The sequence below is a fragment of the Trinickia camelliae genome, assembly GCF_053525655.1.
Window position 1 is genome coordinate 115,343 of the sequence record NZ_JBCHAA010000002.1, and the last position, 55,654, is coordinate 170,996.

Annotated in this window: 57 protein-coding genes (2 of these 57 cut by a window edge); 23 read left to right on the top strand and 34 right to left on the bottom strand. The window is 61.8% G+C overall.

The genetic code is table 11. The features are described from left to right. From AAHK20_RS03990 to AAHK20_RS04010, 5 genes are all read right to left on the bottom strand, one after another. Positions 1-243, bottom strand: the beginning of a protein-coding gene (locus AAHK20_RS03990; RefSeq protein ID WP_449180580.1) for an arsenic resistance protein. The gene continues 741 nt to the left of window position 1, outside the view; the window shows 243 of its 984 coding nt (coding positions 1-243); the start codon lies at positions 241-243; its stop codon lies beyond the left edge, outside the window. 108 nt (positions 244-351) lie between these two features. Continuing rightward, on the bottom strand, positions 352-753 hold the full coding sequence (locus tag AAHK20_RS03995; protein WP_449180144.1) for a hypothetical protein: 402 nt from the start codon (positions 751-753) through the stop codon (positions 352-354). Positions 754-823: 70 nt separating this feature from the next. Further along, a complete protein-coding gene (locus tag AAHK20_RS04000) occupies positions 824-1,303 on the bottom strand; it encodes a glycine zipper family protein (RefSeq protein ID WP_449180145.1) in 480 nt (159 codons plus the stop codon). An 87-nt stretch (positions 1,304-1,390) separates the two neighbouring features. Continuing rightward, on the bottom strand, positions 1,391-1,717 hold the full coding sequence (locus tag AAHK20_RS04005) for an HdeA/HdeB family chaperone (RefSeq protein ID WP_449180146.1): 327 nt from the start codon (positions 1,715-1,717) through the stop codon (positions 1,391-1,393). A 37-nt stretch (positions 1,718-1,754) separates the two neighbouring features. Next, positions 1,755-2,441 carry a DUF3313 domain-containing protein gene (locus tag AAHK20_RS04010; protein WP_449180147.1) on the bottom strand — a complete coding sequence of 229 codons (687 nt, stop codon included), beginning with the start codon at positions 2,439-2,441 and terminating at the stop codon, positions 1,755-1,757. A 301-nt stretch (positions 2,442-2,742) separates the two neighbouring features. On the opposite strand from AAHK20_RS04010, the gene AAHK20_RS04015 reads away from it, so the two are divergent. Together AAHK20_RS04015 and AAHK20_RS04020 are read left to right on the top strand one after the other, a co-directional pair. Further along, positions 2,743-3,954: a mechanosensitive ion channel family protein gene (locus AAHK20_RS04015; protein ID WP_449180148.1), complete on the top strand. Its 1,212-nt coding sequence runs from the start codon at positions 2,743-2,745 to the stop codon at positions 3,952-3,954. 256 nt (positions 3,955-4,210) lie between these two features. After that, positions 4,211-4,816, top strand: coding sequence for a hypothetical protein (locus AAHK20_RS04020; protein ID WP_449180149.1), 606 nt, complete (start codon positions 4,211-4,213; stop codon positions 4,814-4,816). A gap of 16 nt (positions 4,817-4,832) precedes the next feature. Here AAHK20_RS04020 and AAHK20_RS04025 read toward each other — a convergent pair whose 3' ends face one another. The 3 genes from AAHK20_RS04025 to AAHK20_RS04035 form a co-directional block, all read right to left on the bottom strand. After that, a complete protein-coding gene (locus AAHK20_RS04025) occupies positions 4,833-5,246 on the bottom strand; it encodes a hypothetical protein (RefSeq protein ID WP_449180150.1) in 414 nt (137 codons plus the stop codon). 90 nt (positions 5,247-5,336) lie between these two features. After that, positions 5,337-7,553 carry a penicillin-binding protein 1A gene (locus tag AAHK20_RS04030; protein WP_449180151.1) on the bottom strand — a complete coding sequence of 739 codons (2,217 nt, stop codon included), beginning with the start codon at positions 7,551-7,553 and terminating at the stop codon, positions 5,337-5,339. Between the two features lie 149 nt (positions 7,554-7,702). Further along, on the bottom strand, positions 7,703-8,635 hold the full coding sequence (locus tag AAHK20_RS04035; RefSeq protein ID WP_449180152.1) for a LysR family transcriptional regulator: 933 nt from the start codon (positions 8,633-8,635) through the stop codon (positions 7,703-7,705). A gap of 111 nt (positions 8,636-8,746) precedes the next feature. On the opposite strand from AAHK20_RS04035, the gene AAHK20_RS04040 reads away from it, so the two are divergent. Continuing rightward, complete coding sequence (locus AAHK20_RS04040; protein ID WP_449180153.1) at positions 8,747-9,730, top strand: aldo/keto reductase; 984 nt, start codon at positions 8,747-8,749, stop codon at positions 9,728-9,730. A 31-nt stretch (positions 9,731-9,761) separates the two neighbouring features. Next, positions 9,762-10,613: an aldo/keto reductase gene (locus AAHK20_RS04045; protein ID WP_449180581.1), complete on the top strand. Its 852-nt coding sequence runs from the start codon at positions 9,762-9,764 to the stop codon at positions 10,611-10,613. An 87-nt stretch (positions 10,614-10,700) separates the two neighbouring features. On the opposite strand, the gene AAHK20_RS04050 is transcribed toward AAHK20_RS04045, so the two are convergent. After that, complete coding sequence (locus tag AAHK20_RS04050; protein WP_449180154.1) at positions 10,701-10,934, bottom strand: hypothetical protein; 234 nt, start codon at positions 10,932-10,934, stop codon at positions 10,701-10,703. Between the two features lie 217 nt (positions 10,935-11,151). On the opposite strand from AAHK20_RS04050, the gene AAHK20_RS04055 reads away from it, so the two are divergent. From AAHK20_RS04055 to AAHK20_RS04065, 3 genes are read left to right on the top strand one after another with little or no spacing between them, the layout of a single operon-like run. Then, positions 11,152-11,427 carry a metal/formaldehyde-sensitive transcriptional repressor gene (locus AAHK20_RS04055; RefSeq protein WP_449180155.1) on the top strand — a complete coding sequence of 92 codons (276 nt, stop codon included), beginning with the start codon at positions 11,152-11,154 and terminating at the stop codon, positions 11,425-11,427. Positions 11,428-11,435: 8 nt separating this feature from the next. Beyond that, complete coding sequence (gene dmeF / locus AAHK20_RS04060; protein ID WP_449180156.1) at positions 11,436-12,728, top strand: CDF family Co(II)/Ni(II) efflux transporter DmeF; 1,293 nt, start codon at positions 11,436-11,438, stop codon at positions 12,726-12,728. Positions 12,729-12,731: 3 nt separating this feature from the next. Then, positions 12,732-12,947: a DUF1289 domain-containing protein gene (locus AAHK20_RS04065; RefSeq protein ID WP_449180157.1), complete on the top strand. Its 216-nt coding sequence runs from the start codon at positions 12,732-12,734 to the stop codon at positions 12,945-12,947. Positions 12,948-13,044: 97 nt separating this feature from the next. Here AAHK20_RS04065 and AAHK20_RS04070 read toward each other — a convergent pair whose 3' ends face one another. Both AAHK20_RS04070 and AAHK20_RS04075 read right to left on the bottom strand, forming a co-directional pair. Further along, complete coding sequence (locus AAHK20_RS04070; protein WP_449180158.1) at positions 13,045-13,353, bottom strand: putative quinol monooxygenase; 309 nt, start codon at positions 13,351-13,353, stop codon at positions 13,045-13,047. 13 nt (positions 13,354-13,366) lie between these two features. Then, on the bottom strand, positions 13,367-14,191 hold the full coding sequence (locus AAHK20_RS04075) for an SDR family NAD(P)-dependent oxidoreductase (protein WP_449180159.1): 825 nt from the start codon (positions 14,189-14,191) through the stop codon (positions 13,367-13,369). On the opposite strand from AAHK20_RS04075, the gene AAHK20_RS04080 reads away from it, so the two are divergent. Further along, positions 14,134-14,907, top strand: a complete 774-nt coding sequence (locus AAHK20_RS04080; RefSeq protein WP_449180160.1) for a LysR substrate-binding domain-containing protein — start codon at positions 14,134-14,136, stop codon at positions 14,905-14,907. The two genes, AAHK20_RS04075 and AAHK20_RS04080, sit on opposite strands and share 58 nt — an antisense overlap. On the opposite strand, the gene hmpA is transcribed toward AAHK20_RS04080, so the two are convergent. The 6 genes from hmpA to AAHK20_RS04110 form a co-directional block, all read right to left on the bottom strand. Next, on the bottom strand, positions 14,900-16,087 hold the full coding sequence (gene hmpA, locus AAHK20_RS04085; RefSeq protein ID WP_449180161.1) for an NO-inducible flavohemoprotein: 1,188 nt from the start codon (positions 16,085-16,087) through the stop codon (positions 14,900-14,902). The two genes, AAHK20_RS04080 and hmpA, sit on opposite strands and share 8 nt — an antisense overlap. A 109-nt stretch (positions 16,088-16,196) precedes the next feature. Continuing rightward, positions 16,197-16,982 carry an enoyl-CoA hydratase gene (locus tag AAHK20_RS04090; RefSeq protein WP_449180162.1) on the bottom strand — a complete coding sequence of 262 codons (786 nt, stop codon included), beginning with the start codon at positions 16,980-16,982 and terminating at the stop codon, positions 16,197-16,199. 32 nt (positions 16,983-17,014) lie between these two features. Next, the gene (locus AAHK20_RS04095) at positions 17,015-18,349 is read right to left on the bottom strand and encodes a CaiB/BaiF CoA transferase family protein (protein WP_449180163.1); all 1,335 of its coding nucleotides are present in this window, start codon (positions 18,347-18,349) and stop codon (positions 17,015-17,017) included. After that, complete coding sequence (locus tag AAHK20_RS04100) at positions 18,271-19,053, bottom strand: enoyl-CoA hydratase-related protein (RefSeq protein ID WP_449180164.1); 783 nt, start codon at positions 19,051-19,053, stop codon at positions 18,271-18,273. Before AAHK20_RS04100 ends, AAHK20_RS04095 begins: the two co-directional genes overlap by 79 nt. 171 nt (positions 19,054-19,224) lie before the next feature. Continuing rightward, the gene (locus tag AAHK20_RS04105; RefSeq protein ID WP_449180165.1) at positions 19,225-20,163 is read right to left on the bottom strand and encodes a 3-hydroxyacyl-CoA dehydrogenase NAD-binding domain-containing protein; all 939 of its coding nucleotides are present in this window, start codon (positions 20,161-20,163) and stop codon (positions 19,225-19,227) included. Between the two features lie 21 nt (positions 20,164-20,184). Next, positions 20,185-21,099, bottom strand: a complete 915-nt coding sequence (locus AAHK20_RS04110) for an SMP-30/gluconolactonase/LRE family protein (RefSeq protein WP_449180166.1) — start codon at positions 21,097-21,099, stop codon at positions 20,185-20,187. A 325-nt stretch (positions 21,100-21,424) separates the two neighbouring features. Between AAHK20_RS04110 and AAHK20_RS04115 the strand changes: the two genes are divergently transcribed. Then, positions 21,425-22,720: an NAD(P)/FAD-dependent oxidoreductase gene (locus AAHK20_RS04115; protein WP_449180167.1), complete on the top strand. Its 1,296-nt coding sequence runs from the start codon at positions 21,425-21,427 to the stop codon at positions 22,718-22,720. 119 nt (positions 22,721-22,839) lie between these two features. On the opposite strand, the gene AAHK20_RS04120 is transcribed toward AAHK20_RS04115, so the two are convergent. The 3 genes from AAHK20_RS04120 to AAHK20_RS04130 are packed head-to-tail and all read right to left on the bottom strand — an operon-like array spanning position 22,840 to position 25,578. Then, on the bottom strand, positions 22,840-23,121 hold the full coding sequence (locus tag AAHK20_RS04120; protein ID WP_449180168.1) for a DUF3331 domain-containing protein: 282 nt from the start codon (positions 23,119-23,121) through the stop codon (positions 22,840-22,842). A 44-nt stretch (positions 23,122-23,165) separates the two neighbouring features. Then, entirely contained in the window at positions 23,166-24,149 is a 984-nt protein-coding gene (locus tag AAHK20_RS04125) for a cytochrome d ubiquinol oxidase subunit II (protein ID WP_449180169.1), read from the bottom strand. 37 nt (positions 24,150-24,186) lie between these two features. After that, positions 24,187-25,578 (bottom strand): cytochrome ubiquinol oxidase subunit I, encoded by a 1,392-nt coding sequence (locus tag AAHK20_RS04130; RefSeq protein WP_449180170.1) that lies wholly within the window; start codon positions 25,576-25,578, stop codon positions 24,187-24,189. Between the two features lie 282 nt (positions 25,579-25,860). Between AAHK20_RS04130 and AAHK20_RS04135 the strand changes: the two genes are divergently transcribed. Both AAHK20_RS04135 and AAHK20_RS04140 read left to right on the top strand, forming a co-directional pair. Further along, complete coding sequence (locus tag AAHK20_RS04135) at positions 25,861-26,103, top strand: hypothetical protein (RefSeq protein WP_449180171.1); 243 nt, start codon at positions 25,861-25,863, stop codon at positions 26,101-26,103. Between the two features lie 168 nt (positions 26,104-26,271). Next, positions 26,272-26,790 carry a lecithin retinol acyltransferase family protein gene (locus tag AAHK20_RS04140; RefSeq protein ID WP_449180172.1) on the top strand — a complete coding sequence of 173 codons (519 nt, stop codon included), beginning with the start codon at positions 26,272-26,274 and terminating at the stop codon, positions 26,788-26,790. A 39-nt stretch (positions 26,791-26,829) separates the two neighbouring features. Here the strand turns inward: AAHK20_RS04140 and AAHK20_RS04145 are convergent, their stop codons facing one another. From AAHK20_RS04145 to AAHK20_RS04170, 6 genes are all read right to left on the bottom strand, one after another. Further along, positions 26,830-27,498: a response regulator transcription factor gene (locus tag AAHK20_RS04145; protein ID WP_449180173.1), complete on the bottom strand. Its 669-nt coding sequence runs from the start codon at positions 27,496-27,498 to the stop codon at positions 26,830-26,832. Positions 27,499-27,529: 31 nt separating this feature from the next. Continuing rightward, positions 27,530-27,901 carry a response regulator gene (locus AAHK20_RS04150; RefSeq protein ID WP_449180174.1) on the bottom strand — a complete coding sequence of 124 codons (372 nt, stop codon included), beginning with the start codon at positions 27,899-27,901 and terminating at the stop codon, positions 27,530-27,532. Beyond that, on the bottom strand, positions 27,901-30,345 hold the full coding sequence (locus AAHK20_RS04155; protein ID WP_449180175.1) for a PAS domain-containing protein: 2,445 nt from the start codon (positions 30,343-30,345) through the stop codon (positions 27,901-27,903). Before AAHK20_RS04155 ends, AAHK20_RS04150 begins: the two co-directional genes overlap by 1 nt. 122 nt (positions 30,346-30,467) lie before the next feature. Further along, positions 30,468-35,954 (bottom strand): trifunctional serine/threonine-protein kinase/ATP-binding protein/sensor histidine kinase, encoded by a 5,487-nt coding sequence (locus AAHK20_RS04160; RefSeq protein ID WP_449180176.1) that lies wholly within the window; start codon positions 35,952-35,954, stop codon positions 30,468-30,470. Between the two features lie 71 nt (positions 35,955-36,025). After that, the gene (locus tag AAHK20_RS04165) at positions 36,026-36,526 is read right to left on the bottom strand and encodes a DinB family protein (protein WP_449180177.1); all 501 of its coding nucleotides are present in this window, start codon (positions 36,524-36,526) and stop codon (positions 36,026-36,028) included. A 42-nt stretch (positions 36,527-36,568) separates the two neighbouring features. After that, a complete protein-coding gene (locus AAHK20_RS04170; RefSeq protein ID WP_449180178.1) occupies positions 36,569-37,015 on the bottom strand; it encodes a DMT family transporter in 447 nt (148 codons plus the stop codon). Between the two features lie 96 nt (positions 37,016-37,111). Here AAHK20_RS04170 and AAHK20_RS04175 point away from each other — a divergent pair, with 96 nt between their 5' ends. The 4 genes from AAHK20_RS04175 (at position 37,112) to AAHK20_RS04190 (ending at position 41,369) form a co-directional block, all read left to right on the top strand. Continuing rightward, the gene (locus AAHK20_RS04175) at positions 37,112-38,020 is read left to right on the top strand and encodes a LysR family transcriptional regulator (protein WP_449180179.1); all 909 of its coding nucleotides are present in this window, start codon (positions 37,112-37,114) and stop codon (positions 38,018-38,020) included. Between the two features lie 205 nt (positions 38,021-38,225). Next, positions 38,226-38,711, top strand: coding sequence for a GNAT family N-acetyltransferase (locus tag AAHK20_RS04180; protein WP_449180180.1), 486 nt, complete (start codon positions 38,226-38,228; stop codon positions 38,709-38,711). A 294-nt stretch (positions 38,712-39,005) separates the two neighbouring features. Continuing rightward, positions 39,006-39,974, top strand: coding sequence for an SDR family NAD(P)-dependent oxidoreductase (locus AAHK20_RS04185; protein WP_449180181.1), 969 nt, complete (start codon positions 39,006-39,008; stop codon positions 39,972-39,974). Positions 39,975-40,088: 114 nt separating this feature from the next. Further along, positions 40,089-41,369, top strand: a complete 1,281-nt coding sequence (locus AAHK20_RS04190; RefSeq protein WP_449180182.1) for an NYN domain-containing protein — start codon at positions 40,089-40,091, stop codon at positions 41,367-41,369. 76 nt (positions 41,370-41,445) lie between these two features. Here AAHK20_RS04190 and AAHK20_RS04195 read toward each other — a convergent pair whose 3' ends face one another. After that, a complete protein-coding gene (locus AAHK20_RS04195; protein WP_449180183.1) occupies positions 41,446-42,861 on the bottom strand; it encodes a cytochrome P450 in 1,416 nt (471 codons plus the stop codon). 88 nt (positions 42,862-42,949) lie between these two features. Between AAHK20_RS04195 and AAHK20_RS04200 the strand changes: the two genes are divergently transcribed. After that, positions 42,950-43,888, top strand: a complete 939-nt coding sequence (locus tag AAHK20_RS04200) for an AraC family transcriptional regulator (RefSeq protein ID WP_449180184.1) — start codon at positions 42,950-42,952, stop codon at positions 43,886-43,888. 35 nt (positions 43,889-43,923) lie between these two features. On the opposite strand, the gene AAHK20_RS04205 is transcribed toward AAHK20_RS04200, so the two are convergent. Genes AAHK20_RS04205 through AAHK20_RS04215 form a run of 3 tightly spaced genes read right to left on the bottom strand, consistent with a single transcriptional unit; the run spans position 43,924 to position 46,346 of the window. Then, on the bottom strand, positions 43,924-44,658 hold the full coding sequence (locus AAHK20_RS04205) for an SAM hydrolase/SAM-dependent halogenase family protein (protein ID WP_449180582.1): 735 nt from the start codon (positions 44,656-44,658) through the stop codon (positions 43,924-43,926). Positions 44,659-44,686: 28 nt separating this feature from the next. Then, on the bottom strand, positions 44,687-45,073 hold the full coding sequence (locus AAHK20_RS04210) for a VOC family protein (RefSeq protein ID WP_449180185.1): 387 nt from the start codon (positions 45,071-45,073) through the stop codon (positions 44,687-44,689). A gap of 1 nt (position 45,074) precedes the next feature. Further along, the gene (locus AAHK20_RS04215; RefSeq protein WP_449180186.1) at positions 45,075-46,346 is read right to left on the bottom strand and encodes an MFS transporter; all 1,272 of its coding nucleotides are present in this window, start codon (positions 46,344-46,346) and stop codon (positions 45,075-45,077) included. A 111-nt stretch (positions 46,347-46,457) separates the two neighbouring features. Here AAHK20_RS04215 and AAHK20_RS04220 point away from each other — a divergent pair, with 111 nt between their 5' ends. After that, positions 46,458-47,330 carry a LysR family transcriptional regulator gene (locus AAHK20_RS04220; RefSeq protein WP_449180187.1) on the top strand — a complete coding sequence of 291 codons (873 nt, stop codon included), beginning with the start codon at positions 46,458-46,460 and terminating at the stop codon, positions 47,328-47,330. Positions 47,331-47,348: 18 nt separating this feature from the next. Here AAHK20_RS04220 and AAHK20_RS04225 read toward each other — a convergent pair whose 3' ends face one another. Then, a complete protein-coding gene (locus AAHK20_RS04225) occupies positions 47,349-48,230 on the bottom strand; it encodes an aldo/keto reductase family oxidoreductase (RefSeq protein ID WP_449180188.1) in 882 nt (293 codons plus the stop codon). A 105-nt stretch (positions 48,231-48,335) separates the two neighbouring features. Between AAHK20_RS04225 and AAHK20_RS04230 the strand changes: the two genes are divergently transcribed. Then, positions 48,336-49,232, top strand: coding sequence for a LysR family transcriptional regulator (locus tag AAHK20_RS04230; protein WP_449180189.1), 897 nt, complete (start codon positions 48,336-48,338; stop codon positions 49,230-49,232). A 52-nt stretch (positions 49,233-49,284) separates the two neighbouring features. Here the strand turns inward: AAHK20_RS04230 and AAHK20_RS04235 are convergent, their stop codons facing one another. From AAHK20_RS04235 to AAHK20_RS04245, 3 genes are all read right to left on the bottom strand, one after another. Next, entirely contained in the window at positions 49,285-49,590 is a 306-nt protein-coding gene (locus AAHK20_RS04235) for a hypothetical protein (RefSeq protein ID WP_449180190.1), read from the bottom strand. A gap of 188 nt (positions 49,591-49,778) precedes the next feature. Next, on the bottom strand, positions 49,779-50,075 hold the full coding sequence (locus AAHK20_RS04240; RefSeq protein ID WP_449180191.1) for a hypothetical protein: 297 nt from the start codon (positions 50,073-50,075) through the stop codon (positions 49,779-49,781). 196 nt (positions 50,076-50,271) lie between these two features. Then, positions 50,272-50,628 carry a response regulator gene (locus tag AAHK20_RS04245; protein ID WP_449180192.1) on the bottom strand — a complete coding sequence of 119 codons (357 nt, stop codon included), beginning with the start codon at positions 50,626-50,628 and terminating at the stop codon, positions 50,272-50,274. Between the two features lie 190 nt (positions 50,629-50,818). Here AAHK20_RS04245 and AAHK20_RS04250 point away from each other — a divergent pair, with 190 nt between their 5' ends. The 5 genes from AAHK20_RS04250 to AAHK20_RS04270 form a co-directional block, all read left to right on the top strand. Next, a complete protein-coding gene (locus AAHK20_RS04250) occupies positions 50,819-52,576 on the top strand; it encodes an ATP-binding protein (RefSeq protein ID WP_449180193.1) in 1,758 nt (585 codons plus the stop codon). Between the two features lie 113 nt (positions 52,577-52,689). Continuing rightward, a complete protein-coding gene (locus AAHK20_RS04255; RefSeq protein ID WP_449180194.1) occupies positions 52,690-53,280 on the top strand; it encodes a helix-turn-helix domain-containing protein in 591 nt (196 codons plus the stop codon). After that, a complete protein-coding gene (locus AAHK20_RS04260; protein ID WP_449180195.1) occupies positions 53,280-53,810 on the top strand; it encodes a GNAT family N-acetyltransferase in 531 nt (176 codons plus the stop codon). The genes AAHK20_RS04255 and AAHK20_RS04260 overlap by 1 nt, the downstream gene beginning before the upstream one ends. Positions 53,811-53,939: 129 nt before the next feature. Next, on the top strand, positions 53,940-55,346 hold the full coding sequence (locus tag AAHK20_RS04265; RefSeq protein WP_449180196.1) for a TolC family protein: 1,407 nt from the start codon (positions 53,940-53,942) through the stop codon (positions 55,344-55,346). 10 nt (positions 55,347-55,356) lie between these two features. Beyond that, a protein-coding gene (locus tag AAHK20_RS04270) for an efflux RND transporter periplasmic adaptor subunit (RefSeq protein WP_449180197.1) crosses the window boundary here: on the top strand, positions 55,357-55,654 show its 5' portion. The gene runs 818 nt beyond the window's last position; 298 of the gene's 1,116 nt are visible here — the first part of the coding sequence; it begins with the start codon at positions 55,357-55,359; its stop codon lies beyond the right edge, outside the window.

The window sequence follows — 55,654 nt, forward strand, 5'->3', positions numbered from 1 at the left end:
TACGACGATGAAGTTAGCCGTGAACAGCGCCGCCAGAAAGCGGACTCGTGAGAAAGCCTGCGCTAAAGCCGCAAGCGGAACCTGCAAGAACGTCACGAACAGCATGAGCCCCAGCGCCGGGTTGATCCAGTCCTCAAGCGCGGTGGTGCCACGTACCAGCACGGCCACGCCTGCTGCGATTACGACCGCGCTAAAGTAAATGGCGATCTGACGACCTTCGAGTGTTTCGCGCAAACCTTGAATGCTCACAAATTTTCCATTGGCTAATCGACACCAACATCGTGTCACAAGCCGCAGTGTGCTGCATTCAATGCGCTTTTCCAGCCGCTAACTCGTTAACAGGTCGAAGTGCTACGACGGCGTACAAGTCCCAAACAGCACGAACACATCGTCGCGATTAACGAGCGTCGCGGACATACCACCCGACTTCGTATCAAGCGCGATGCTCCACCCATAGCCGAGTTCCGTACCTTGCATGAGCAACTGCCCTTCGCCGGCTTCCATATACCGGATCGCAGTCGAACGCTGCGACGACCCAACAATCGCCTTCTTCGCGAAGTTGATGCGAATGAAGTCCGGTGCGCCCAGGACCCCGGGCAGCGTCCGGAAGCACACCTCGCCGATGTCGCAGAAGTGCGCGTCGATGGTCGCGCACAGGAGCGGCTTGCTGCCGTCGAAGTCCGCTCCGAGAACCCATGTCGGCGCCGAGCCGACCAGGATCGCAAGGGCGGTGGCCCGCAAAGGCTTCAGCATGGTGTTACCTCCCCAGTGTCGCGGATCGGCTCGCGAACCCGCGCGCCGCGCAGCGCGGCCGGCGCCCTGTCTACTCGACGGTGTAGCCTCGGCCGGTCATGCACGCCTTGACGGCTCGGTTGTAGGTCGCGAGCTGGCCCGATGCCTGCTGGTGCATGCCCGTTTGCTGCATCTCCATTTGCTGCTGCTCGCGCCGCATTCGCATGCCCATGCCCATCGTGCCGACGAGCGCGCCTATGCCGGCGCCCTCGCCCCAGTGCCCACCGGCCGCGCCGCCGATCAGCGTGCCGAACAGCGCGCCGCCCCCGGCTCCGCGAAAGAGGCCGCCGCGACGCTCAGGCTGTGGCGCGCCACTCGCCATCTGCTCGGCCAGCGCGACGGGATCGACCCCTGTGGTCTGCTGCGCCCACGCATGACACTCGGCGGTGTCGGTCTGCTGCTGGGTAGGACTCTGCCCTCGGGCCGGATAGATGATCGGCTGCTGAGCCGCTGCCGCACAGGCAAGCGAGACGAACGTGAGGCCGATCGACAGGCGAGCGATTCTTTGCATGGTTCAGGTTTCCATGAAAGTCATCGAGCTTCGACGCAGGGGCGGCCTGCTCGGGCGCACCGGGTACCCCACGCCGCAGGCCCCGCTTCAGTGATGTTCGAAGAGCTTGATCTGGTCGCTCTTGTACAGCATGCGAACCTTGGTCTTGAACGCCATCTTCGGCGTCTTCTTGCACTCTTCGACGATGATGCCGACGGGCGTCGCCGTGTCGACCACCATCGTGTCGGTCTCGCGAATGCCGAGATGGTCGACGCCGGCGACCCAATAGACGAGAGTGGGACGGTAGGCGTCGTCCACCGCGACGAACTCCTCGCAGGTCATCTTTGCGGGGCTGATCGGCGAGGGGCTCTGAGCCAGGGCCGGCAGCGCGACGAAAAGGCCGGCGAGGATGAACGCGACCACGGTTCGATTCATGTTGCGCTCCTTGATCACTTCGAGCACGAACGGCGCATCACGAGGCCGGCGTGCCTGACCTGTATTCGGTTAGGCGCTTGGCCACCAGGTCCGCCCAATAGTCCATCGCTTTCTCTGCGTCGCCCCATTTTCCGTTGCCCACATTCTTGAGGCTCATTCCGCCGGCGCGGCCGTCCACCGCTTCGGCGAGAAGCTCCCCGGTCTCGCCGTCCGTGATCTCGCCTTCGCTTTGCGCCGAACCGGCGAAGGCATAGCTGTCCGTCGCGAGGCTCTGCGCCGCATTGAGCAAGCGGGCCTGCGGGATGATCACCGAGATCGTGCGCAATCCCGGCGTCCCGGTCGTAACGTTAGTCAGGGCGGCGCGGACGACCAAAACGTGTGGGCCCTGCAGGTCGACGATCGGCAGCACAGTCGCCAGGCGTGTCTTCAACGCGTTGTAGTAATAGCTCGTCAATATCTGCTGCTGCTCCGCCTCGACATGTGCGGTGGCGTCGTTGATGAACACAACGGGCTCGATGAAGATTCCCGTGTAGGATTTCCAGTCTACATTTGGATTGAGGTAGCGAAGCGCCGCCTGGCCTTTCTCTCCCGGTTTCAGCAGGGAATAATTGTTCAGGAACCCTGATTTCGATGCCTTGTCGACATCGGAAATCGGCTGTTCGGTTGTGACAGCGCAGGCGACCAATGCGATCGTCGCCAGCAGAGGACATATGCGCTTCAACATCGCCTTACCCTCCGTTCTACCCGCCCGCGCGGGCGTCATTTAGCGGTCACTTACCGCAGAAGAAATGGAAGAGACACATCCTGCGCCCAACGCCCGCACACGGACTCAAGGTTTGCCAATCCGCATCCACCTTGACACGGGTCAGTAGCCTGACTTTGCTGGCTTCAATATTGATAGTTGCGTTTCGATCGGAAGGCTATTGGACTTTGGTCTTATCCTGGTCCTTTATTCTTTTTGCGGGGCTCACGCGGCCAGACCGGATCTGTCCGACGAAATGAGCTCGCCGGCAACGGGAGGGTCTATGTTCGACAAGGCGCTGCGTATCGAAAGCGGGCCGGACTGGCATCACTTCCACGTCTACACCGACAGTGCGTTCGTCGCGGTACTGCTCGTCGCGATCCTGCTGTTTGCGATTCTTCTGGCGAGCGCGATCTGCTACTACGTCACGCGCTCGATCATGCTGGTGATCGTCGGCCGTCTCGCTCGCCAGGAGCGGCACAAGTGGCTGCGCGCCGCCGAGCGCCACCAGGTCTTCCATCGGCTCGCGCCGCTCGCGCCGGCCGCGATCATTTACTCGGCCGCTCCCCTGCTTTCCGGACTCGACTTCCCGCTGATGGCGACGCTCGGGCATCCGATCGCGATCCTCGCGGCCTGCTACATGGTGTACACGCTGCTACGCGCCGCGCTCGCGTTCCTCGAAAGCGTCGGCGAGCGCTACAGCCACTTCCCGTCCGCGAGCGAGCGGCCAATCAAAAGCTTTTTGCAGATCGCCACCATCGTGCTCTACGTGATCGCGCTGATCGCCGTGATTTCGGTGCTGCTGGAGCGCTCGCCCGCGTACTTCCTCACCGGCCTCAGTGCGATGACCGCGCTGCTCATCATCATCTTTCGCGATTCGCTACTGGGCTTCGTGGCCAGCATCCAGCTCGCCGCCTACGACATGCTCCGCGTGGGCGACTGGATCGAAGTGCCCGGCTTCATCGCCGACGGCACCGTGATCGACATCGCGCTGAACACGATCAAGGTGCGAAACTTCGACAACTCGATCGTCATGCTGCCAAGCTACGTCCTGCTGACGCACAGCGTGAAGAACTGGCGCGGCATGACGGAGTCGGGTTCAAGACGCCTTAAGCATGCAATCCATTTCGACGCCGACACCGTTCGCTTTCCCGACGAGGCGATGCTCGCCCGGCTGCACAGCGATATCGACGGGCCACTCGCGGCGCTCGCGCTCGACGATACACAGCGCCGTACGAACCTCGGCCTGTACCGTCTCTTTCTGAGCGCGCATCTCCGCGACCACCCTGCGGTCCGCCAGGACATGCCGGTCGTGATCCGCCAACTGCAATCGAGCCAGCCCGTGGTCGCGCTGGAGATCTTTCTTTACATCGACGAGACGCGCTGGGAACACTACGAAAAGCTGCAGTCGGACATGCTTGACCATGCTTACGGGCTCGTGCCGTTGTTCGGCTTACGCTGCTGGCAGGAGCCGATATCCCGGGGTTTGCCCTAACTGCGGTGTCCTCACTGCCTCTCTCTGTTCTCTGGCGAACAGACTCTTTTGGCACTTTGGCAAAAATCTTGTCCGCATAAAGAAGGAGATAAAAAACAACCGGGGGACAAACATGGCTAGCCAAATCGCGGTAAGGACCAGGTCTTCAGCGAGTCGTTTGTGTGCATCCGTTGTTCTAGTACTGCTGACTGGTGCAGTGTCGAGTTGCACGGTGCCCCATCAGGTTAGCGAACCGCAATCATCGATACGTCCCGCCTTGCCGGCGCCGATTGCTCCCGCACCCGCCGCTCCCGCGCCCATCGAGACCGCGAAGGACACGGGACTGTACGGCATCCTGATTGCCAAGCCGATCGGGGGCATTCCCGAGTGCCCGATTCAGGTCGCCATGCCCGGCGACACTAGCGCGCCTGACTATGCATGTTTCCAGCACGCCGACGCGCGGCGATACGGCCTTGCACCCTCCGGCACGGAGATGCTGTATGTCACATGGCCGGCGGGCAAGCAGCCTGACCTTGTCAACGGCGACAGCATGCGCGTCAGCATCATCGACGGCATCGTCGAGGGCATCCACATCAGCACCCGTGGGCTTGCATTCCAGCAACACAACTACAGGTGGCTGGAAGCCCGATTTGGCCGACCGGCATTCAAATGGAAGGTCACCATGAAGAGCCACACGGGCGCCAGATTCGAGGTGCTCAAAGCGGCCTGGAAGCGGCCAGGTCGAATCACAATCGTTTATGACGGCGCGGAGAATTCAACAGACTCCGGTGCGCTCTATATCGCTAGCGTCCGGGAACAGGCCCGTATGGACGCGGCGCCCGAGCAGAACTACACAGGGGCGCTCGCTTCGACTTCAAACTGACCTGGACTCCTGACGTTCAAGTCGAATGGCTGCTAGCGATGTGCTGACTGTGGTGAAGCTTCGCGCTTACCCGCGCATGCGAGTGTGAACGCGCGTGATCGGTGTGAGACGCATGAAGACTCTTATGGCTCGGTTCCGCCGCGGCACGGTCCGCCTGCGTGTCCGATCGATCCGCCGCGCGGGCAAGGCCGGCATCGCGGTCGCCTGAATTAAAGCCATTGGTATTGCCGAGTCCCTTACTGCTCATGTGCCCGGCGGACTCGCCACCCGCATTGCTGCCCAGACCACCGTGTCCGGCTCCCCCGCTGCTTCCCGCTCCGCCGCTTCCACCGCTTCCGCCATTTCCACCTCCATTGCCGCCCGCTGCCGCAAAGGCTGACACGGAGGCAAGCGCCACGAGGCCGGCGGCAATCCGTTGCACTGTTTTCATATTCGTTTTCCCAAAGTTCACTTGAATGCTTGGATTCTACGAACGGTGCGCGCCGGTAACTCCGAACACTTTGTAATTAACTGTAAGTCATCAGAACTGCCAGAAGAGGAAGTGTCGATGGCGTTTTGCATGGACCGTGCGAGAAGGCCGGCTCTCCTCGGGGCCCAACTGCGCACGCGGATCGATGACTCTCGCGCGCAGCGCCATGTCGTAAAACGCGCCCACCATCGGCAAGGCGCTGTGCGCACCCTCACCCCAATAGTCGTTGTCGAGTGTCACGCGTGCGTCATCAAAACCCACCCACGCGCCGGCGACCAACTGCGAATGCATCAGGATGAACCAGCTATCCGTGTTGTCCTGGGTCGTACCCGTCTTGCCGGCGACATCGGCGCGAATTCCGAAGCGCGTTCGGATGTCCGAGCCGGTGCCCCGAGTCACGACGTCGCGCATCACGTCGACAAGAGTTTGCGCTGCACCGGCGGGCAGCGCCTGTTGTGGCGCGGCGCTCGGGAATTCCGCGAGCACCTTGCCGTTGTGATCCTCGATGCGCGTGACCATGCGCGGTGCGATATAGGCGCCGTTGTTCACGATCGTGCAGTACGCCGAGACCATTTCCTTCAGCGTGACGGGGCTCGTGCCGAGAGCGAGCGACGGCACCGCTTCGAGCGGACTCTCGCGCACGCCCATCGCGTACGCGAGTCGTACGACCTTCTCGGGGCCCTCCTTTTGCATGAGCTGAGCGGTGACGCGGTTGCGCGAAAACGCGAGCGCGTCGCGCAGCGTCATCGGTTCGCCGGTGGGCGGCTCCGCGTCGGTCGGCCGCCAGATCGCATGGCCGGTCAGCGGAATGGCGACGTTCCGGTCGACGATCGTATTGCTCGGCCGCGCGCCATCCTCAAAGGCCGCGCCGTAGACGAACGGCTTGAATGTCGAACCCGGCTGACGCCGCGCCTGCTGCACGTGATCGAACGGCTCGGCGCCGAAATCGCGGCTGCCGACCCATGCCTTGATATCTCCGTTGTGCGGATCGATCGCGACAAAACCCGCCTGGATCTGCGCCTTGCTCCGGCATAGCGCGCCGACGAACGCGGGGTCCGTGCCGAGCTTCTCAAGCGCGGCCTGATCCGATTGACCCGCATCGCGCGCGGCGCGGTATTCGGGCGTCTGCCGGATGAACGCCTGGAACAGGCCGTTGCGCGGCGAGCAGCCCGTGCGTGCGTTCCATGCGTCGTTCGCGATCTCTTGCAACTGGTTCGTCTGCCACTCCATCGCCCGGGTCGCCATCGCCTGCAAACGGGAATCGATGGTCGTGTGCACGATCAACCCATCGGAATAGATGTTGTAGCCGTTGCGATCGGCCCATCCGATCAGCCACTTGCGCAATTGGGCCGTGAAATGCGGCGCGGCGCTCGATGGCGCGTTCTGAGGCTCGAAATCGACGTTGAGCGGTTGCCGCTTCAGCCAGTTATACGCGGCGGGCTGGAGCTTCCCGAACTTGTTCATCTGTCCGAGCACCGTGTTGCGCCGCTCCAATGCGCGCTCGGGATTGAGCACCGGGTTGTAGGCGCTGTTGGCCTTCAGCATGCCGACGAGCGTCGCGCTTTCGAGGATGTCGAGCTGAGCGGCCGATTTGTCGAAATAGGTGCGAGACGCCATTTCCACGCCGTAGGCGTTGTAAAGGAACGGCACCGTGTTGAGGTACGTCTCGAGGATCTGGTCCTTGCTGTACACGGCTTCGATCTTGAACGCCGTGATCGCTTCCTTGAGTTTGCGCGTGAGGGTCGGCGCGCGGCCGATTTCGTCCGGATAAAGGTTGCGCGCGAGTTGCTGCGTGATCGTCGAGCCGCCTTGCCGGTCGCCGGAGAACGTATGCAGCGCGGCCGACGCGGTGCGCTTCAAGTCGATGCCGTGATGCTCGTAAAAGCGCCGGTCTTCGGTCGCGATCAATGCGTCCACCATGTATGGCGAGATTTGCTTGAGCGACACCCACTCACGATTGACCGGCTTGAATTCCGCGAGCAGTTTGCCGTCGGCGGACACGATCAAGGCCGGCCGATCGACGCGGGCTTTGCGGATATCGCCGATGCTCGGCGTGAACGGTACGAGCGCGAGCACGTACACCAGGAACAGCGCCGGCAACGCGGCGAGCGTCAGCGCGATGCCGCGTCGCGTCGGGTGGCGAAGCGAGCGCAACGCGCTGTTGAAAACGAGTCCGGCTTTCGTGCTGCCGGCGGCGGCCAACGTTCGAATGCGGGCGAGCCACCGTGCGCAATATTCACGAAACAACGATACGTATCGGCGATTCACGCTGGAGGGGCGATGACGGAAAAGGCCGGATCGTATCAAAACGGAAAGGCGCTTCCGTCGTCAAACAGGGCTGCGCCAGGCGGCATTAACAGACGATTACATTTGTTTCGTGTGGACAAGGTTCGCGCCTTTGACCCCGTTTTTTACCGTCATCGTGGTCTAAGCCTTGGAGAGCTGCTTTTCACGTTGAATTCGGCCCACTCGCGAACTGCGGCCGCGAAGAGTTGCAGTGCAGCCGGAGGATGACGATTCGCGGGGTAATACAGGCAGAGCCCGGGAATCGTTGGACTCCAGTCCGCAAGCAACTGGACGAGGCGCCCCGACGCCACGTACTCGCCCGCCAGATAATCCGGAACCCACGCGACGCCAATCCCGTTGAGCGCGGCTTCAATCATGAGATTGAGGTTGCCAAGCGTCATCGGGCCATCGACGTCGATGCTCGCGCTCTTTCCGCGACGTTCAAGATCCCATCGGTACAGCGCACCGCTCTCGAAGCGAAATCGGATGCACCGATGGTGCAAAAGATCATGCGGCGCCTGTGGCGCGGGATGCTGCCGCAGATAGTCGGGCGAGGCTACGGCCATGAAGCGCATGTCGACTCCGAAGCGCACAGCGATCATGTCGCGTGGCACGTCTTGCAACACACGGATGCCCGCGTCGAACCCATCAGCGACGATATCGACCATGCGCGTGTCGACGACGATCTCGACATGAATGTCCGGGTATCGCGCGAGGAAGCTGGGCAAGATATTGCGCACGAGCAGCTTTCCCGCCGATTCCGACGCGCTGATCCGAATGACCCCCGATGGACGATCGCGTGAGGAGGCCGCTTCGCTGACTGCGTCTTGCAGGTCGGCGAGGGCGGGACCGGCACGCTGCAGCAAGCGCTCCCCCGCTTCGGTGAGCGCAACCGAGCGGGTCGTCCGGTTGAACAGCCGCACCCCGAGGCGCGCTTCGAATGCGCGCATGGCATGACTGAGCGCCGACGGCGACACCCCCAGATTGCGCGCGGCCGCACTGAAGCTGCGCTGGCGGGCAATCTCCACGAATACGGTCAAATCCGATAGGCCAGCTTTTTGCATAGTTGAGGAATGTTCATAAGCCTATGCAATTGTAGGCATATTGTTGAACCCATCACAGCAGACTAAGCTTGATTCTCCCTGTGCCACAGGCAATCCGACGGAGATAGAGCAATGCAAAAGCGCAAGCTGGGAAATAGTGGACTCGAGGTTTCAGCCATCGGTCTGGGTTGCATGGGCCTCAGCTTCGGGTACGGCCCCGCTGTCGAAAGAGCCGAAGGCATCACCCTCATCCGGTCGGCGTTCGAAGCGGGCGTCACATTCTTCGACACGGCCGAGTGCTACGGCCCGTTCGCCAACGAGGAACTGGTGGGCGAGGCGGTCGCCCCGTTTCGCGATCAGATCGTGATCGCGACGAAGTTCGGGTTTCAGGACGGCGATTCGAAGAAGCCCGTCGATAGCCGTCCCGAACACATCCGAGCGGTCGCGGAAGCGTCGTTGAAGCGGCTCAAAACCGATCGCATCGATCTCTTCTATCAACATCGCGTCGATCCAAACGTTCCGATCGAAGAGGTAGCGGGAACCGTGAAAGACCTCATCCGCGAAGGCAAGGTCAAACACTTCGGTTTGTCGGAAGCCGGCGCTCAGACGATTCGGCGCGCTCATGCGGTACAGCCGGTCGCCGCCCTGCAAAGCGAGTACTCGTTGTGGTGGCGCGAACCGGAGCAGTCCGTTCTCCCGACGCTCGAAGAGCTCGGTATCGGCTTTGTGCCTTTCAGTCCATTGGGCAAGGGCTTCCTGACCGGCGCGATCAACGCCAACACCGAGTTCGCCTCGAACGACTTTCGTTCCATCGTGCCTCGCTTCTCCGAAGAGAACCGCAAGGCGAATGCGGCGCTCGTCGACGTGCTCGGACAGATTGCGGACGCACAAGGCGTAACGCGCGCGCAGATCGCACTCGCGTGGCTGCTCGCGCAAAAGCCGTGGATCGCGCCGATACCAGGCACCACGAAGCTGCACCGGTTGAAAGAAAACGTGGGGGCCGCAGCCGTGGAGCTGTCCGCGGACGATCTGAAATCTATCGAATCAGCCTTGCGCAACATCCAGATAGTCGGAGCGCGCTATCCGGCCCAAATGCAGCAACGCATTGACCGCTAACGCCGAGCCATCCAACAGACAGAGAATAGATATGCAACATGTGACTCTCAACAATGGCGTCGAAATGCCTATCCTCGGCTTCGGCGTCTTCCAGATACGCGACCTCGACGAATGCGAGCGGTGCGTCATCGACGCGATCGACGCCGGCTACCGCCACATCGACACCGCCGCGTCTTACATGAACGAAGCGGCGGTCGGCAAAGGCATCAAGAAGAGCGGCGTCGCGAGGGACGAGCTCTTCGTCACCACCAAGCTCTGGGTGCAAGACGCCGGCTACGAGCGCACTCAGCAAGCGATCGACAAGTCGCTTCGCCAGCTGCAGCTCGACTATGTCGACCTCTACCTGATCCATCAGCCCTACAACGATGTACACGGCGCTTGGCGAGCGATGGAAGATGCCCTTCGCCAAGGCAAGGTCCGTGCGATCGGCGTGAGCAACTTCTACCCTGATCGCTTAATGGACATCAAGGCGTTCAATGAAATCGCACCCGCCGTCAATCAGGTGGAAGTCAACCCGTTCCATCAACAGGCCGAAAGCAACGATTTCATGAAAGAGATCGGCGTTCAGTGCGTGGCGTGGGCGCCGTTTGCCGAGGGCAAGAACAATCTCTTCCAAAACGACGTCCTGCAGCAAATCGCCGGGAAGCACGGGAAATCAGTCGGCCAGGTTGTTCTGCGCTGGCTGGTTCAGCGCGGGATCGTGGCCCTGGCGAAGTCGGTGCGCAAGGAAAGAATGATTGAGAACCTCGACGTTTTCGACTTCCAGCTCGATGAGTCGGATTTCGCCCTGATTGCCGGAATGGATACTCGAGAAAGCAGCTTTTTCTCGCATCAAGATCCGAAAATCGTCAAATGGATGAGCGAGAGGAAATTGGAGGTGTGAGAGGTCAGCCGATGTGAAGTTGTCGAGCACAGCTTCCTCGCTCTCATGATATGGCCGGTCCGCAGTCCGACATGGGACGTTCACTCGTCACGCAGTGACGGTTGACTGGCCACCGATGAATGCGTCGCCGATTGAGCCGGCCGCCATCAGAATCACTAAAGTCCGGTTCCGTCGAAGGACAGCGAAGCTGTTGTCCTGGCTGTAGCGCACGAATCCGGTCAGCATCGTCGGCAAGCTCGCAACAAGCAGGATTAACGCAATCGCGACAAGCAGGCGGGCGATCCCCGGTACAGCAGTTGTGGACGCGTTCGCGCCGCCCAACTCGCCCCCCCCGCCATGCGCCGAGCAGACTACCGGCCAACAGACTGACAACAACCGGCCAGTGCGCGATCACGGCGCTCCATACAGGCTATTCCCCGAAAGACAAGGCAGCGTCTAACGCGATCGATGCCTTTCAATTGTCTTTCCGTCACGCCAATTGGTATACCCCTCCACCCTATCTGATATATACTCCCCCACGGTATATCGGAGGTCATCAATGAGCCACACCATTCGCGAGAAACAGAAGCTTCTCAACCGAGTCCGCCGCATCAAGGGGCAAGTGGAAGCCATCGAGCGGGCGCTCGAGGAAGAGCGGGGATGCATCGACGTACTGCAGCAGATAACCAGTTGTCGCGGCGCGATGAATGGCCTGCTGGCGGTCGTGCTCGAGGACCATATCCGCACGCATCTCGTCGATGCCGAAACCCATGACGAGCCGGCCGGCAGCGCGACTGATCAGCTCATCGAAGTCGTTCACAGCTATTTCAAGTAGAGCAAAACATGAGTGATTTTAAAAACGCCGCATTCGGCGCAGGTCACGACCACATCTTTCTGGGCGCGGCTCACGAGCAGAACGAGCGCAGGACCTGGGCGGTCATTGCGCTGTGTAGCGCGATGATGCTGATCGAAATCGTCGGCGGCAGTATGTTCGGGTCGCTGGCGCTTGTTGCTGACGGCCTGCACATGTCGACGCACGCCGGTGCAATGCTGATTGCGGCCCTCGCCTACACCTACGCGCGCAAGCACTCAGCGGACCCCCGCTTCGTGTTCGGTACCGGCAAGCTTGGCGACCTCGCGGGATTCACGAGTGCCATTGTGCTTGCCATGATTGCAGTGCTGATCGGGTACGAGGCTGTGTCACGTTTTCTGTCGCCGGTACCGATTCACTTCGGCGAAGCGATTCCCATCGCGGTGGTCGGCCTGCTGGTCAACCTGGCGAGCGTGTGGCTGCTGAGCGGCGACCATCACGGTCACAGTCACGGACATAGCCATGGTCATAGCCACGGGCACGGTCATGGTGATGACGAGCACGCTCACGAAGACGAGGTGCAGAAGATCTTTGCTCCGTCCGGTGTGTTCGCCGTTTCCATCTTCGAGGATGGTGTGCCACCCGTTTTCCGCATTACGCCAGCGACGGAAGGTTCGCGACTGGTCTCCCCGGCGGCAGTTTCCGTGACGACCGTACGGCCTGATGGGACGCAACAGGTATTCGCTTTCGCAGACCGTGGCGGCTATCTGGAATCGAGGGAGGACATTCCTGAACCCCACGCCTTCAAGGCCGTTGTGCGGATGCCGGACGGCGAACACGAAGTCGAATTCGAAGAGCACGAGCACGGCCATGACGCGCACGACGCAGCGACTCGGGACCACAATATCCGGTCGGCTTACATTCACGTCATGGCTGACGCGGCGGTCTCTGTGCTGGCAATCATTGGCCTTGTGCTTGCGCGCACATTCGAATGGATGTGGATGGACCCGTTAGCGGGTGTCATCGGCGCGCTGGTGATTGCAAACTGGTCGTACGGGCTAATGCGGGACACCGGTGCGATCCTGCTCGACATGAATCCGGACCGGCGCATGGCGGAGAACGTTCGCCATGCGATCGAGGACCGTGGCGACAAGGTGGTCGACCTGCATGTATGGCGGGTGGGTCCTGGTCACATGAGCGCGGTCGTATCGGTCGCGACCAGCGAGTCACAGCGGGATTCACGCTTCTATCATGCCGTGCTCCAGCGCTTCAAGGGACTGTCGCACGTCACGGTCGAGGTCCAGCCTGCTCAAGCGGTGGCGTGACCCATGGCAGTCAAGTCACCGTGCATCGATGTCTGCGCCTTCGACGGCAAGACCAAACTGTGCGTTGGGTGTTTTCGTACCCTCGATGAAATTCGAGGGTGGAAGAAGATGACCGACCACCGGCGCCATCAGGTGATTAACGACCGGGCGAGGCGACAGGCCAAGTTGCAGCGGGAGTCCCCAGAGTTGCCTCCGGGCCCTGCAACTTTGAATGATTGAATCTACGGAACCTCCCCCACCCGCACGCGGAGAACAGACGACCGACAACGCGAGCCACTTCACCCCGTGTCGGCCGCGAAGCGGCCTAACGCATGCGTTATGTTCGAAGCGGATACGTCGCGAACAGATCGAAGTAAGTGAATCGGCGAGGCTCTGCCCACATTGGCTGCGTAGCTTCGAGGTATGGCTGGTAGTAGGGCTTCTTCAACTGCGTCAGTTCGAAGTATTCACGACTTGGCCAGACTTCATAGAGCAAGAAGCGCGTCGGGTCCTCAGCGTCCTGAGCATAGTCGAGCGTCAAGCATTCTGGCTCCGCCACGACGGGCACAGCGACCTTCAGTAATTCCTCTTTGAACGCTTCGACGCACTCCGGCTTGATGCGAAACGTGACGAGTACGGCAATCATATGGGGTCTCCTTTCAGATCAGCGTCAGGCCGCCGTCGATGTTCAGCGTCTGGCCCGTAATGTGGCCCGCGCCCGGCGACAGCAGCCACAGGGCAGCCTGCGCGACATCGTCGGCCGTGGCGATCTTGCGCAGCGGATTGGCCGCGCGGATGCCGGCGACCGTTGCCTCATCGAACAGGCGCTCGGTCATCGGCGTTTCGACGTTGCCCGGATTCACGGCGTTGACACGAATGCCTTGCGGCCCGGCCTCCATGGCTGCGACTCGGGTCAGCGCATCGACTGCCGCCTTGCTGGCGGTATAGATGCCCGTGCCTGGAAGGCCCAGCGAGACGAGGTCCGTCGACGTATTGACGATCGCGCCTCCGCCGCGCCGCCTGAGCGCCGGCAATTGGTACTTCAAGGCCAGCCATACGCCTCTCAGATTGACGTTCATGACCTTGTCCCAGGCCGCTTCGCTCAATTCATCGAGCGGACCGAAATCGCCTTCGATACCCGCATTGTTGAACGCATAATCGACGCCGCCGTAGTGCGTTTCGGCGCGCTGGACTAGCCGACCGATTTGCCCAGCGTCACACACGTCTGCCGAGACGAAGATAGCGTCGCCGCCGATGGACTCGACCTCGGCGATGAGAGCCGCGCCCGCACTCTCGCGAGTGCCGGCTGCCACCACTTTGATTCCGCTTTCTGCAAACAGCAGGGCCGCGGCACAGCCGATGCCCGACGTTGCGCCGGTAATACCTGACGCCGCTTGGCGAGAAGGTCTATCAGCACGCCCGGAACATGGTGGTCGAAGCGGACAGCGCGCGGGTAGCGGTGAACGACTCGCTGGCGGAGCCATCGGGCGTGATACGCATCAACGCCTCGCTGCTGATGGGGGAAACTATTCTCAGTGGCCTGTTGGCGGAGTTCGCCCGGCAATATCCGAAGGTGCGAATTCACCTGACTTTGACGAACCGTTATATCGACCTGATCGCCGAGCGGATTGACCTGGCATTTCGCGCCGCCAGCTCGCCGCTCGAATCCGAAGAGGTCATCGCGCGCGAGATCGGGCTTGCGCCCAATGTGCTGGTCGGCCACCCGGAATTGATCGCTCGCTTCGGTGATCCGCCGGACCCTCGAGCCCTCGCAGGATTGCCTTGCCTCGCTTACGGCACGCCAGAAGCGGTGCGCAATTGGCGCTTCATCTCGCCCGGCGGCGAACCGATCGAGCACCGGGTGGAACCGATCTTCATCGCCGAGAATTTCGTCGCGCTGCGCGAAGCGGCGTTAGCTGGACTCGGTTTCGCGCAGTTGCCGCTCAACATCTGCGCGGCATCGATCACGCAAGGACGGTTGACCGAGGTCATGCGCACTTGGCCGTCTCAGCCGGCGCATTACTACGCGATTTATCCGACGAGGCGCGGGACCGTGCCGGCGATTCGATTGCTGATCGATTTTGTCAGAGACAAGTTGCAGATGCCGTTGCCCAGGCGTAATTCAGGCAAACGCGCGAGGCGTGTCGCATCAGGACAGACTCGAGGCTCGCGCGTCATCGGGCAAGGAAAGCTCAGTTAAGTTCTTCGGCGGGTCCGAAGAACTCGTATCGGCTTCTTTCCTCAGGTACGCCGAGTTCGTGCAGCGAGCGCTTGATGAAGGCCATGAACGGCTTCGGACCGAGAAAATACGCATCGAAGTTGCAGTCGGCTGGAAGCCAGTGCCGCAATTGCTCCAGGGTTGGCCGGCCTACCCCGTCCGGGATGGGTGCCTGCCCAGCTTCGGTCTCCTCATAGACGACATAGGATCGAAACCGCGGGAAGCGGGCATGCCATGCCTTGAGTACATCTGCGAAGGCATGCACCAGCGCGTTGCGCGCATAGTGGATGAATATGACACCCCGCTCGCTGCGGCTTAATGCTGCTTCGGCCATGGCCAGCGTTGGAGTGATACCCACGCCTCCACTGATGAGTACAAGCGGCTTGTCACTATCGCGGAGGGTGAACTCGCCAGCAGGTGGAAAGAGCTCCAGGATGCTTCCTTCGGCCACCGCGTCGTGGAGGAAGTTGGATGCGACGCCACCGGGCTCGCGCTTGACGCTGATCCGGTAGCTACGTCCGTTTGGTGCAGCCGACAGCGAATAGTTTCGGCGGATTTCCTCACCGTTCACGGTCAGGCGAAGCCCGATGTATTGGCCCGGAGTGAAGTCGAGCACCGCACCGCCATCGACCGGCTCCAAATAGAACGAGGAGATTTCGGCGCTTTCCGGGACTTTGCGGATCACGCGGAAGGCCCGTTCGCCTCGCCATCCCCCTGTCGCGCTGGCCAGCGCGTCGTAAGCTTGACGCTCGGCGCTCATCAGAATATTGGCAAGCTGCTGGTAGGCCACACCCCATGCCTCGATGACTGCGTCGGTCGCGACGTCCGCACCCAACACCTCCCGGATGGCACGCAGCAGACAGGCGCCTACGATCGGGTAGTGCTCGGGCTGGATTTGCAGTGCAACGTGCTTGCTCACGATCCTTGAGGCAAGCGGTCCGAGCGCCTCGAGGTGGTCGATATTGCGCGCGTACGTGAGCACCGCGTTGGCAAGCGCGCGTTGCTGGGCGCCACTGGCCTGGTGATGCTGGTTGAACAGCGGGCGCACCTGCGGATACTCGTCGAGCATCAGCTTATAGAAGTATTGTGTCAGTGCTTCGCCGCCCGTTTCCAGCAGCGGAACGGTGGCCTTGATGATGTCGCGTTGGCTGTCGGTCAACATAGGAATCTCGCTCGGAGGCATGGTGGATTCGGCAGGCGTCACGTCCAACATCAACGGTGACGCCGCCGGGATCCTGGCTGGTTTCGTGAGAGTGCAGGTCGAGCGCGGACTATTCGGCCGCCCCGTGCGTCGCGCTCTTCGTAAAATTGGGCGCTCGCTTCTCGAGGAAGGCCGAGAACGCTTCCTTGGCTTCCGCCGAGCTCACCCGCTCCATGAACATCTGGTTTTCACTCGTCACAGCCTCATTGAGCTGGTCGAGCGAAACCTCCTTGATGAGCCGCTTGCAAGCGAGCAACGCGCCGGCCGGTTTTGCGGCCAGCTTTTGTGCCGTTGCAGTGGCGGTTGCAAGCAAGTCGGCGTCGGGCACCAAGCGAGTCGCGAGGCCCAGCTCCACCGCCCGCTGGGCGGTGAAGGGCTCTCCCAGCAGGAACAATTCCGCCGCGCGGAGATAGCCCACGCGTGCCGGTATCGAAAAGCTCGATCCGAATTCCGGCACCACCCCCAGGTTGACGAAAGGCACCTGGAACTTCGCGCTCTCGCCTGCGTAGACGAAATCGCAGTGGGTGAGCATCGTGGTTCCGCCGCCGATCGCCGCGCCTTGCACGGCCACGACGATCGGCTTTTCAAACCGGATGAGTGCCGCGATCAGGCGGCCCTGCGGAAAGTCACCCGCTCTGGGCGGATGCTTGAGAAAATCCTCGACGTCGTTGCCCGCACAAAACGCTTGGCCGGCGCCATGCCAGAGCACGACGCGGATTGCTTCGTCTTCGGCGGCCTCATTGAAGATATCCGCGAGTTGCGTGTACATGCTTCCAGTCATGGCGTTCTTCTTTTCGGGGCGATTGAATGCGACCCGCAGGATGCCGTCGCTACGCTCGGTGATGATGTCGCTCATTGCTGTTCCTTTCTCTGTGTCAGGTCTCTGTGTCAGGCTGCGTGTTCATTGACGTTCCGCACGGCGCCGCTGGCGCGCAGCCCGTCGATGTCTTTCGCGTCGAATCCCAGCTCCCGAAGGATCGCTTCGGTATGCTCACCAAGATCTGGGGCACGCCGCGCGGAGACCTTGTCAACGCCATGCACCTGAATCGGATTGCTGATGGTTGAGGTCAGCTTGCCGCCCGCGCCTTCGAGCGGAACGATGACATCGTTTGCGCGCAACTGAGGATCGTCGATCACCTCTTGGGGTCCGCGCACGGCGCCGTACGTAACATGTACGCCGCTGAAAACGTCGTGCCAGTACGCCATCGGCTGCGCAGCGAAGACTTCGTCAAGAATGGCCGCGAGCTGCGGCATGTTCGCCGTCAGCGTCGCCGGATCGGAAAACCGTTCATCTGTCAGCAGATCCGGGCGGCCAATGGCGTTCGCGACGGCGGCCAGCTTGTCCGGCATGACAACGAGAACGAACCACGTGCCGTCGGATGCGCGGTACACGTTGAGCGCCGCATTCGCGGGATGCTTGCGATCGTGCGGCGCGGCAAATTTCGCGCCGGCCAAGGCGGCCTGGATCGCAACGCTTGCCGACCAGACCCCAGCGGCAAGCAGCGAAGTCGTGACATACGCCCCTTTGCCGGTGCGCTCGCGGCGATAGAGCGCCGTGACGATTGCCGAATAGATTCCAAGGGCCGTCGCGTTGTCGCCGCTTCCGGCCACCGGCCAGGTCGGCGGCACGCCCGCGTCGCGCGTCATCGAGAGCAGGCCGCTACGCGCCCAGAACGCGGTGATATCGAATCCGGGCAGATCGGCATCCGGACCGCTTTCGCCAAAGCCGGTGAGGTCCGCATAGATCAGCCGCGGGTTCCAGCGCGTCAGATCGTCGTATTCGAGCTTCAATTTTTTGCGCGCGGGATGTGGCGTATTGACGATGAACACGTCGGCCCACGTGACAAGCTGCTGGACGACCTGTTGGGCGCCAGGCGACTTCAGGTCGAGCGTCATGCTGCGCTTGTTGCGGTTGGCAAGATGCCACTGATAGGGTTCGTCTGACGCCGGCTGCGGCGCGATCTTGTGCGCATGTCTCCAGGGGTCGCCGCCCGGCGGTTCGACCTTGATGACGTCGGCGCCGAAGTCCGACAGGATGACCGCGGCGCCGGGCGCCGCGACGAAGCTGGAGAAGTCGACTACCTTGAGTCCAGCAAAAATGTTGTCGCTTGCCATTGAGTGTCTCCTGAGTCGTGGCGCTGGCTTCACCGCCCTACGAACTGCGGGGTGCGCTTTTCGAGGAACGCGGACGTGCCCTCCTTCTTGTCCTCCGTCCCGGCGCACAGCCCGAAGTAGGAGGCTTCGAGGGCGAGGCCCTCGCTCTGGCCCGCGTTCAATCCCTTGTTCACCGCTTCGAGCGATAGCTTCACAGCGATAGGCGCGTTCGAGGCGATCGTCTTCAAGATGGCTTGCGCACGCGGGATCAGATCGGCGGCCGGTACGACCTCGTTGACGAGCCCGATGCGCCAGGCCTCCTGCGCGCTAATGACCTCCGCGGACAGAATGAGCTGGAGCGCGCGGCCTTTTCCGACGAGGCGCGGCAGCCGCTGCGTGCCGCCACCGCCGGGCAGCAATCCCAGCTTGACTTCGGGCTGGCCGAGCTTCGCGTGCTCCACGGCGATGCGAAGGGTGCACGCCATTGCCGTCTCGCAACCGCCGCCGAGTGCAAAGCCGTTGATCGCCGCGACCACGGGTTTGCCAAGGTTCTCGATCAAGTCGAGCACGTCTTGCCCTGAACGGCTCGATTGCTCGGCTTCGATCGCGCTCGCGTGCGCAAGCTCGCTGATGTCTGCGCCGGCGATGAATGCCTTGTCGCCCGCGCCGGTGAGAATGACGCCGCGCACGGCAGCGTCCTCGCGCGCATCCTCGAAAGCCGTTCGCAGGTCCTTCCAGGTCTGCGTGTTCAGGGCGTTGAGCACCTTCGGGCGGTTCACGGTCACGTACGCGATCGCGTCGCGTTTTTCGTACAGGACGTTTTCGAGTGTCACTGGTTCTTCCTGTGAATTATTCCGTACTGCTACATGTGAAGATTCGGATGTCGTGATTGTCGATGACATGTTGCGATTCCTGTTGCTATGGCTTGAAAGCCTATAAAAGAGCCCGGCGGTTGCGCCTGGGCTCATACGATCGACGCTATCAATTTCGATCTGCTCGATTGACTAATTTTTTCTGCGCAACTCGAGCAACCCGAGCAAGACTTCATCCCGCTCCTTCTCCAGCTCCCCGATGGAGCGCGATCCGGCCTCCGCGTGGACGCTCGCGATCAGCTTCTGCTGCACCTCGGGCGTGAGCACCGGCTCGCCGAGGGTCTTCCACCAGGCCGACATCGGGCCGCTGAACTGCTGGAAGAAGTGCTCGATGCCGCCCGGACCGCCGCCAAGATGGTTGAGCATCATGTTGCCCATCACGCCCCAGCGCAGACCCGGGCCCCAGCACAGGGCGGTGTCGACGTCGGCGGCGCTCACCACGCCCTCGGCGACGAGGTAATACACCTCTCGGGCCAGTGCGGCTTGCAGGCGGTTTGCGACGTGGCCGGGCATCTCCTTGTTGACCCGCACCGTGCGCTGCCCGATCGACGTATAAAAATCCGCTGCGCGCTGGATCGTCGTTTCCGAGGTCTTGGCTCCGCCGACGATCTCGACCAGCGGGATCAGATGGGGCGGATTGAACGGATGGGCGATCACACAGCGCTCGGGATGGGCCGCGGCGCCCTTCTGGATTTCGCTCATGGTGAGCCCCGACGAGCTCGAAGCAATGATCACGTCGGCAGGCAGCAGCTCGTCGAGTTGCCCATAGAGCTTCTGCTTGAAATCAATCCGCTCGGGGCCGTTTTCCTGGACCAGATCCGCGCCCGCGAGCGCTTGCTCGAGCACGGGAGTGAACGTCAGGTTTGATTGCGACGCTCCGGGCGAGAGGCCCAACCGCGCAAGCGCCGGCCAGGCGGACTCCACGAATTGCCTCAACGAGGCTTCCGCGTTGGGTGCGATGTCCGTCGCAACGACGTGCAATCCCTTGGCAAGAAACAGCGCGGCCCAGCTCGCGCCGATCACGCCCGTGCCGATGATGGCGACGCGGCGAATTGGCTTGGTGTCGGTCATGTGAGTTCTCCAATGCGTTGATCAGACTTCGGCGTAGGCGATGCCCGCGAGATTGCCTTGGGCGTAGAGGAAGTTGCGCTCGTTCTTTCCGTCGAGATCCGCCGAATAGACGGAGCCACCCAGGTCCGTGAAGAACATCCGGTTACCGGCAACGTCGAGCGCAATGCCGATTCCCTCCAGCAGGTGCGTGATCTCTATCTCCGGCGCCGCCGGCTCGTCGATCGGGGCGCGATTGACAGTGTTGCCGCGCGGGGGATCGCCGCGGTCCGTCCAATAGAGGACGCGGTTCGCCAGATCAAGCTCGAGGTCGATCGGTTCCGGCAGGTGATCGAACAGCACTTCGATGTCGGAACGCGTCGCCGGACTCTCGCCATCGGGAATCTCCAGATTCGCACGGAAGATGCGGCCCTTGCCGCCCTTGTCCGGACCCTTTTGCGTCCAGTAGATTTTCTTGAGCTTCGGATCGAGGGTGATCCCGACGCACCACCGGGTCTGATCGCGCCGGTGCTCGTCGCCGCGCCCGGCCTCGATCAGTGTTTCGACGTGAGAGCCGTCGAGGTTGGCGCGCATCACGCGCATACCCTCGCGGTCGCACCAATAAAGCTTGCCCCCATCTTTGTCGAGGTGGATCTGCTTCGGCGTATGCGTGATCCCTTGCGGGACGATGAGCATGCGGTTCTTGCCGTCGAGGTCGGCACGCTCGATCGAGCCATTGTGAGCGCCCACCGAACCCATGTTCGTCCAATAGATGTGACCGGCATCCGTATCCACCACGATTCCGTCCGGGAGGTGGCATTCCGTGACGATCGTCTTGCGCTCAGAGCCGTCGGGGTTCATCGAATGAATGCGGCCGCCGCTCAATTCGAGGAGAAACAATCGTCCGGAGCGGCTCGCGCCATGAGATCCGTTGCTTGCACTGCTGTTAATCGTGGTCATTTGGCATCCTTACTTGATGGCTACGTTTGAGCTACGTCGGTGTTGGGACACGTTGCTCATGGACTGCAATTTATGCGGTCACGGTTCGCGACTCAATTGCACGATGGTGTAGCAACACCTTCGTATAGGTGCAGGGATACCTTCGTATAGGTTGGAAAGACTGTCGACTATTCCTGCACCCAAGGTGTAATTGCGACTGTTATCGACATTCCCTAATTTTCAAAAGTGCCGATGGGTCTCATTGGCGCAGCTGACATCGCAAAGCCGCGCTTTGCCTGTCGGCTCCGTTTATTGGAAGTCGTTCATCATTCATTGAGTGCTAGTCATGAAACAACCAACTCGTATCGTCATCGTAGGTGGAGGAATCGCCGGGATTCTGCTTGCAACCAGGCTCGGCGACAGCTTGGGCCAATCGGGTGAGGCAACCGTCACCTTGATCGACCGAAGCCCGACGCATATCTGGAAACCCATGCTGCACACGATTGCGGCGGGTACGCGCGATGTGAATCAGCAGCGCGTATTTTTTCTTTCACATGCGCGTCAACACGGCTTCACGTATCAACCGGGAGAGATGTGCGGATTGGACCGGCAACGGCGCGAGATCCAACTTGGGGCGATCAGCGCGCAAGAAGGCAGTTTGGTGCTCGAGCCGCGAACGGTTCCTTACGATGTGCTGTTGCTGTCCATAGGCAGCCGCGCGAACGATTTTGGCGTGCCTGGCGTCATGGAGCATTGCCATCTCATTGACGGCCAGCAGCAAGCAGAAACGTTCAACATCGCGTTGCGCGAACGTGCTCTTCGCTCTGTCGTCAAGGACGAAGCGCTCCGGGTTGCGATTGTGGGCGCCGGTGCGACCGGGGTCGAGTTGTCTGCCGAGCTGAGTCGTCTTTTCGAACTCGCTGCCAGCTATGGCGACCCCAAGATCAGAGAAAGGCTGAGTCTCACTCTTCTTGAAGCCGGACCGCGAGTGCTGCCGGCCTTCCCGCCGGAGATCTCGTCAGCCAGCCAGCAACGACTCGAGAAAATTGGCTTTCGCGTAGCGACTTCGACGGCAGTCTCATCGGTGGAACCGGGAGGCTTCCGGTACGGAGACGGGAAGCTCGTCGAAGCGGATTTGATGGTGTGGGCCGCGGGTGTCAAGGCACCTGATTTCATGAACTGGCTCGCTGGCCTGCAAACCAACCGGGCGAACCAGATCGTGGTGTCGGGCACGCTCCAGGCTCTGGACGATGCGAACATCTTTGCTCTCGGCGATTGCGCTTCCCTGACGCCAGAAGGTGCGAAGCGAGCGCTTCCTCCTACTGCGCAGGTAGCCACTCAACAGGCGGAGTACCTGGCGCGCCATCTGCCTGAATGGGTCCGCCACAACAAGCCTCTTCCGCGTTTTGCATTCCGGGATTTTGGATCGCTGGTGTCATTGAGCGACTACGACGCCTTCGGCACGCTTGGGCGCTTTGGCTTCTTTCCTGGAGGTCTCATTCGGGGCAGGCTCGCCCAACTCAGTCACGCGCTGTTGTACCGGCGTCATCAGCAGGCGCTGCACGGCTTTCGCAGAGCAACGCTGCTCTGGACGGCGGAGCAGATCAACGGGCTGGCTCAACCGGACATTCGGCTCGCTTGACGGAATTTCTCGCCAACGACGAACATCGTTCAAGGCGAGTATGCACATCTCTTTGGGATTTCGGCGGCGGTCTCCTAGTACCGCCGCCCTTCACATTCGCCGCTCTTTCGGGCGGCGTTTTACTTTCTTGAATAGCCAAACGCTTCCACAGAGATCATCGCTGATGCGTTCACTGGGGCAGGACGTTCGGCGGGGCAAAAGACGGCATCGCCGCGGCAGATTGCACGTCGCGACACAACGCATACGCCCGACGCTGTCGCATGACGACGACGCCAGAGCTGCTCGCCATAATGGCATCGTCCGGGTTCCACCCAGCGGATGGTGAGTGTGTTTTCAGACTGCTCGAGAATTTCGACCCGGACTCTTTCTGGGTCTACCACGGCGTACTCTCTCGTCTTCATTGGCTGCTCCTGGAATCGAGCTGTTTTGATGATTTCGCGTACCCTCACGCGCGGGTCGTGTCGATCACCTTGCCGCGGAAAATCGCGTATTGGTACAGGTTGTAGCCGATCATCACCGGGAACACGACGCCGATCCCGATCAACATGAACGCGAGAGTCAGAGTGTCCGAGGCGGCTTGCAAAACCGTGAGCCTGCCCGGAATGAAGTCGGGATAGAGGCTGATCACAAGACCCGCGAACGACACGATGAAGAGCGTAACCGCTGCCAGGAAGGGCTCGCGTTCGCTTCTCCAATAGTGCGACGCGATGAGCCAGACGTACGCCAGTACGGCAAGCGCCCCGAGTACCGCAAGCTGGGCAAACACGCCCGGCTGGGACCAGCGGACATGGACAGCCACGCCGTCAATCCAGGTTGCCGCGGTGAGCACGATCGCGGCGGCCACGGTGAGTTGCGCGCTCAGCAAGACCAGCCTGCGGGCCCAGCGTTCGAGCGCCCCGACCGTCTTCTTCACGAGCCAGGTCGCGCCTAGAAGTACATAGCCGGTCACCACGCCAATGGCAGTCACGGCGATAAATACCGTGCTGGACCCGCCGGGCGCGAAGCCCGTGATCACCTTGCCAAGTACGACGCCCTGCGATATTGCCGCGACGAGACTACCCAAGCCGAACACGGTGTCCCATAGCCGTCCATGCTGGGCGCTATGGCGAAACTCGATCGCCGCACCCCGCATGATCAGCCCGCCTATCATCGCCATGACGGGCAGATAGAGTTCCTGCATCAGGATCGCGTAGGCCGCGGGGAAGGCGCCGAAGAGGCCACCGCCGACCACGACGAGCCATGTCTCGTTCGCATCCCACACGTGACCGATCGTCTGAATCATCACGTCGTGGTCTTCGCGCTTTCTTCTCAGCAAGGTGAGCATGCCCACGCCAAGATCGAATCCGTCCGTCACAACGTAGAAGACCAGCATCAGGCCGATCAGGCCGAACCAGGTGACGGCAAGCAGGGAATGAGTGGTGCTATCCATTGAACGCGCTCCCTTCAGTTGGAGAAATAAAGCTTCACTACTCGCTCACCGCCGTCCGCGGCGGCGCTACCTGTGTAGTGGGCGGCATGGCCGTGAGATCGGGCCCGGTCTTCAGCCAACGCCGCGCGAGAAGGAAGAAGGTGACGAGCAACACGACGTCAAACGCGAAGAACATCGCCATGCTGGCCGTTACCGAGGTCGCGGGCACCGTAGACACAGCTTGACTCGTTCGCAGCAGTCCATAGACCACCCACGGCTGACGTCCCACCTCGCGTACGATCCACCCGGCCTCGACGGCCAGGTAAGGCAGCGGAATGCACAGCACCCATGCGAGCAGAAGTTTGCGTTGTGCGAGAAGGCACTCGAGACTGCCGCGCGCTTTACGTAGTGCATACGCAGTCCAGAACGCGAGCAGCATGAACGCAAAGCCGACGCCCGCCATCAGGCGGAATGCGTAGTAGAGAAGCGGCACCATAGGCGGCTGGTCGGCGCGCGGGAAGTCGGTGAGACCCAAGACCCGTCCGTGCAGCGAATGTGTGCCAAGGATGCTAAGGAATCCCGGCACTTCGATCGACCAGTCGTTGCGCTGCTTTTGCTGATCGGGCCAGGCAACGAGAGACCATGCTGCGCCCTCGCCAGGCTTGTTGGTCTGCCAGTGTCCTTCGATGGCGGCACCCTTCGCCGGTTGTGTCGCGAACACGCTGGCGCCGCTCGAGTCCCCAAGCCAGACCTGAACCGGCGCAACGAAGACGAGCACGACCAGTGCGATCTTGAACGAACGCGCGAAGAACTCGGGATGGCGCCGGCGGAACAGGTGGTAAGCGGAGATGCCCGTGATCACGAACATGCCCGTTTCGATCGCGGCCATCCACATGTGCGAGACGCCCCACACCATGTCGGGGTTGAAGATGGCGGCCACGTAGTCCGTCACCACGATCTTTCCGTCGACGACGGCGAAGCCGGCGGGCGTCTGCATCCACGAATTGGCGACCATGATCCAGAACGCGGAAATGCTGGATCCGAGCGCGACCATCGCCGTGGCGAAGAGATGGACACCACGTGGGACACGTCCCCAGCCGAGCGTCATCACGCCGACGAAGCCGGCTTCGAGCATGAACGCCATGGCGCCCTCGAAACCCAGGATGTTGCCGACGAACTGGCCGCTGAACCGCGCGAAGCCGGACCAGTTGGTGCCGAACTGAAACTCCAGCGGAATGCCGGTCACCACGCCCACCGTGAAGTTGAGCACGAGCAGCTTGCCCCAGAAGCGGGCATGGCGGTAGTACATCACGTCGCCGGTGCGGACCCACAGGGTTTCTAACAGCAGCAGGAACGCCGAGAGACTGATGGTCAGGATCGGCCACGCAATGTGGAAGATCGTGGTCATCGCGAACTGGGCGCGAGAGAGGTGGAGTACGTCAGTCAGCATGATGACCATCCCATTTACGTTTGAGCTACGACAGCGTCGGGAGACGTTGCTCATGGACAGTCACTTTAGGCGGCCAGCGGTGCGCGACTCAATTGCACGATGGTGTAACGACACCTTCGTATCGACGGGAAGGCATATCGCCGATTCCTGCATCCAAAGTGTAATTGCGGGATTCCTTGGTACTCCATAGATTGGTTCGTAGTGTGAAGCAAATGCTCAGCGGATAACGCAGCAAAAGCGGCACGAACCTTGGAATCAGACGACGACGCGAAGGAGGTCACCATGAGCCCGACCGGGAAGACACTGCACTGGGCCGTCGACAAATGGCTCGCGCCCACGCCTGCCAAGCCCGCGCGCGTGGTGCGCTTCTGCCGTTCGCGGGGGCGTCGCCGCTGCGTTTGCGTTCAGGCGATGGGTTCCGGCGGTCTGCTGTCGATCTTCTTCTTCCGCCACGATGACGGGTCGTGGAATGTGTTTCCACCCGCGCAAGCGCGGCCGGCCATGTCTGCATGGAGGACTGCGTGATGAACAACAGCGCGCCTTTGAAGCCAGCCGGTTACGCGATACTCGCGGTCAATTTCGCTGCCCTCCTGTTGGCCGCGATGCTGTCGACCTGCTGGGGCCGTGACGGACTCGACTGTGTGTTACGGGTGGGTTGGTGGTTTGGGTGAAACCTGGAATTAGAGCAAAGCCATGAACCGCAACCTCCAACCATCAGGCAGTGAACAAGGCGCAAGCCGCGCAGCCGCCTATGCCGCGGCAGACGTCGCGTTAGGCGACTCCAATACGGAACCCACCCTCGGCGCTCATCTGATCACGGAACGCCGCGGCTACGAACATCACGGCATTTATGTCGGTAGCGGCAAGGTCATTCACTACGCGGGTTTCGCCAAGTCGAAGCGTCGCGGCCCCGTCGAAGAAGTCCCGATCGAACAGTTCGCCGACGGTCACGCCGTCGCCGTGCGTCCGCATCCGTTCCCGAAGTACTCGGGCGAAGAAACCATGCGTCGCGCCCGCTCGCGCCTCGGTGAAAACAGCTATCGCCTGCTGACGAACAACTGCGAGCACTTCTGCGCGTGGTGCCTGCTTGGCGAAAGCCGCAGCGAACAGGTTCATGCGTGTCTCACACATCCGCGTGCGGGCGTCCATGCGCTGCTGTGCCTCGTGAGCACTTTCATCGGTGAACGGATGAAAACCCGCCTTACCGCTTGAGTACACGCGCTGCGTGGTTCTGCATCGTGAGCGCCGCTTTCACGCCGAGGAGCGGCCAGGATGAAGTCTTCCTGCGATGTTGACCAGTTCGGGGAGCGAGCGGACGTCCATCTTTTGCATGACGTGCCTGCGGTGCACCTTCACCGTGATCTCGCTGATGCCCAATTCGGCTCCCACCTGCTTGTTCAGCAGGCCGGAAACCACCAACGCCATGACCTCCCGCTCGCGTCGGCTGAGCGAGGCGTAGCGATCACGGATCGACTGCATCCCGGCTTCTTCGTTCAAAGCCACACGGCTGCGCTCGATGGCGTGCCGGATGGCATCGAGCAGGACCTGGTCGTCGAAGGGCTTGGTGAGAAATTCAGCGGCTCCCGCTTTCATGGCTCGCACCGTCATCGGCACGTCGCCGTAGCCGGTGATGAAGATGATCGGCATGTCGGTACGCTCGGATGCGATGAGATTCTGCAAGTCGAGGCCGCTGAGATCGGGAAGACTGACGTCCAGCACCAGGCAGTTCGGGACCATCGCGCGCGCTCGCCCCAGGAAGTCCCGGGCGCAAGCGTACGTCTCCGCCCTGAGACCGGCAAAGCGAATCATGGCTTCGAGCGACTCACGCACCGAGACATCATCGTCGACGACGAAGACGACCGGCGTGGCTTGCGCCGAAGACAATGCTGATTCGCGTTCAACTGCATGAGCGGGTGTCATTGCGAACTCCATACATAGGCGCCTGGATGCATCATTCGACCTGGAGCGCGGCCTGGATCGCCCCGAGCAAGGCGGTGTCGCTGAATGGCTTGAACAGACATTCGACGGCACCTTGTTCGAGCACGCGTGGCCGGAGCGCCTCGTCCCCATGCGCCGTGATAAAGACGATCGGAACGGTGTGCCGGCGCCGCTTGAGCTCGTGTTGCAGCTCTCGGCCGGACATGCCGGGCATGGCGATGTCGAGGATCAGGCATTGCGCTTCGTCGACACAGCCGGAGGCCAGGAACGCTTCCGCCGACGAAAACGCCCGTGCCGCAAAGCCGAACTCGCGCAGCAGGTCGGGCAGCGATTCGCGCACCGACTCGTCATCGTCGACTACCGCGATCAGCGAGCGCTCGGCCATCACCGGCTCCTCTCGGCCTGCTCGGCGTCCGCGTGCACGGGCTGTGCCGTGGGCGCGGACTGATCGGCAGCCGATAGGCTGTCCGCACTACGAGGGATGGAAAAGGTAAATGTGGCGCCATGGTCAGCGTTCGAGGAGGCCCACAGGTGGCCCCCGTGGCTCTCGATGATGCGGCGGCTCACGGACAGGCCGATGCCCATGCCTTCCCGCTTCGTCGTCGAAAACGGATCGAAGAGCAGGCTCGCATGCTGCGGGTCGAATCCCACGCCGGAATCGGTCACCGCGAGCCGCACGCCGTCGCCATCGTCGCGCTCGATGCTGACCAGCATCTGCCGTGGACGGTCATCGACGCCATTCATCGCATCCACAGCGTTGAGAAGCAGGTTCATCACGACCTGCTGGAGCTGGACCCGGTCCCCTGTGACAGTCGGCAGGTCATCGCCAGACTTCAGATGCAGCACGATTCGTTTATTGCGAATCTCGTCTCGCAGCAACTCGACAACCTCATGCGTGGCCTCAACCAGATCGACAGCATCCGTCGTCACGGCTCTCTTGCTGAACAACGCGCGCAGACGCGTCATCACCTCCGACGCGCGGTGCCCGTCACGAATCGTGCGTCGTACCGTCTCGAGCGCGCCTTCGATATTGGGCGGCTCCGCACTCAACATGCGAAGACCGGTGCTGGCGTTGGTCACGATGCCTGCCAGCGGCTGGTTGATTTCGTGTGCGATCGAGGCGGTCAACACGCCCTGACTGTTAATCCGGCTCAGGTGGGCTAATTCAGCGCGCAGCGCGAGGAGCGCATCTTCAGACTCACGGCGCTCCGTGATGTCCTGCGCGGCGCCGATATAGTCCAGCAGGCCTTGCGGGTCACGCGTGGCGTGAGCCTGAATGTGAATGCACCTGACCGAGCCATCGGACAGCAGCAGGCGGTGTTCGAACTCCAGATCGTTGCCTTGTTGCGCCAGCTCGATCATTTCATTCAGTAGATGGCGGTCGCCAGGGTGGCATCGGTCCGCGATCATATCCATCGTAATCGGCACCCCGGGTTCGATCCTGAAGATGCGATAGAGCTGCTCGGACCACGTGATTGAGCCGGTCTCCGGGCGCCAGCAAAAGCTTCCGCTCGAGCTGAGCTGCTCCACTTTCGCCATCAGCGCCGCGCTTTGGCGCAACCTCTCGTCCGCTTCCTGACGCGCCGCAATGCTATGCGCCCGTTCGATGGCGATGCTCGCGATGTGTGCGAACTGTCCGATCAGATCGCGCTGGAAAGCAGTGGGTTCGCCGGGATCAGCGCGGAATATGGTGAAGGTGCCCAGCAGCTCGTTGGTACGCGACAAGATCGGCGTCGCCCAGCAGGACCGTAGTCCGTGTGCAAGGCTGCGCTCCCGCCACGCCTTGGTCCAGCGTGCGTCTGACGCGACATCTCGCACGATCACCTGAGCCTTGAGGGACACCGCCATGCCGAGGGGGCCGGAGTCCCGGGAGGAAGCACGCACACCGGGAGGGGGGAGGAAGCTCTTTGGGAGGCCGGGAGACCCGAGGTGCCGGCACGCCGTGTCGTGGGCGTTCCGGAACGAGACTCTGCAAAGGCAGTCGCTCGCGATCTCTTCGACCAGCCGGCATAGGTCATCAATAACGGTTGGCAAAGGCAGACCCATGGCGACCATTTCGAGCAGGCGGTTCTCAGCCGCAAGCAGCGCCTCGGCACGCTTGCGGTCATCGATATCCGTCTGAAGGAAATACCAGAGAGCGATTCGGCCCTCGTTATCGCGCAGCGGAAAGCCCTGTACGCGGAACCATCGATAGATGCCGTCGGCACGGCGATGGCGCGACTCCCCTTCATAAGGTTCACCGGTGCTGAGCGACGCACGGAAGCGGGCAATCACCGCTTCCCGGTCATCCGGATGGGTCAGGCCATTGGTCTTCCATTTCTTCAACTCTTCGAGGGTCACGCCGGAGTATTCGAGCGTATGGCGGTTGGCGTGCAGAACGTCACCGTCGGGCCCAAAAAGGATGACCCGCGTAGGGAGGCTATCGACGATCAGCTCGAAGCGCTGCTCTTGCGCGCGCAGGGCAGCCTCGGTTTGCTTGCGGTCCTCGATGTCCGAGTTGATCCCGCACCACTTTACGATTTCACCGGCAACATCGGTAATCGGACTGGCCCGGCATACGAACCAGCGATACGTGCCATCGAAGCGACGCATTCGCGCTTCCGCCTCGCCTCTCTCACCGGAGGCGACGACAGTCTGCCAGGCTTCGAGCAGCGCGCGCCGGTCGTCGGGATGAAACGCCGTCTGCCAGCCTTCGCCCGCCGCTTGCTCAACGGAAAGCCCCGTGTATTCGCACCAGCGTCGATTGACGAACTCGATGCGGCCGTCAGGCAAGGCAGTCCATACCAGCCCGGGAAGCGCATCCACTGTATGGCTGAGTTCGTTGTCCATCGCTGTCCCTTTCTGCAGCGCTTCTTACGATACAACGATCGGCTTTTGCGAAAGGAGAGTCAATATACCTTGGTGTCGGTTTTGGGCCTTCGGTGGGCGCCCCACAGTCAGGCTAGGCCGTCTTACGATGAAACCGCTGTATGGACAGGCACCGTGAAATGAAAGATGGCGCCACGGGGCACGTTTGCGCTCGCCCACAATCGGCCGCCGTGTGCTTCGATGATCGAGCGGCAGATCGACAGTCCGATCCCCAAGCCGGTCGCCTTTGTCGTATAAAACGGCTCAAAAAGGCGCTCGATGTTCTCGGCGGCGATGCCCGGTCCGGAATCGCGCACCGCCACAACGACGGCACCCGGCTCATTCAGGGCGGTGCTGATCGTCAATTCTCGCGGTCCGTCGTCAACCGCGCTCATCGCATCAATGGCATTGATAATGAGGTTCAGCATCACCTGTTGGAGTTGCACCCGGTCGGCTTTGACGAGCGGCAAGTCCTCCGTAAGCTGCATCCGCACAGAGACACCGTTCCTGCTTGCTTCACTGGACGTGAGCGCATTGACCTCGCGAATCGCTTCGTTGATCTGCAGAATCTCATTGCTCGTCGGGGCCTTTTTTACGAGGCCATGAACGCGCTTTATCACCTCGCCCGCGCGCTTGGCGTCGCGGACAATCCGATCAAACGCTTGACGGGCCTCCGCCACTTCGGCGGGTTCGCGACCGAGCCAGCGCAGACCCGTCGACGCATTGAGTGTGATCCCCGCGATCGGCTGCTTCATTTCGTGGCTGATCGAGGCCGCGAGCTGCCCGAGCGCCGTGACGCGATTTGCATGCGCAAGCTGAAGCTGCATTTGGCGTGCATCCGCTTCCGCCCGCTTGCGCTCGCTCAGGTCGAGCACAAACGCGATACCGTGAGTCTCGCGCTCCTCCAGCATCGCAACGCCGACCAGCACCGGCACTCGGCTGCCGTCCTTCCTGAAATACTCTTTCTCGTAGGGCTGCAATATCCCCGTCTTCTTCAGCTTTTCCCACTCTCCTCCGCTGCGCTCGAGCCACTCGGGTGGCGTAATGTCCGACCAGCGCAGATGCCCCGCCAGGAGATCGTCACGGTCGTATCCGACGATGCGAAGAAACGCGTCATTGGCTTCGAGGATCCGGCCATCGAGATCCCCAATCAAGACCCCGACGATGTTGGCGTCGACGAGGCGCCGGATCTTCGCTTCACGTTCTGCGAGATCGCGGTACAGGCCAGCGTTTTCCAATGCGATCGCCGCCTGTGAGGCGAGCAGCTTCAACAGGGCGATGCGCTTCGGAGCAAAGACGCAGGGCGCGAGATTGTTCTCCAGGTAGAGCACGCCGATCAGCTTGGCCTGCTTGAGTAACGGCAAGCAAAGGACAGAACGTGCGCGTTTCTGGCGGATATAGGGATCGGCGGAAAAGCGGCTTTCGGCTGAGGCATCATCGACGATGACGGGTTCATGCGCGCTTGCGACATAGCGCAAGAGCGAGTCCGGCAGTGCCGCCGAGCTCGGCGACTGCTGCGGCAATTGCACGATGACTTCGCCGCCTTGAATGGTGGCTTCGGCCTCGATGCGCAGTTGGGCGCCCTGTGGAAGGATCAACAGTCCGCGTTCGGCGCCCGCGTGCTCGACCGCGGTCACCATCAAAGACTTGATCAGGTTTTCAAGCACCATTTCGCCTGATATTGCCTGAGCCGTCTTCACGATCGTCGCGACATCCAGGTGCTCGGGGCTTTCCTCGATAGTCGCGCGTGAGACTGGAGCCGCTTCGGGTTTGCCAAAGGGGTAGCGCCGGTCCAGTTGATCGACTTTGCCGTGTGCGCCCCATTGAAAATAGCCGTCCCGCGCCTCGCGCAAATAGGTCAGCGCGGCGCGCTCGAGGCCAGAGGCGAGGCAGCATTGCCCGGCCAGCTCGTTGGCCAATGCCCGATCCTGGACGAAGCCGCGCTCGCTTGCCAAGCGGGCGGTCTGCTCGTAAAGCCGCATGGCCTGCATTTCGTGTCCGTTCAGACGGGCTAGTTCCGCGCGCAGCAGCAGATGCTTGTGCGCAAACGTGACCGGGCAGCTTTGCGCCCACCTTTCGAACGCTTGAATGTTCGCGTCGATTTCGGCCTGGATCTCGGCTTGTCGGTCGGTCGATGCGGTGCTGTGAACCGCGGCGAGCGCGAGCGAATCATAGAAGCAATAGTTCGCGAACTGGATATGGCAGCGTCCGGACCAAAGAAGCGGCCTGGCTTTAGCGGCGCACGCGAGCGCTTTCTCGGGTTCACCCAACAGATAGTGGCGCTGGATCTGCAAAATCCAATGAAAGCAGTTGACCACGGCAATGCCGCCTTCCGTCATCTGCGCCTCGATCGTCGCGTCCTCGATGACCGCCTGGTCGCCGCTGCGCCCTTGTAGCCTTTGGATGAATTGCTGAATGCTGGAGAGAATATCGTGCACGTGACGGAAGTTGATCCGCTTGACGAACTCGATTGCCTTGATCGATTCGAGCCATGCCTCGTCGAGGCGATCGCCGCGTGCCAGTAGGTCCGTCAACCGATGTTCAAGGCTGAAGCAAGTATAGATGACCTCGCCAGTCTCTTGCGCATATCGCATGGCCGTATCGATGCACCCCAATGCGACCTCGATCGGTTGCGTCCAGAGAACCGCCATTTGCAGAAAGAACTGCGCGGCCACCTGTTGAGCCGCGAAGCGGTGCTTCTCCGCCACTGCGACCGCCAACCGGGCGAATGCCTCGCCGTCCCGGTGCCGGTGGAAGAACGGGCCTACAAGAATGGAAAGGAACGCGTAGGCGAGGACAGCCGAATCGGTAGTGCCATATTGCAGCGTCACGACGACCATTCGGCAAGCAATCGTCTGGGCGAGATTGATATCGGTGAAATAGGCTGTCTGCCCCAGCATGTGGAAGATGTACATGACCTCCCGCATCTCCGGGTCCGCCATCATCGGCAGGCCAACGAGGCTTTCGATCGGGCGCGCGCCGAGATGCGTCCAGACGGCATCGTATTCGGCTAATACTTCGTCATCCGTAGGATGCTCCGGCAATTCGATGTCGAACATGCTCAGACATTCGCGGGCGGTTCTGACGGCGGAGGCATTGTCGCCAGTCACCAACTGCAGGACCATCCTGAGCCGGTAGGCTTCGGCGCGGTGGATCTTCGATCGCGCTCGAAGCAATATCTCATCGATCCATCGGGTGGCTTCGCTGAAATGGGAGAGCAGAAACTCGCAGTCGGCCCGCTCGCACCAGACATTGAAGGTCAACTCGTAACAGTCATTCCATCCTTGCTCGGAAAGCAGCGACGCAGCTACCGCGAGATAGTTGCAGGCAGAACGGTAAGCGGTGGAGGCTTTCGCCTTTTTAGCAGCGTCGAGGTTGAGGGCGGCCGCGCGATATCGTTCGTGCCGCTCGACCATGAGTTCGCAACCAAGATTCAATTGATTCACGAGATCAAAGATCCTGGCTGCAATGTCCGCATCACCGAGCCGCGACAAGAGCAGACGGCCAATGCGCAAGTGATGTTCCGCGCGGGAAACGGCAGGGATCAGTGCATACGCGGCTTCTTGCACCCGGTCATGCAGGAACTTGAAGCTGCGGTCCATGGAGATGATTGCGCCGGCCCGGACGGCTTCAGCGAAATCCGCATGCACCTTTGCCTCGGAGTCGCCCGAGACGCTCGCGAGGATGCTGAATTCGGCCTGGCTGCCCAGGCAGGCAAGCAGCTTCAAGGTGTCCTGTGCGGTAGGCGAAAGCCTCTGCAGCCTGCGGATCATCAGATCCACGACGTTTTCAGTGAAGCCTTTGGCGTCGATGCACTCCAGATCCCATCGCCACGAGGACGAATTCGACTCGAACTCGAGAAGGCCTTCCTCAACGAGATTCGTCAAAAACTGGCCCGCAAAAAAGGGATTGCCGCCGGTTTTCTGGTGAACCAGCGTGGCCAGCGGCAAGGCTTGCTCGCGCACGCATCTGAACGCGTCGCAAAGCAATTCGCCGAGGTCGTTCGGCGAGAGTGGGCCGAGCACGATTTCGTGCACCGTCGTTCCGGCTTTGCGAATCGAAGCGAGCGTCCCCATCAGAGGATGCCCTGGCCCGACTTCGTTGTCGCGATACGCGCCGATCAATAGCAGATGGCGCGTGTCCAGATGCGTGATCAGGTATTCAACCACCGTCAAGGTAGCCGGATCGAGCCACTGCAGGTCGTCGACGAAAACGACGAGCGGATGCTCGGCGCGCGCAAACACGCCGACAAACTTTTGAAAGACCGATTGAAACCGCAATTGGGTTTCCAATGGCGAGAGTACGGGAACTGGGGGTTGCGGTCCGATCAAGCTTGCGAGTTCGGGAATTAGATCGGTCAGCAATCGCCCTTGCTGGCCGACGGCTTCCTCGATCGCGTCTCGCCAACGCGCAACGTCGGCATCTTGACCGTTCAGAATTTGTCGGATCAATTCCGCAAATGCCTGGGCCAATGTGGCGTAAGGGATGTCCCTCTGGCGCAGGTCGAACTTTCCCGAGATGAAGATACCCCGAGGCAGCACGATCACCTTGTGCAGCTCGTTGACGACGGAGGATTTTCCAACCCCCGAATAGCCGGACACGAGCACCAGTTCCGGTGTGCCTTGCGTTGCGACGCGCTCGAAGGCCTCCAGTAGCGTCGTGATTTCCGTGTCGCGCCCGTAGAGCTTCTCGGGGATCAAAAGCTGTCGCGTCGTATCGTGCGTTCCGAGCGGGAAAGGATCGATCTGATGAGCGGCTTCCCACTCGGCCAGGCATCTTCTGAGGTCCCACTCCAGGCCGCTCGCGGTTTGATAGCGATCCTCGGCGGGTTTCGACAGAAGTTTCATGACGATTGCCGAGAGCGGGGCCGGGATGCCTTTGGCGCGCTCACCCGGCTCAGCGGGTTGCCGCGCGATGTGGCAATGCACCCATTCCAGGGGATCCAGCGCCGTGAAAGGCAGGGTCCCAGTCAACATCTCGTACAGCGTCACCCCGAGCGCGTAAAGATCGCTGCGCGAATCGATCGACCGATTCATCCGCCCGGTCTGCTCCGGAGCCATATACGCGAGGGTGCCTGCGATCAACTCGGGATGTTCCGGCCTCTGGCGTTCGCGCGGCAGACGGGACGCGATGCCGAAGCCGGTGAGCCTGACTTCGCCCGTTGCGCCGTTCACCAGGATATGCGCGGGCTTGATGTCCTTATGGATGAGGCCGCGCTGATGGGCCTTGCCCACGGCAGCGACGATGCCGATGGCGAGCCGCAGGAAGCGTTCCAACTGAAGGGGGGTGCCGAGCAGCCGGTCGAGCGGCTCACCGCCCGGATCCTCCAGCACCAGCAGCGTCCCGCCGCCCTCACGCAGCAGTTCCAGCGGCCGCACCGCCCACGCGCCATCGAGTTCGTCCTTCAATTCGAATTCGTGAGCGAGCCGCTCGAGGCTGGCAGATGAAGGCTGCTCGACGGCGGGCCGCGCGATGAGTCGCGTCTCGCCGCCAGCGTCGACCGGCCGTCGTGCCCGGCTGAAGACGCGCTCGCCATCCTGCCATAAGGTTTGGAGGCCATTGCACATCTCGCCGTAATCATGGGTAGCCATTTTCCGCCCCCCGTCACCCGGTCAGAATACACCCGACGACTTGTCAAGACGGAGCCTGGTCTCCTTGTCTGTCAGGGACTCGCAGAGTGTTCCCGCAGAAACACCGGCAGATCCGTGGCTGGCGGATAAATGTCGAGCGTGTAAAGAATGGCCGCTGCATGGCCACGATGGTAGGTGGTGTGGTTGACGACGTGCAAAACCATGTCGCGACGAGTCATGCTTCCTGCACCACCGCCAATGAACTCAAATTGCACGACTTCTGCCAGCTCGTCTTCCGTGGCTGTATCGGCGTAGCTCACATACCACTCGTCAATGCTCCGTTGGTTAGCAACCAATTCCTCGAATGTCGGCCAGTTCTCGGGATTGCGTGTCGTTAAATTGTGAGGTCTGCCAAGCAGGTGACACTGCCAGACGTAATCCATTGCATACGAATGGTTGAGCGTCCCAATCAGACTGCGAAAGCTGATTGGCCGCGGTGCGGTCAGCTCCGCAGCGGGAACGGAAGCCACGACTGACAGAAATAGCTCGTCCGCCCAGGCTTTGTAGCGTGTAAGAGTTTGTGTGACTTTCATGAAACCTCCTTCGTGATGTTCGCGTCGATTCATTCTGCTCTTTTACCGCCGGATGAGGACACAACCCCCAATCAGGAGCGCGGTCCCGATGAGACGAGGAAGATCGATCGGATGTTCGGGGAGGCCCAGCCATCCGAAATGGTCGATCGTCATCGATGCGAGCATCTGACCGGTCACAAGCAAGACGATAAAGGTCGCCGTTCCGAGCTTGGGGATAAGGAAAATGGCCAGGGCGATGAAGATTGCGCCGAACAGTCCGCCGCTAAATGCCCACCAGTGGATGCGCCCCGCCACGGCCGCGGAAGGGATGGGATCGCGCAGAGCAAGCGCGAGCAGCGCCATACAGGCGACCCCGACGAAGTAGCTCACGAAGCCCGACCAGGCGGCCGAGTTCAGGGCGACGCGCAGGCTTGCGTTCAGTACCTGCTGAACAGCCACGCTGGCCCCAGCCAGAATGGTGAGGGTCGAAAAGAAGAGCACGTTGGGCATCGGCGATTACCTTTCCCGGATTCGTCACTGCGATTTGACGGTACGCCGGTCCATGCTGTCAAATGCCGTAATTCATCGTTTCCATGCAAACGAGGCATGATGAACCCGGCCCATATCGACCTGTTTCGTGCCGTGATGCGTCACGGCGGGATGACGAGAGCAGCGGAAGCGCTTGGCATCGGCCAGCCTCATGTCAGTCGTGCGATCGCGCAGCTCGAAGCGGACCTCGGCTTTGCACTGTTTGTACGAGGGCATGGAAGTGCATTGCCGACCAAGGAGGGGGAAGCTTTCTCGCGTGAAGTCGAGCGGACCTATGCCGGGCTCGATCAGCTTCGGCAGGCGGGGCGCCAGATACGGGAAATCGGAACCGGGTTGTTACGGGTGGCGTGCCAGCCATCGCTAGCCTCCCGGTTCGCGCCACGCGCCATCCGACAGCTAGGTTTGGCAAGTCCTGGCGTGCGTGTCTCGCTTCACGTGCCGGACCCCGACACGATCTGGTCATGGGCAACGACTGGGCAGTGCGATATTGGTCTCGTGCGGCCGCGCTCTGGCTATGCGGGAGTCGAGTGCGAATCCTTCCTCACGGTCGACGCGGTCTGTGCGCTGCCGCAGGGGCACAAGTTGGCTCGCAAACGGACCATCGACGTGTCCGATCTTGTAGGCGTCCCTTTGATCGCAGGCGCCCCCGGTGTATTTCAGCAGGCTATCGAGGAGTCATTTGCCTGCGCGGGCATTGAGCCACGCTTTGTCCTGATGGCGCAGTACACGGCAGCGCGGTGCGGCCTGGTGGCTGAAGGGCTGGGACTCGCCATTGTCGACCCGCTGCCAGCCCGCGAATTGACCGGTTTGCCGATCACGCTGCGGCGCTTTCAGCCGCGTTTGCCCATCGAGACGATGCTGATCCGGCCGGGTGGAAAGCCGCCTGATAGCCTCACGGCACGCTTCATCGATCTGCTGAAGGTCGAACGCGATGCGGTGATGTCAAAACCTATCGACTATCGCTGAAGCGCTCGAGCGAATTGAGTCGTCCTGAGCCAGAGGTCGTCGGGCCCAGTGTGGCCAGAACCGGACGGTTGATAGCCTTCTGGGGATCGACAACAATCATCAACAGGGCGATAAATCTTTATCAGCGCCTTGAGTTTCAGGTAGTAAGCGCGACTGTTACATCACTGCAGTTGAGGCGTGCCTCTCCATCACCCTGATCTCCCCTATGCCACCTTCTGTTGACGAACTTCTCGCGCTCGATGTACTCACGCTACGTGAGCACACTGAGAGAGCTGGCGACACCTTCGACGTGGACGAGCACCGGGAAAAACTGTGCAAGTCCTTAGAGATCAATGAGGTCTGCGACGTGCGACGAGACGGCAAACTCGTGGCTTATGCAATGCTCCAACCGGAAGCAGGAGCGTGCTGGTTCGTCGGCGCATTTGGTACGCATCCCTCGCATCGGACGTACTCCGTAGTCAATGAACTCTTCGCGAAGATCGCGACTCTGGCGGCCGAACGAGGGATCGGTGAGCTACGAAGCCATGTCTATAAGACCAACCGATTGTCTATCGCCTTCCATCGCAAGCTTGGATTTCTGGTGACGCGTGAGAACGACAAGGGCTTCGAATTCTTCACCACAATGGATGAACTAGCCGCGAAGCCAGCGGTGCGGCGTGCCACTGCCCGGACAAGAGCCCGCTCGGACTAACGCCCAAGGCCAACTGTGGTCGCCACGCTCGGCAGCGATCGATTATTTCCTGTATGAGTGGATCGTCACGCGTTACCGTCAATCCAAGCTGCGACGTCGCCAAGACAAATGCGCATGCATTCAAGACTTTCAGGCATTCAAGGTCTGATCGAGCCACGCTATGCTCGCAATTGACCAGACTGCTTGCGTCCGAAATCCTGACGTAGCGAACTACACAAAGTCATCCGAAATATTCAAATAGCGCGAAACCGATCTTCAACCGGAACGACGCACTCACTCATTCAGGAGATAGCTATGGCACAACCATTCGGAGCAACATCAACCACAGATGACGTGCTCTCGGGCATGGATCTCCGCGGAAAGCGCGTGCTCGTCACTGGCGTATCCGCCGGACTCGGAGTCGAGACGGCCCGCACCCTTGTCGCGCACGGCGCCCAGGTTGTCGGCGCCGTGCGCGATCTCGCCAAGGCGGAGCGAGCCACCGCTGAAATTCAGGCGCAAGCATTGAACGGCGGCCGGTTCGAGCTGGTGGCATTGGACCTCGCCTCCCTCACGAGCGTGCGCACTTGCGCCGATGCAATGATCACCGATGGGCGGCCTTTCGATGTGGTCATCGCCAATGCCGGCGTGATGCGAACGCCGTTTGGACACACCGCCGACGGCTTCGAGACGCAGTTCGGCACCAATCATCTCGGCCATTTTGTCTTTGTGAATCGCGTTGCGTCGTTGATCGCGCCAGGCGGGCGACTCGTGATGCTGTCATCTGCCGGTCATCGCAACTCGGACGTGGATCTCGATGATCCCAATTTCGAGCACACGCCATACGATCCGGGAATCGCGTATGGCCGCTCCAAGACAGCCAACATCCTGTTTGCGGTGGAATTCGATCGCCGGCACCGCGCACGCGAAGTACGAGCGACGGCGGTGCACCCAGGTGCAATCAGAACCGAACTCAGCCGCCACATGAAGCCTGACGAACTCGATAAGCTCGTAGAACAGATCAATACTCAGTCGGCCGCTGAAGGGCGGCCGTCCTTGCAATTCAAAACGGTCCCCCAAGGGGCGGCGACTTCAGTTTGGGCTGCGTTCATTGCGCGCGCCGAAGAGATCGGGGGCCGGTACTGCGAGGACTGCCAGGTATCGCCGGCTATTCACGGAGAGATGGGCCGGATGAGTCCTGGCGTCCGGGCCTACGCTGTCGACCCGGAAAACGCCAAGGCACTCTGGGCGAAAAGCGAAGAGATGGTGGGCGAGCGCTTCTGATCCTCCGTCTGACGCAATCAACCCCAGCCGTTCCAGCCCCTCCCCCGCAACCCGCTATCATGTGCACTATTCCAAACCCCCAGCCCCCATAGCCGCCCACGGCCGGAGCACTTCATGGCATCCCCTCAAGACAGCGTCAGCATGGCGCTATTCTGCGACTTCGAAAACGTCGCACTCGGCGTTCGCGATGCGAAGTTCGAGCAGTTCGACATCAAGCCGGTACTCGAACGGCTCCTGCTGAAAGGCAGCATCGTCGTCAAGAAAGCCTATTGCGACTGGGACCGCTACAAAGGGTTTAAAGCATCGATGCACGAGGCCAGCTTCGAGCTGATCGAGATTCCGCACGTGCGCCAGTCGGGCAAGAACTCGGCCGATATCCGGCTCGTCGTCGATGCGCTCGACCTCTGCTACACGAAATCGCACGTCGATACCTTCGTCATCATCAGCGGGGACTCGGACTTCTCGCCCCTCGTTTCGAAGCTGCGCGAAAACGCCAAGAAGGTCATCGGCGTGGGCGTGAAGAATTCGACTTCCGATCTGCTCGTCGCCAACTGCGACGAATTCATCTTCTACGACGACCTCGTCCGCGAACAGCAACGCGCCATCGCGACACGCGAGGCACGTGAAGCACGTGAGGCGAGCGCGTCGGCAAAGCGTCCAGCCGATGGGGACAAGCAAGCGAAACAGAAGCTGGAAGCGCGCAAGGCGCAAGCCATCGCGATCGCCGTCGAAACCTTCGAGGCGCTTGCCTCGGAGCGCGGCGAGAGCGGCAAGATCTGGGCGTCGGTGCTGAAAAGCGCAATCAAGCGCCGCAAGCCTGATTTCAGCGAGTCCTATTACGGCTTTCGCGCCTTCGGCAATCTGCTCGATGAAGCGCAATCGCGTGGCTTGCTGGAGGTGGGACGCGACGATAAGTCCGGCGCGTTTGTCTACCGGACTGCTCAGGCCGTTACAGCGGAAGTCGCCAAGCAATCCGAATCATTTCCGGTTGTTAAGGACACGGCACCGGCACACGAGTCCGCGGGCAAGAAAGACCGTCGCTCGAACCGAAACACCCGGAAGCAGGCTTCTCATTCTCAGCAAGCGCCGGTAGCGACCGAAACGGCAGCGGTGGAAGATCCCGCCGCCGTGGTCGTAGAGAACGTGCTCGAACACGTAACGTCGATCGAAACAGAAGCGCATACGGAGCCGGTGAAAGCACCGGCTCCTCGCCGCGCACGCAAAACCGCCGCGAAGAAAAGTGCCCCGGCTGTCGCGCAAACGAAGAACGCGGAGCCCCCCGCAGCGGAACCCTCCGCCGACTCGGCGACCGCGCCCAAGCCCGCGAAAGCGCCGCGCAAATCGGCATCGCGGGCGGGCCGTTCGCGCAAGGCTGCGGCTGCTGAAGGGAATTGAAGCCTGACGCTGCTCATCGACGAGCAGCGTGCCACGAGCCGGTCCTTGGCGGAATGCCGGGAACCGGCTCGTTTTCTTAATGGGCCGGCAAAACTCGCAATCGCAAAGGCGTTTCAGGCCGCAGCGTGACATTCATCACCGGCCGCGGCGCCGCCATCCCCTCCGGCACCGACAAGTCGAATCGCTGCAACACCATCGCCGCGATTACCGTCATTTCAACCATGGCCAAATGCTGCCCCAAGCAGACGCGCGGACCAGCACCGAACGGCAAATAAGCCCCGCGTGGAATCTCCGGCGCATCAGGAGCGAACCGCTCAGGCCGAAACGCCAGCGGCTCGGCAAACCACCGCGGATCGTGATGCATCAACTGCACCGGCACCATGAACATCGTGCGCTCGGGCAGTTGCCATGAGCCCAACGTGATCGGCTTCGAGCATCGACGGCTAATGAGCACCGGCGCCGTCGGATAAAGCCGCAACGTCTCCTTGAGCGTCTGATTCAGATATCGCAGCGACGGCACCGTATCCGTCGTCGGCACGCGGCCTTGCAGCACCTGACGAACCTCCTCCCTCGCGGCCGTCTGCGCCGCCGGATTCGACGCCATGCACCACGCCCACCAAACCAGCGTCGCCGCCGCTGTCTCGTGTCCCGCCAGAAACGCCGTCATGCACTCGTCGCGCACCGCCTGAAGGGGCCACGTCGTCGCATCGTCGCGATGCAATTGCAAAAGACGCGACAACAAATCATCGGGCCACGCGTCATCAGGCAACCTCAAGCGCGCCTGCAAATGCCGCTCGATCAAATCTTTCAAAGCCGCAATCGCTCGGCGCTTGCCCCGCTTCCAAGGCACCCACTCCGGCGAACTCGCAGGCCAATAAAACTCGGCGTTTGCCGCCGCGCTGGCCACACGCACCGCCTCTTCGGCCACGCGAGCATCGTCACCGATCTCGCTGGAGAAGATCATCTGCATGATCACGTCCATGGTCAGCGACGTGAGCGCGCTTTCGATCGGCCATGGCTCGCGGCTCATCGGCCACTGCGCGAGCGCGTTGCCGGTCGCGGCTGCGATGGACGGGACAAAAGCCTGCACCGCCTTCGGCATGAAACTCGGATTCAAGGCGTGCCGCTTGTTGCGCCACGCCTCACCCTCGGCGATGAGCACACTGCTTCCATGCACGTGAGAAAAGACGCGTATGCCGCGCTCCCAGCGCACCAGTGCGTCGTGATTCGTCACCAGCAGTTCGCGTGCAAGCTGCGGATCGGCGACGACGACGTCATGTTCCGGCCAGAGGCGCAGGTGGACCACGTCGCCGAACTCCCGCTGCCACGCGGCGAGCGTGCCAAGCAAGTCGCGCGACATGCGGACCAGCAAGCCCCAGCCGGTTAGCCCGGCGGACGGGCCAGGAGGCCATACGCCAAGCGGATGCAGTGTCGGCGCCGGGGTCTTCGCCTCGGCGTGGAAGGGGCATTGGGAAGATGAGGTCGGGTTCATGCGGCTCATTGTTCGCCAGACCGCAGCGCCCTGTCTTGAACGCAAACGACATCGACACGCGCACGGCCCCTCCCTATACTGCGCGGTCATGTCCTCCGCTCCGACATCCGGCCTGCCGCCGTGCCCCGATCCGCTGGCACGCGCGCCCCTCGCTTCCGGCGAAGGAAGGAGCGCGCACGCGCGGCTTTATCTCGCGCCGCCGGTTCTGCAAGGCGCGGTGGTGGCGATCGTCTGCCGCGATACGCGTGGCCTCGACTTGAACTGCGCGCAACGCCTGACGCACTTTCCGGCCACCGAAATCGTCTCGCTGTCCTGGTTTCAGGGCCTCGACGCCGGGCTCGTCGAGCGCGCGGAGAGCGGCCCGCTGTGGCGGCCGTTCGGCTCGCCGGTCGCATTCGCGGGCAGCCAGTCGCTGCCGACCGTGAGTTGGGCGCCGACCACCGGGCGTGGCGGGATGGTTTGCTTCACGGCGGATGTCGCGCAAACGCTGTTCGGCATCAACGTGGCCGACGCGCATGATCGCATCGTCCCGGCTCACGAGTTGCTCGGCGCCGACTGGCGGCCATTCCTGGATGCGCTCGCCAACGCGCCCGACGATGCGGCGACGCTCGCCGCACTCGAACAGCATCTCGCGCCGCACTGGCAAACGCACCAGGGCCGCAGCGAGACAACGCCCTCGCTGAGCCAGATCGGCCGGCATTGGGTCGAACGCCTGGCGTGGCAAGCCCATGAATGGCGGCGCACGCATAGCACGCGACAGGTGGAGCGCCGCATCAAGGCGCACAGCGGGCGATCGCTGCGCGAATGGCAAGCGCTCGTCAAAACCGAGGGCGTGTTCTTCACCGCGCGCAAGCGCCACGAGGCGGGTTTGCCGTTCGACTGGGCAACGCTCGCGCAAGAAGAAGGCTTCGCCGATCAGGCTCACCTGAGCCGCGCGGTCAAACGGATCACGGGCTTTTCGCCGAGTGAGTTTGCTCAGCGCTTTGTGGAAGACGAATCGTTCTGGCTGTATCGGTTGTGGGTGTGATTTGCCGCGCTAGCGGCGCTTAGTAACGCGGCTCGCTACCCCGCTGTCACGCTCACCACGTCTCCGACACGCGCTCCAAGCTCTATAGCGGCGTTGCCGCCATTCACCGCGACCTCCAGCAACCCGATCGAGTTCTCATACCAGAACGCTTGCCCCACCGGCACGTCTGAAAACACGCGAGCATAGGCAACTTCTTTCCCCGCAATGCCAAGCTTGGCGCTCTTAGCCACACTACCCGCCCGCATTCCGGTCAGCACGTTGCCATAGTGATCGACATAGACCACTTCGGCTAAATCGTCGGCCCCAAGCTGCACTTGCAGTCCTGGAGACTCGCTGAGCTTGTCCGCGTCCAACTCGCCACGGCTCACCCACCCCGCCACCGGCGCGAACAGATCCCGCCCATGAAACGAAGCGGAGAGTCGCTCAGGCCGCCACGTAATGCGCCAAGTCTTGGTGTTCGCGGCACGCGCCGCCACCACGGATAGCAATCCGTTATCCGGTCCCACGAACCACTGTTCATCGGCCTGCAGCACGACGGCATCGCGCTCGCTGCCCACGCCGGGATCGACCACGCACAGAAAAACCGTATCGGCCGGATACCAGCCGCGAAGCGCAGCGAGCAAATGGGCCGCGGCACGCGCGTCGTAATTCGGCACGCTGTGCAGCATATCGATGAGCGTGGCGCCAGGCGCCGCGTGCTGCAGCAACGCAACCTTCATCTGGCCGACGTAGATGTCGTCGGCGCCAAAGTCGGTAAACAGCGCAATCATCACGGGGCCCCCTCCTTCGAACCAGCACTCAACCCATCAACTCCGAAATCTCGATCAGATTCAAATCCGGATCGCGCACATAAACCGAGCGAATCTTCTGTGTCGCGCCGGTGCGCTCCACCGGCCCCTCGACGATCGGGCAATCGCACGCCTTGAGATGCGCGATCACGTCATCCAAAGGCACCGATGCAATGAAGCACAAATCCAACGCCCCCGGCACCGGCAAATGCGCCTTCGGCTCGAACTCGCTGCCACGCACATGGACGTTGATCTTCTGGTTGCCGAAGCGGAATGCGATACGCCCGGCGCCAAACGTTTCCAGGCGCATTTGCATGACCTCGGTATAGAAGCGCTTCGTCGCCTCCACGTCGACACAGGTCACAACCAGATGGTCGAGATGATCGATCATAGACATTTCAGGCTCCTTGTTTGCGCGACTGAACTCGCGCGACGTAGATCGCAAACGCGCCGCACACGGCCAGCAGCGCAAACGCAAACCCGGCAACCGAAGGCCACGCGCCGTTTTGCCAGAACCATCCGCCCCACGACCCGAGCACGCTCGACCCGAGGTAGTACGCCAGCAGATACAGCGAGGTGGCGTGTCCTTTGGCGCCGTCGGCCAGTTGCCCCACCCAGCCGCTCGCAACCGAGTGCGCGACGAAGAAGCCGATCGTCAGCAGGACAATGCCGAGCACGATCGGTACGAGCGTGTGCATCATCGTCAACGCTATGCCGAGCACAGCAAGCACGATGCCGCTAATCATGATCGGCCCCCTTCCGCACCGGTCTGCAAGCGCGCCCGCCACGGATGACGCCACGATGCCGAAAAGATACGCGCAGAAGATCAGTCCCGTTTGCGTGGCGCTGAGATCGAACGGCGGCGCCATCAAGCGAAATCCCGCGTAGTTATAGACCGTGACGAACACACCCATCGCCAAGCAACCGATCGCGAAGACGAAAGGAAGCGTGGACGCGGTCAAATGCTTGCGCCAAAGCGCGAGGTGCTGTGCCGGGCTCAAGTCGCGGCGCGCCACGAAATTGCGCGATGCGGGCAACAGCAGCACGAACGCGATGGCCGCCACGATATCGATCACGCCGATCGTCGACATCGCGTGGCGCCATGAAAAGTGGTCGCTCAAATAACTCATGCCGACCCGGCCGATCATGCCGCCGAACGCCGTTCCGCCGACGTAGAGCCCCATCGAAAGCCCCAGCCCGCGCGGGTTGATTTCCTCGGCGAGATACGCCATCGCCACCGCAGGCACGCCGCCGAGCGCGAAGCCTTCCAGCGCGCGCGCCACCAGAATGCCGTGCCAGCTCGGTTCGACGGCGGCCCACAAGTTGCACACCGCCGCGAGCGTCATCGATGCAAAAATCAGGCCGCGCCGGCCAAGCCGCTCGGAAAGCGCGCCCGCGCAGAGAATCGAAAACGCCAGAAAGCCGGTGGACATCGATAGCGCGAGCGAACTTTGCGCGGCGCCGATATGAAATTCGTTCGCGAATTCGGGCAGCAGCGGCTGCACGCAATACAGCAGCGAAAACGTGGCGAAGCCTGCAAGGAAGAGCGCAATGCTGATGCGCCGATACGCAGGCGAGCCGGGGCTCACGCCGCCGGCGCTGTCCGCTCGTGGACGCACGGATGATGGCTGCATAGGGCTTCGTGTTACGGCGACAGAATCGGAGTTCATGATGAATCGCGTTGCCTTTGACGATCAACTTCAATGTCGTCAATTGTCCTGCGCCGTGGCTATACTGTCCAATATATAGAACCGTCTAACCCGATACGTTTTAGCACTGGCATGGAACTGCGTCATCTACGTTATTTCGTTGCGGTCGCAACCGAACGCAACTTCACGCGCGCCGCCGAAAAGCTCGGCATCGGCCAGCCGCCGCTTAGCCAGCAGATCAAGAGTCTCGAGCGCGAACTGGGCTGCGAGCTGTTCCGCCGCACGGCGCAAGGGGCGGACCTCACCATCGCGGGCGAGGCGTTTCTGATCGAGGCGCGGCGTGTCCTCGAAGGCGCCGAACGCGCTGCGCGCGCCGCGCAACGGGCCGCGCGTGGAGAAACCGGGCGCCTGCGCATCGGCTTCACGGGTTCGGCGGCATTCAATCCTGTCGTGCCCGCGCTGATCCAGCGCTTCAAGAGCCAGTACGCCGCCGTGGACCTTACGCTGGAGGAAGGCAATAGCACGAGCCTGCTACAGGGCTTGTTCGACGAGCGGCTCGACGCGGTGTTCTTCCGGCCGCGGCGCGTGCCGCCAGGCGGTGTGCAGGTGCATCGCTTTCCCGACGAGCCGATGAAGATCGTGCTGCCGACCACGCATCCATTGGCGGAGAAGAAACGCCTGCCCCTCAAGGCGCTCGCCAATGAAGCATTCGTGTTTGTGCCAGGCTCCGCCGGCGCCACGCTTTACGACGAGGTCATCCGCGCATGCGGCGAAGCGGGGTTCAGTCCGCAGCTCGCCCAGCCCGCGCCGCAGGTGTCGTCGGTCGTGAATCTGGTGGCCGCGGGCCTCGGGGTTTCGATCGTGCCGGTGTCGATCGCGCAGGTGCTGGTGAAAGGCGTGCGCTATCTCGACGTGCAGGGGTCCAAGTTGAGCGCCCATCTCGCGCTTGGCTGGCGAGAGGGCGACCGGTCCAACGCACTTGGCAATCTCGTCGCGCTGTTGTGAGCGCGTTGTTTTGAACGATCAGTGCTCCGCGTTGCTCGCGCCAATCGCATCGAGTTCCGCGAGTACCTCATCCGTCAGCACGCATTGCGCGGCCTTCATGTTTTCGCGCAAATGCGCAATCGAGGACGTGCCCGGAATCAGCAGGATATTCGGCGAGCGGTGCAGGAGCCACGCGAGCGCAACCTGCATCGGCGTCGCGTCGATCCGCTGCGCTACGTCCGACAGCGCTGACGATTGAATCGGCGTGAACCCGCCAAGCGGGAAGAACGGCACGTAGGCGATGCCCTTGCTCGCGAGTTCGTCGACGAGCGCGTCGTCCGCGCGATGCACGAGGTTGTAATGATTCTGTACGCAGACGATCTCCGCGATGCCTTGCGCCTCGGCGACTTGCTTCGACGTCGCGTTGCTCAAGCCGATATGGCGTACGAGCCCCTGCCTCTGCAACTCGGCCAACGCCGTTACCTGCTTTTCGATCGAGCCTTCAGAGGGCGCATGAACATCGCCCATGAGGCGCATGTTGACGACATCAAGTGCGTCGAGACCGAGGTTGCGCAGGTTGTCGTGAACGCCGCGCTCGATGTCCTGCGGCTCTTGCGCCGGCAGCCACGAGCCGTCGTTGCCGCGCACGGCGCCCAACTTGGTGACGATCACGAGGTCGTCCTTGTAAGGATGCAGCGCCTCGCGAATGATCTGATTCGTAACGTGCGGCCCGTAGAAATCGCTCGTATCGATGTGATCGACGCCCGATGCCACCGCTTCGCGCAGCACGGCGATGCAGGCGTCGCGATCTTTCGGCGGCCCGAATACGCCGGGCCCGGCAAGCTGCATCGCGCCGTACCCCATGCGGTGCACGGTCTGGCCGGCAAACGAAAACGTGCTTTCAGGTTTGAAATTCGACATGTCGCTCTTCTCCTTGACCAATGTTGAAAGCGAGTATGGTCGCGATTGCGTTGTTAGATAATCCGATCTAAACCGCACGGGTTGTGCAAAAAGGTGAACAGTGCCATGGAGATGAATGATCTTGCCGCGTTTGTTTCAGTCGCGCGTGCCGGCGGGTTTCGCGACGCGGCGCGAATCAGCGGCGTCTCCGCGTCGAGCCTCAGCGCCGCGGTTCGGCGCCTCGAAACGAAGCTCGGCCTGCGGCTGCTGAACCGCACCACGCGCAGCGTGGCCCCCACCGAAGCGGGGCTGCGCCTCATCGAAAAGCTCGCGCCGTTGTTCAGCGAAATGGAAGCGGCGCTCGACGTGCTGAACGTGTTCAGGGACAAGCCCAGCGGCACGCTCAAGCTCAACGTGCCCGCGAGCGTCGCGCGCACCATCTTGCCGTCCATCGTCGCGGCGTTCTTGAAGGCCTATCCCGACATTCGCGTCGAAGTCGTGGTGGAGGACGGTTTCGTCGACGTGCTTTCGATCGGCTGCGACGCGGGCATTCGCTACGACGAGCGTCTCGAGCAGGACATGATCGCGATCCCGATCGGGCCGCGCGTGCAGCGTTTCGCGACGGCAGCCGCGCCGGGTTATCTCGACGAGCACGGCAGGCCCGAGCATCCACGCGAGTTGCTCGCGCATCGTTGCCTGCGCGGCCAATTCGCCGGAGGCGCCAAGTGGAGTTGGATGTTCGAGCGCGATGGCGAGAGGGTGGAAGTCGATCCCACGGAAACGCTGCTCGTCAGGCCCGCCGCCGCGCTCGATCTGGTGATCAGCGCCGCCGTCGCGGGGATCGGCGTCATTCACTTGTTCGAGGACATGTTGCGCCCGCATCTCGACAGCGGCGCGCTGGAGCCGATCCTCGAGCCATGGTGGCAGAGCTTTTCCGGGCCGTTTCTCTACTATCCGGGACACCGCCACGTGCCCGCGCCGTTGCGTGCGTTCGTCGATTTTGTGAAGGCGAATCCGGGGTGAGCGTACGTGGCGCTTCCTCGTGTTCGATCAAGGGAGATGAAGATCGCCAACATCACGTCGGCGTGAAGACCGTCGCCGCGGTCTCTTCGAGTTGCGTGAAGGTCCGCATGAATCGATAGGTCTGGCCGCCTACGACCAACTGATTCCAGCCAGGGTTGGTCTGCTCGAAAATCCCGAGCGCTGTGGCAGCCGCAATTTTTCCTCGGGACCTCATATCGCTCAACGCGTTCATCACGTCGCCGATATAGACGGTAAAGGACTTCTCGCTGCTGCGCGTCAGAATCACCACCCCGCCTTCGTCGAGCGACAACTCGAGATACTCTGCGAGCGTGAGCAGGGGCTCGGTTTGGTTGTCCACATTGGCCATATATCCCCGCGCGTATCGTCGACTCAATTGAATCGACGATACGCGTGATACCAGGGAAAGTCGATACGTCAACTGCGCGTAGCCGCGCCCTCGAAAAGCACTATTGACAACGGAAATCAGGCGCTCCATTGCGCATGGGCTGAATGTCGAGCGTGGCTACGCGGCTTGTCGGCGCGGGTTTAATAACGCCCGTGGTCGCGGTCGCCACGGTCGTGCCACTCGCGCTCACGCCATTCGTGTTCCCGCCACTCTTGGCGGCGCCATTCGCGTTCACGCCACTCACGGGCACGCCAGTCATCGTAGCCGCCATAGCCATAGCCCACCGCGACGGGAGCTGGAGCAACGTACACCGGTTGCGGAGCATAGACAGCGCCGGGAACACCCAGACCGATGGCCACATCGACGTGGGCGGACGCTGCACTCGAAACCGCCAGGGCGGCGACGCCCAATACCGCAGCTAGAATCGTCTTGTTCATGTTGCGACTCCTCGCACGTTGTGTGCATTCGTGGTGAACATGGCTTGGAGTCTAGGCGGCGGATCCGGACACAGGTGAAACGGCCGTGCGAGATTGGTAACAGGGAATTACCTTTGAACTCGTCGACTTTCCACGATCATTCAGTTTCCGTTGATCGCAGGCTATCCACGTTGGATTCTTCGAGAACGCACATTCCTTAGCATTCCTCGATAAGCATCCGAATCTCTCTAAGCAGTCGCGCGATAGGGACTGGCTTCATCAATTCCACATCCCACAGCGGCTCATCCGGGTGTGGCGGCGACGCGGCGGAAAGCATGATCACAGGGATGTGAGACGTCCCGGTATCGGTCTTCAGCCGGTGACAGAGTCCAACCCCATCGACGCGGGGCATCATCCAGTCCGTCACCACGAGACTTGGGCGCTTGCTGGCCGCCAGGGCAATCGCCGCCTCCCCGTTTCCGGCCGTGAACACACGGTATCCCTCCGCTTCGAGCACCATCCGAAGCGGTTCCAGAATTTTTAGGTCGTCGTCGACGAGAAGGATGGTAGTCACGACAAAGCCCATCCATGTAGCGTGTTCTTTTCGCGGCGCAACATTCGTTCCCGGCACGTACCTCCGGGCAAGCGGCTCGTTAAAGCAGTAAATATTCCAGGGTCGGCCGTCCTGTCGCGATTTCGCGAACTAAAATAACAAACGAGCCGAGCAGTTGTTCACTGCTGCGGCCAATTCCTAAGAGGTCAACATGCCAGGGCCCACAGCGTCACCCACGCTGATCCGCGTCGAGCGAGCGCTGATTACCGCTGAACTGGATAGACGCCCCCGTCGGCCGCCCGACTTCGAGGCGGAAAACGACGCGCTGCATGGGCTGGCGCAAGCGCTCGTTTCGTCGGATGGCTCCGTTCTTCAGACACTTGCCGATATCGCGCTGAAGCTGTGCAACGCCAGCACCGCGGGCATCTACCTGCTCGAAACCGATAGCGACCAGCAACCCGTGTTGCGCTGGGCCGCGTTTGCAAACCACGGCACGGAAGACCCGACAGGAAACGTCATACCACTCGACAACAGCCCCGCCGGGGTCGCACTCGAACTGGGCTCGGCTCAGCTGTTTGCGTTTCCCGAGCGCTACTTCCCGGAGCTCGCCAGCGTCTTATCCGGGGTCGTGGAAGAGCTGGTCGTACCGATTCCCGGCGCACCCGAGTCGTGGGGCACGCTTTCGGTCATGTGTCGCGACGAACAGCGCCGGTTCGACGCCGAACATCTCCGAATCCTGACCAGTCTCGCCAACTTTACCTGTGCGGCGCTGACGATTTCGAAGGCGAAGCAAGATGCCGAAGCGCGCGCACATGAAGCGGAAGCGGCAAAGAATGCGCTGGCGGCGGCTGAAGCCCGCAAGGATGATTTCATTGCCCAACTCAGTCACGAACTGCGCAATCCAATCGGACCGATCGATAGCGCGCTGACCGCTGCGCGCAAGCTCGCTTCCGGCAACTCTCCCGTGCTTTCGGCACTTGCGATCGCCGAACGTCAGACGCGGCAATTGAAGCGTCTGGTGAGCGACCTGTTCGATGCATCCCGGATTCGGCACGGCAAGCTGTCGGTTCGCCCGACAGAAAGTCCGCTCGCCGACATCGTGAAAGACGCCATGGCTGCTGTGCGAGCAGAGGCCGACCGGCGCCAGCATCAGTTGCACGCGATACTTCCCGCTTATCCGGTGACGGTCTTTGCCGACTCCGCGCGCCTCACGCAGGTGCTCTCGAATGTCTTGTCGAACGCAGTGAAATACACGCCTGCCAATGGCGAGATTACGCTGACGGTGGACGCGCCCGACCCTGCCACGATTCCAGCCGACGACTCGACGCTTCATGAAACCGTGATCACCGTTCGGGACACCGGCGTCGGCATTGCGCCGGTTTTGCTCCCGACCGTCTTTGATCGGTTCACTCAGTCATCAACAGCCCAGTCGCGTGCGGAAGGCGGGTTGGGCATCGGCTTGTCCGTCGTGAAGTTTCTCGTGAATGCGCACAAAGGTCATGTCGAGATTTCAAGCCCAGGCCCGGGTAAAGGCACCGCGGTGACCATTCGCCTGCCCGTTGTTTGCCGAAGCAAAGCCGAGCCCGGCGGCGCGACTACGCGCGTAGCGTTGCCGGCCCGCATCCTCCTGGTGGACGACAACGCCGATGCGACTGAGGCGCTCACCGTACTGCTGGCTCTGGAAGGCCACGAAGTCAAACGCGCGCTGAGCGGGCCAGAAGCGCTGTCGATCGTCAATTCGTTTGCGCCGGACGTCGCCCTGATCGACATCAGCATGCCCGAAATGGATGGTCATGAGCTTGCGCGCCTGCTGCGCCAACAAACGACTTGCGCCGTGACGAAGCTGGTGGCCTTGACCGGCTACACCTTTGCCGCCTCGGAACACGACGGCGGCAAAGGCGAATTCGATTACCACCTTGTGAAGCCTCTGACCCTCGACGACCTCGCGGAAGTCTTACGGCAACAGTGACAGCCGGCGTGTAATCGCTTCAAACGTTTGTATCGTTTTCTAACGGAAGACGTTGACAACACAACCATCGCACTCTAGTTTACTGGAAAACAATTCCACCAAACTGGATACCGATGGATATCAACAACACGATCGCGCGCCGCGTGCGCGAACTTCGCGATGCCCAAGGGTGGTCGCTCGACGCGCTCGCCGAACGCAGCAAAGTCAGCCGCTCGAACATCTCGCTCATCGAGCGCGGACAAAGCAGCCCAACCGCCGTCGTGCTCGAAAAGCTCGCTACGGCGCTGGGCGTGGCGCTGGCAACGCTCTTCGAGGACTCGTCGAGCCATCCCTCCGAGGAACCGTCGCCGCTGGCGTCCGCACGCGAGCAAACGGTCTGGACCGATCCGGATTCGGGCTACGTGCGCCGCAATCTGTCGCCGGGCGTACGCTCGCCGCTGCAGTTGGTGGAAGTCAAATTCCCGGCGGGCCAGCGCGTCGCCTTCGACAACGGCATGCGCGACGCCGACATCCATCAGCAGATCTGGATCATGGAAGGCGCCATGGAAATCACCGTCGGCGACGAGCAATGGCGGCTCGAGGCCGGCGATTGCCTTGCGATGCAGCTCGACCGCCCCATCGTCTTTCGCAACCCGACGCGCAAGTCCGCGCGCTACCTCGTCGCGCTCAGCAAGTTCGCGCAAAGCGATTCCCGGAGCCACTGATGATCGACACCATCACCGTGCGGCGCGTCGGCATGAACGAGGCCGCGACTTGCGTCGATGCCCTCGCCGACGTGCTCATCGATTGCGTCGAAGGCGGCGCTTCCGTGAGCTTCATGCTGCCGATTTCGCGCAGCACGGCCGTCGATTTTTGGCGGCAGGTCGCCCATAGCGTCGCAAGAGACGAACGCATCTTGCTGATTGCCGAGGACGCGAGCGGCGAGATCGTCGGCACGGTGCAGCTGATCACGGCGCTGCCCGAGAATCAGCCGCATCGCGCCGACGTCGCGAAGATGCTCGTCAGCCCCAAGGCGCGGCGCCAAGGCATCGCGCAGCGTTTGATGGCTGCGGTCGATGAAGAAGCCAAGGCGGCCGGCAAGTCCGTCCTCGTGCTGGACACGGTCACGGGCGGGGACGCCGAGCGGCTCTATGAGCGAGCGGGATGGCAGCGCGTCGGCGTGGTGCCGAACTACGCGCTCATGCCGGACGGCGAGTTCTGCGCGACGACGTATTACTACAAACAGCTTTCATAGCGCACCCTTAACGCAACCTTAGCGCGCGCTAAGGTTTAACTAAGCCAGCGACTGCATAATAGGCACCCGTTTCAATGCGTGCCCCGCGGCCACTGCGCATGCACGCCGTTGCATGCCAGGAGCCTGAATTTGCGCGCATTTCCCATCACCTGCCACACGACGCTGCGCGTCCTCGCGCCTGCATGCGTGCTGCTGTTAGCAAGCTGCACGTGGTATCACCGCGAGCCATTGTCCCTTGAAGAGTCGTCGACGTCGGCGCGCTCCCTCGAGCGCATCACGATCGATCCGTCGACGATGCCGCTGCCCGAACTCGCCGCCCATCGTTTCGATCCGTCCAACGGGCTCGATATCGAAGACGTCGCGATGCTCGCGGTGGCGAACAATCCCGATCTGAAGCTCGCGCGCGACGATCTCGGCATCGCCCGCGCGCAGGCGTTTTCCGCTGGCCTGCTGCCCGATCCGCAACTGAGCGTGTCGAGCGACTATCCCGGCGCCGCGGGCTTCGAGCGCGCGTTCAGCTATGGATTGAGCATGGACGTGATGGCGATCGTCACGCGCGGCGCGAACAAGAAGTCGGCTGACGCGACCGTCGCCAAGACCGATCTCGGCCTGCTGTGGCAGGAATGGCAAGTCGTCGCGCAAGCGAAGCAACTGTTTCTGAAGGCGCGCTTGCAGGACGAAACGCTGCCGCTGCTGCAACAGCAACTCGACCTCACGCGCACACGCTATGAGCGAATGGCCGCGGCGCAACGCGAAGGCAATTTGACCGAAGACACGTTGACCGCCGCGCTCACGTCCTACAGCGACGCGCGCAAGCAATACACGGACGCGCAACGCGCAGCGGAACAGACGCATCACGATCTCAACGCCCTGCTCGGCCTCGCGCCCGATGTGCAACTCCAGCTAAAAGGCGGCGACGACGCGCCCCTGCTAGCCGATGCGACGATCGACGACGCCGTCGCCGCGCTGCCGAAACGGCGTCCCGATCTGATTGCGCTGCAAGCGGGCTACGAAGCGCAGGAGCAGAAATATCGCGCGGCGATCCTGAGCCAGTTTCCGAGCCTGTCGGTCGGCTTCGTTCGCTCGCGCGATACGTCCGAGATCTACTCGAGCGGCTTCCAGATCAACCTGAGCCTGCCGGTCTTCAACCGCAACCAGGGCAACGTCGCGATCGAAAACGCTACGCGTCAGCGTCTGCGCGACGAATATCAGAACCGCTTGAACCAGGCCTACGCCGACGTCGCGCATCTGCGCGCGGACACCGCGATCCTCGCGCACCAGCTCGATCAAGCCGAGACTGCGATGCCCGGCGTCGAAAGCGATGCGCAGCATGCCGGGCAAGCCTACGCCCAGCACAATCTCGCGCTCGGCGCGTACACCGATGCGCAAAGCGCTCTGCTGACCAAACGCGTCGATGTCGCGACGCTGCGCGAATCGCTCGCGGAACAGCGCGTCGGTTTGCAGGCGCTGCTCGGCAGCGCGATCCCCGACGCCCTCTCATCCGCTCAGACCGATACCGACAACCATGCGAAATAGCCGCTACTCCATGCATTCGCGAGGCGCGGCAGCGGGCTTTCTCGCTGCCGCCGTGATCGCCGCGACCGCCCTCTCGGCAGGCGTCAGCGACGCCGCTCACGCCGACGATGCGCCGGACAGCGCCGTCGTCGCCGTCCAAACCGTGCGCGTCGAGCGCAGCGCGATTGCCCAGCCGGTTCGCGCTTACGGCATCGTCGCTGCGTCCTCGTCGAGCGTGACCACCGTGAATCTGCCCTACGTGGCGCGCATTTCGCAGTTGCGCGTGCAGCCGGGGCAGGCCGTCACGCGCGGCACGCCGCTCGCGGTCG

Bases quoted from the DNA above. Each gene is read 5' to 3' on its own strand.
- AAHK20_RS04040 (WP_449180153.1), top strand. From the start codon at position 8,747: ATGCAAAAGCGCAAGCTGGGAAATAGTGGACTCGAGGTTTCAGCCATC.
- AAHK20_RS04090 (WP_449180162.1), bottom strand. From the start codon at position 16,982: ATGAGCGACATCATCACCGAGCGTAGCGACGGCATCCTGCGGGTCGCA.
- AAHK20_RS04000 (WP_449180145.1), bottom strand. From the start codon at position 1,303: ATGCAAAGAATCGCTCGCCTGTCGATCGGCCTCACGTTCGTCTCGCTT.
- AAHK20_RS04230 (WP_449180189.1), top strand. From the start codon at position 48,336: ATGGAGATGAATGATCTTGCCGCGTTTGTTTCAGTCGCGCGTGCCGGC.
- AAHK20_RS04115 (WP_449180167.1), top strand. From the start codon at position 21,425: ATGAAACAACCAACTCGTATCGTCATCGTAGGTGGAGGAATCGCCGGG.
- AAHK20_RS04205 (WP_449180582.1), bottom strand. From the start codon at position 44,658: ATGATTGCGCTGTTTACCGACTTTGGCGCCGACGACATCTACGTCGGC.
- AAHK20_RS04190 (WP_449180182.1), top strand. From the start codon at position 40,089: ATGGCATCCCCTCAAGACAGCGTCAGCATGGCGCTATTCTGCGACTTC.
- AAHK20_RS04155 (WP_449180175.1), bottom strand. From the start codon at position 30,345: ATGGACAACGAACTCAGCCATACAGTGGATGCGCTTCCCGGGCTGGTA.
- AAHK20_RS04255 (WP_449180194.1), top strand. From the start codon at position 52,690: ATGGATATCAACAACACGATCGCGCGCCGCGTGCGCGAACTTCGCGAT.
- AAHK20_RS04195 (WP_449180183.1), bottom strand. From the start codon at position 42,861: ATGAACCCGACCTCATCTTCCCAATGCCCCTTCCACGCCGAGGCGAAG.
- AAHK20_RS04080 (WP_449180160.1), top strand. From the start codon at position 14,134: ATGGTGGTCGAAGCGGACAGCGCGCGGGTAGCGGTGAACGACTCGCTG.
- AAHK20_RS04130 (WP_449180170.1), bottom strand. From the start codon at position 25,578: ATGCTGACTGACGTACTCCACCTCTCTCGCGCCCAGTTCGCGATGACC.
- AAHK20_RS04220 (WP_449180187.1), top strand. From the start codon at position 46,458: ATGGAACTGCGTCATCTACGTTATTTCGTTGCGGTCGCAACCGAACGC.
- AAHK20_RS04065 (WP_449180157.1), top strand. From the start codon at position 12,732: ATGGCAGTCAAGTCACCGTGCATCGATGTCTGCGCCTTCGACGGCAAG.
- AAHK20_RS04260 (WP_449180195.1), top strand. From the start codon at position 53,280: ATGATCGACACCATCACCGTGCGGCGCGTCGGCATGAACGAGGCCGCG.
- AAHK20_RS04055 (WP_449180155.1), top strand. From the start codon at position 11,152: ATGAGCCACACCATTCGCGAGAAACAGAAGCTTCTCAACCGAGTCCGC.
- AAHK20_RS03995 (WP_449180144.1), bottom strand. From the start codon at position 753: ATGCTGAAGCCTTTGCGGGCCACCGCCCTTGCGATCCTGGTCGGCTCG.
- AAHK20_RS04175 (WP_449180179.1), top strand. From the start codon at position 37,112: ATGATGAACCCGGCCCATATCGACCTGTTTCGTGCCGTGATGCGTCAC.
- hmpA (WP_449180161.1), bottom strand. From the start codon at position 16,087: ATGTTGACCGACAGCCAACGCGACATCATCAAGGCCACCGTTCCGCTG.
- AAHK20_RS04045 (WP_449180581.1), top strand. From the start codon at position 9,762: ATGCAACATGTGACTCTCAACAATGGCGTCGAAATGCCTATCCTCGGC.
- AAHK20_RS04005 (WP_449180146.1), bottom strand. From the start codon at position 1,717: ATGAATCGAACCGTGGTCGCGTTCATCCTCGCCGGCCTTTTCGTCGCG.
- AAHK20_RS04215 (WP_449180186.1), bottom strand. From the start codon at position 46,346: ATGAACTCCGATTCTGTCGCCGTAACACGAAGCCCTATGCAGCCATCA.
- AAHK20_RS04165 (WP_449180177.1), bottom strand. From the start codon at position 36,526: ATGAAAGTCACACAAACTCTTACACGCTACAAAGCCTGGGCGGACGAG.
- AAHK20_RS04145 (WP_449180173.1), bottom strand. From the start codon at position 27,498: ATGACACCCGCTCATGCAGTTGAACGCGAATCAGCATTGTCTTCGGCG.
- AAHK20_RS04140 (WP_449180172.1), top strand. From the start codon at position 26,272: ATGAACCGCAACCTCCAACCATCAGGCAGTGAACAAGGCGCAAGCCGC.
- AAHK20_RS04010 (WP_449180147.1), bottom strand. From the start codon at position 2,441: ATGTTGAAGCGCATATGTCCTCTGCTGGCGACGATCGCATTGGTCGCC.
- AAHK20_RS04105 (WP_449180165.1), bottom strand. From the start codon at position 20,163: ATGACCGACACCAAGCCAATTCGCCGCGTCGCCATCATCGGCACGGGC.
- AAHK20_RS04225 (WP_449180188.1), bottom strand. From the start codon at position 48,230: ATGTCGAATTTCAAACCTGAAAGCACGTTTTCGTTTGCCGGCCAGACC.
- AAHK20_RS04210 (WP_449180185.1), bottom strand. From the start codon at position 45,073: ATGTCTATGATCGATCATCTCGACCATCTGGTTGTGACCTGTGTCGAC.
- AAHK20_RS04075 (WP_449180159.1), bottom strand. From the start codon at position 14,191: ATGGCTCCGCCAGCGAGTCGTTCACCGCTACCCGCGCGCTGTCCGCTT.
- dmeF (WP_449180156.1), top strand. From the start codon at position 11,436: ATGAGTGATTTTAAAAACGCCGCATTCGGCGCAGGTCACGACCACATC.
- AAHK20_RS04150 (WP_449180174.1), bottom strand. From the start codon at position 27,901: ATGGCCGAGCGCTCGCTGATCGCGGTAGTCGACGATGACGAGTCGGTG.
- AAHK20_RS04200 (WP_449180184.1), top strand. From the start codon at position 42,950: ATGTCCTCCGCTCCGACATCCGGCCTGCCGCCGTGCCCCGATCCGCTG.
- AAHK20_RS04250 (WP_449180193.1), top strand. From the start codon at position 50,819: ATGCCAGGGCCCACAGCGTCACCCACGCTGATCCGCGTCGAGCGAGCG.
- AAHK20_RS04035 (WP_449180152.1), bottom strand. From the start codon at position 8,635: ATGCAAAAAGCTGGCCTATCGGATTTGACCGTATTCGTGGAGATTGCC.
- AAHK20_RS04170 (WP_449180178.1), bottom strand. From the start codon at position 37,015: ATGCCCAACGTGCTCTTCTTTTCGACCCTCACCATTCTGGCTGGGGCC.
- AAHK20_RS04025 (WP_449180150.1), bottom strand. From the start codon at position 5,246: ATGAAAACAGTGCAACGGATTGCCGCCGGCCTCGTGGCGCTTGCCTCC.
- AAHK20_RS04180 (WP_449180180.1), top strand. From the start codon at position 38,226: ATGCCACCTTCTGTTGACGAACTTCTCGCGCTCGATGTACTCACGCTA.
- AAHK20_RS04015 (WP_449180148.1), top strand. From the start codon at position 2,743: ATGTTCGACAAGGCGCTGCGTATCGAAAGCGGGCCGGACTGGCATCAC.
- AAHK20_RS04160 (WP_449180176.1), bottom strand. From the start codon at position 35,954: ATGGCTACCCATGATTACGGCGAGATGTGCAATGGCCTCCAAACCTTA.
- AAHK20_RS04185 (WP_449180181.1), top strand. From the start codon at position 39,006: ATGGCACAACCATTCGGAGCAACATCAACCACAGATGACGTGCTCTCG.
- AAHK20_RS04120 (WP_449180168.1), bottom strand. From the start codon at position 23,121: ATGAAGACGAGAGAGTACGCCGTGGTAGACCCAGAAAGAGTCCGGGTC.
- AAHK20_RS04110 (WP_449180166.1), bottom strand. From the start codon at position 21,099: ATGACCACGATTAACAGCAGTGCAAGCAACGGATCTCATGGCGCGAGC.
- AAHK20_RS04125 (WP_449180169.1), bottom strand. From the start codon at position 24,149: ATGGATAGCACCACTCATTCCCTGCTTGCCGTCACCTGGTTCGGCCTG.
- AAHK20_RS04240 (WP_449180191.1), bottom strand. From the start codon at position 50,075: ATGAACAAGACGATTCTAGCTGCGGTATTGGGCGTCGCCGCCCTGGCG.
- AAHK20_RS04070 (WP_449180158.1), bottom strand. From the start codon at position 13,353: ATGATTGCCGTACTCGTCACGTTTCGCATCAAGCCGGAGTGCGTCGAA.
- AAHK20_RS04135 (WP_449180171.1), top strand. From the start codon at position 25,861: ATGAGCCCGACCGGGAAGACACTGCACTGGGCCGTCGACAAATGGCTC.